Genomic DNA, 57,671 nt, shown 5'->3' on the forward strand with positions numbered 1-57,671 from the left:
ATTTCAAGTCCGGCTGGTAATTGGGCTTCAATACCGGCAGCGGCTAGCGCTAAACGCGCTTTTCCTAAACTATCGCGATCAACCATCACGTTGCCTTGCTGAGGCTCGATGTAGTAATCCATTCCTTGTTGCTCAAGAACTGAAATTACCTGGCTACGGTCAAATTTTTCTTGTTCGCCATACAACGGACGGTACTGGCTATTACCTTGCCACAAGCCAATCACGACGGCCGTGGTCACTAACGCAGCAATAAGGCCTAATAACACAATAAGACGTGTGCCCGTAAGCAGTCGTCCCATGGTGGAAGGGCTCGCCATATTCGACAGCCGCTGTTTCATTAATTCAGTCACTTAAACGGTCCCGTTATACTGGCATTCTCATGACATCGTCATAGGCCGTCAGCAACTTGTTACGTACTTGCACAAGTGCCGAAAAAGAGAGGCTCGCTTTTTGATTGGCAACCATGGCACCCACTAAATCATCACTTTTTCCCGTATCAACCGCCGTCATTAAGGCAGATGCTTCTTTGCCTTGCTGATCAACACTATTGAGTGCCTGGGAAATAATCTCGTTAAAATTGACAGTATCCGTTTGATTAACCGTCATTGGGTTCGGGGCGATCTGAATAGGTTCCAGCGTATTCATTTGCGCTTGAATTTCGCTCATCTGACTTAATGGCAGATTCATGCTCATCACATTGTCTTGCATGACAGGTCTCGTAATAACGGTTAGGAAAAATTTATAGTTGTCGGGGCAAAATCTGCATTTTTCCCCGTTAGGATTTTTTCGATATCCAGCCCTTGCTCGCGCATGGTCTGAATTTTGTAGCGAAGTGCCCGGGTTGATACCCCCAACTCTTCTGCCGTCTTGCTACGGTGACCATCAAAACGACGTAGCGTCGCAATAATAGTGTCAAATTCAGCAAGCTTACGGCTTTTTTGTAAATCAGGCTTTGTACGTGATGGGGGGCGGATCGGCCTTACCGCACTCAGTGATGCTGACGTAGGAACAACAGTGGTTCGCTCGTTAGCCATTTTGTCTAACGTCGGTAACATCAAATCTTCTTCACAAACCAAACACCCCCGACTCATCACTAAAGCGCGCTGAATAACATTTTCCAGCTCCCGCACATTGCCTGGCCAATCGTAGCTACACAGTGCTTTTTGTGCGGCTTTGGTAAATTGAGTATTCGCCTGCCCTTGCGGCATATGGCGGCGGAGAAGGTTTTTCGCTAACGGAATGATGTCTTCCGGGCGATCTTTTAACGATGCACAGTGAAGGGGAAATACATTGAGGCGGTAATACAAGTCAGTACGGAAACTACCGGCCTCAATGGCTTGTTCAAGGTTTTTATTAGTCGCCGCCAAGATTCTGATATCTAACTTGATTTTTTGATGGCTACCTAAACGCTCAACTTCCCGTTCCTGCAGCACCCGTAATAATTTGGTTTGCAGTGCAAGTGGCAACTCACCGATTTCATCAAGTAAAAGCGTACCGCCATTGGCGATCTCTAATTTACCCGCCTGTGCTGATGCGGCCCCGGTAAACGCCCCTTTGGTATGGCCAAATAAGATTGATTCAATCATGGTTTCCGGAATCGCGGCGCAATTTATGGCAATGAACGGTCCTGCTGCACGCGGAGAAGAGTCATGAATAAAGCGAGCTAATACTTCTTTACCGGTACCACTTTCACCGTTGATCAGAACAGAGGCATCCGTCTGTGCAACACGTTGTGCCAATTGGAACATCTGCTTACTTTGGCGAGATTCAGCAACGGTGCATTGTTGCTGCTGCTGCGTCTGTACCAGACGTTGAACAAGTTGAGCTAAATGAGTATGACCGAAAGGGATCAACAGGTAATCCATCGCTCCCTGCTTCAAGGCACGGGTAACTTCCGCAACATGTTGAAGTTCAGACAGCACGACAATTGCGCCATGGTACCCATGGCGCTGAAACAATTTAATCATGTCAGCGGCTTCAGTACCGTCGCTTAAACAAGCTGGCAGGAGTAATAAGTCCCACTGGTTTTGAGCCAGCAGATTCAGGCAATTGAATATGCTTTCAGTACGCGTCAACTGGTAACCCATTGCTTTTCCAGATGATAATGCTTCTTCAAGCGCAGGATTTTGCGGTTGAAACATCAACACTTGCCACTCATTTCTCATCACACACCTGCCGCAGAATTCTTAATTAAACGTACCGTGACGCGTCGGTTTTTTTTGCGTCCACCCGCAAAATGATTATCAGCGATCGGATAACGATCGCCATGAGAGCGAATTTGAATCATTTTATGGGGAACACCAAACTCAATCAGTAATGCCGCCATTTCTTCAGCACGCTCACGAGACATTCGTAAGTTAACTGCCGATCGTCCTTGGCTATCAGAATAACCATCAATCAATATTTTCTTAATTGACCGAACACTCCTCACATATTCCGATATGGCGTATACCGTTCTGATATCTTTTTTAGAAACTAACGTTGAGCCTGACGAGTAATAAAATTCAGAGGATCTAATCTGTTGATAATTAAGTGAGATTAAGTCAGTCTTGCAAGCTGAAAATTGCTTTGCTGGCACTTCAAAGTTAACATTAGAAATAACAATGGTGTCATTTCTTTGACCATTGCCATTTAAATTCACTTGAATCCACTCACCTTGATCTAACCGCTCAAAAACGTCATCGGCGTTATTAAAAATAAGTTCGTTAGTCAACAAAGAAAAAGATACATCATTTTGATAATCGAGCGGTTTAACCTCATCAATAGCCCAAAATGCTGGCATGGAATTTACAGAGTAATTACTCCATTTCTTCTTCAGTTCTTTCGATATGATTTCTAAACGTGTACCCACACCTGCTTCGGCAATAATTTTCGCAACACCAAAACCCTCGACGTCATGGGAGAGAGAACATGCTGTTTTATTGCCGGAAAACACCCAGGTACTGCTATCCAATGGAGATATCCAAACGTTATCACCGGCATACCCTGCGCAAGAAACAACCAACATCAACATTGTAACAATGCTTTTTATAACCACTATCTACGATGCCTAAATTAACAGTAAGAAGTTGTAAAAACTCTATTTTAATAAGTAGTAAAAACTCTATTTTCCACCTTGATAAAAAATCGAATCACAAATGCAAGCGACCAATTAACCAATTAACTTAAATTAATTGATTGTTTTTTCGGACGAAGTTCATGTTCACACTCACAATCCGATAAAATATATTCAAACAAAAAAAACACAAATAGATAACAGAAAACTGCTTCTAGTCATTGGCGTTTTATAATTAATAGTACGACTTAAAGCCTTTTAAGCTTTTCTTGTTTGTTTTTTTCACGCTAATAAGAAATCATTCGTAATGGTATGTCAACCGTCAATATAATGAACCGCCACATAACTTACAGTGATAATATTTTGACGCCCTATATAAGAGTACATTTGGATTGACAAACCTAGTGGTCAAAAGGTAGTCTCACCCGCCTTATGAGGGCTGAAACGAACTTGATTAGCAATCAGTTATATATGTTTTTATTAGTTGGCAATGCATTTGTAAAAAATAAAAATAAAAACAATGCTTTAAACTTCCCGATATAATTGGAATGAAAATCACAAAATCAATAATGACTACAATTATAAATCCGGACTGTTAATAACAAAGAAATACTTTTATTTACGATTGTATTGGTTAAATTACGCTCAGATTAAAATTACATACAATTAACGCCTGCCACTGGTTGTATATAGCGTCGATGTCATATTTTGGTTATTTAAACTCATTTTTTAAAATAAGGTTATGATGAAAAAGAGCAAAATCATTTCAAACCTTGATCAGACAGAGGTCCGTGATTTTGATCTCGCAAGTCCTGAACATCGCATTGGTGCATTACAAGCAATCATCGACAATGTTTGCAAGCAATTTGAACGTTCTGCACGACAGTCTTTTCATCACCTTTTGCGTCACCCTGTCGAGTTTAGTTTCGACCAACAGGACACTTTAAAATTACAAGAATATTTACAGCAACTTAAAAAACCTTCTTTGTATCGTGAGTTTACGGTTAGCCCACATGATTTACACGGCGCCGTCTCCATTGATGGCGAGTTGTTGTTTTTCATGGTCGATCTGTTCTTTGGCGGCAGTGGTAAAAACATCCGCCGCAACGATGATATGAGCGATACAGAATTACGTCTTGTTGAGCGCTTTTTTAATCAGGCATTAGAACAATTTGCGCATGGTTGGCACAGTATTACCAGCTGGCATAGCCAATTGACCGAAAAGAATACGCTTCGACTCGGTAACCCGATGCAAAACAATCAGTTGTATCAGGTTTGTCGTTTTACCATTGATGTTTGCGGTCATAAAGGCTGGTTTGATATCGCCTTGCCTTTCGCCGGGTTAGATTTTTTACGCGATCAGCAATGTAAACCCGCTGACGTAGAAACCGATCCGGAGCTTCAAGCAAAGATTCAAAGCAAAATTTGTCAGACTCCAATGCGATTAACCACCACGTTATGTGAACGTAATTTAGCACTTGGCAAAGTAATGGATTTAAAGGCGGGCGATGTTATTCCCGTTGAACTGCCCGGTGAAGTAACAGTAAGAGCCGGAAAAACGTCATTATTCACAGCACGAATTGCCGAAAACAACGCAAATTTAGTGCTTCAAATTCAAAGTATTATCAAGCAATAGCAGGAACCAACATGTCTGAACAAAACAATGATTTGAGTCTTGATCTTGATGATTTGGATTTAGGTAACTTGGGCCAAGATCAAGTACCCGGAGCCCAAATTACATCATCGCAAGACATGAGCTTCATTCGTAATATTCCGGTTAACTTAACACTTGAAGTAGCAAGTACCGAGTTAATGGTCGGCGATTTAATGAATGTTGGTTTAGGCACGGTGATTGAGCTGGATAAAATCAGTGGTGAAGCGATGGATGTCAAAGTGAATGGTACCCTGCTCGGCCACGCTGAAGTTGTTATTGTGAATAATAAATACGGCCTGCGTCTAGTCAATGTGGTTGATGATAACGACATGCTAAAAGGTTTAACCAAGTAATGCGTCTGCTTGGGGTATTGCTGGCATTCCTGTTATTCAGTCACCCGGCCTTCGCACAAGACCTCCCGCTTTTAACCATCAATGGGCCTAATGGCCAGGAGGAATATAGCGTCAAGCTGCAAATATTCCTGCTTATGACTGCGCTGGCATTTTTACCCGCAATGTTATTGATGGTCACCAGTTTTACCCGCATCATCATTGTGCTCGGTATCTTGCGCCAGGCCATGGGCTTACAGCAAAGCCCCCCTAACCGGGTACTGGTTGGCATAGCCCTGACATTATCACTGTTTATTATGCGGCCGGTGATCTACGACATTTACGACAATGCCGTTGTACCTTACCAGCAAGGTGAAATGACGATGTTTGAGGCCGCTAAAGTTGGCGAAAAACCATTGCGTCAGTTTATGTTACAGCAGACCCGAGAAACCGATTTAGAACAAATGTTACGGATTGCTGATGAACCGGCACCAGACAGTGTCGATGATCTGGACTTCTTGCTCATAATGCCGGCCTTCATTCTGAGTGAATTAAAAACGGCGTTTCAAATTGGCTTTATGTTATTCATTCCCTTTTTAATCATCGATATGGTCGTTGCCAGCGTCTTAATGGCGATGGGGATGATGATGCTATCACCCTTGATTATTTCATTGCCGTTTAAGCTAATGGTATTTGTGATGGTCGATGGTTGGTCGATGACCGTGGGTACATTAAGTGCGAGCTTTGGCTAATTATGAATTCTGAATTTGTCGCGACTTTTTTTGGTGAAGCGTTAATGATCATCGTCAGCATGGTTTGTGTATTAATTATACCAAGCCTGCTGGTTGGCTTAGTGGTCAGTATTTTCCAAGCTGCAACTCAGATTAATGAACAAACCCTTAGTTTTCTGCCTCGCCTGCTGATGACTTTTGCCATGCTCGGCTTTGCCGGTCCGTGGTTATTGCGCACGTTAAGCGATCTTTTCTCGCGCTTATTTTTAAACATCCCACACCTGATCGGCTAATACATGCTTGATGTTTCTGCTGCTCAGCTTACCGCTTGGCTAGGCCAAATCTGGTGGCCCTTTTTCCGTTTAGGTGCCGCCATGCTAATGATGCCAGTATTTGGTGGTTCAACCATTCCGGTTCAGGTTCGGGTCGGGCTGGCGTTTTGTATTAGCCTTCTCGCGGCCCCCCTGATGCCACCGATGCCAAGTGTTGATCCCTTATCGCTAGATGCATTAATACTGGGTGCCCAGCAAATGATTATTGGCGGCATCATGGGGTTAATGCTGGAATTACTCTTTGCCGTATTTACCACCATGGGGCAGATCTTATCGATGCAGATGGGGTTGGGTATGGCAATGAGCAACGATCCGATTAATGGTGTTAGCATTCCAACACTCGGAAAATACTATCAGCTCTACATATTGCTGCTGTTTCTCGCGCTAGATGGCCATTTAGTGGCTCTCGATGTAGTGGTGCAGAGTTTTAAAGTATGGCCCGTTGGCGAAATGCCGAGCCAGGATGCCCTGTATTCCGTGGTAATGCGGTTAGGCTGGCTGATTGCGGCTGCCTTTCTATTAGCACTTCCCGCTGTATGCGCGATGCTACTGGTGAACGGTGCTTTCGGCATGATGAACCGCGCCGCCCCACAGCTCAATGTCTTTGCACTCGGTTTTCCGATGACCATGCTACTCGGCCTGATGTGCCTGCTCATTACCACTTCAAGTATTCCGGAAAACTTCACTCGGTTATGCAGTGAAACATTGTCCATGATGGCGAATTTGGAGGCATCTCAACCATGAGTGAGAATAGCAGCCAGGACAAAACCGAACAGCCCAGTCAGCAGAAGCTTCGCAAAGCCCGCGAAGAAGGTAACCTTCCGCGTTCAAAAGAGTTAGTCACGGCCCTGATGACCTTAGGGGCAGCACTGTTGTTAAGTGCCTTTTCCGGTGATTTAGCCCATATGTTCGGTGAAGTTGCCAGGTTGAATCTGGCACTTCCCAAACAAGCCGCATTTGAACCTGAATTCATGTTGGAGCATTTGTCATTCAGCTTAACATCGATGCTGTATGCCATCAGTCCTATTCTCGGGTTGTTGTTAATGATCACTATTTTGGCCAATATTATTCGTGGCGGATGGAACATATCGGTCACTGCCGCCCAACCTAAACTCTCAAAACTGAACCCTCTGTCGGGGATCAAAAGAATGTTTTCCACCAAATCGCTCGCCGAACTGGTTAAAAGTATTCTAAAAGTCAGCTTAATTGGCGGCACCCTGTATTGGTTACTGAGCAACCACTTACCACAAATTATTGCCCTGCAACGCTTACCGCTGACCGAAGCAATTTTACAAACGGTCGATATTTTATGGCAGGGCTTATTTAGTTTTGGCTTAGCGCTTCTGCTCATTGCGGTATTAGAGTTGCCATACGCAGGGTGGGAATACACCAAGCAGCTCAAAATGACCAAGCAGGAAGTAAAAGAAGAACATAAAAACAGCGAAGGTAAGCCCGAGGTCAAAGCTAAAATCAGGCAGCTACAGCAACAAATGTCACAACGGCAAATGCATAAAACCGTGCCGCAAGCGGATGTGATTATCACCAACCCGACCCATTATGCCATTGCCTTAAAATACGATTTAGATAAAGCCAACGCCCCTTTTGTTTTGGCTAAAGGTACCGATCAGATGGCACTGGAGATGCGGCAAATTGCCCGTCAGCACAACCGTCCAATCGTCGAAATTCCGGCTCTGACACGTGCGGTATATTACTCGACGAATGAATGGCAGGAAATTCCAGCACCCTTATATGTCGCCGTTGCCCATGTACTGACTTTTGTCTTTCAGATGGAACAATACAAGCAGGGTCGACAACCTAGTAAACCTGAATTCCCACAGGTCTCTATTCCCAAAGAATTGCACCGCTAATTGGAACTGAGCATCAATGAAACAGAAACTCGCCCCACTACTAACGCTATTAGCTAAAGGACAATTGGGGATCCCATTGATCCTTATGATTATCCTGGCGATGATCATGCTGCCTATCCCGCCGCTGGTGCTGGATATGTTGTTTACCTTCAATATCGTACTTTCACTGCTCGTGATGCTGATCAGCGTATACAGCAAGCGATCTCTTGATTTCTCGGTATTCCCAAGCATCTTGCTGATTGCCACCTTGCTGCGCCTGGCGATGAACGTCGCCTCTACCCGGGTGGTATTGCTGAACGGTCAAGACGGGGGCGATGCTGCGGGTAAAGTGATTCAAGCCTTTGGTGATGTGGTGATCGGCGGTAACTATGTTGTCGGTATGGTGGTCTTTGTCATCTTGATCATCATTAACTTTGTGGTGGTGACCAAAGGTGGCGAGCGCATTTCCGAAGTAAGTGCTCGCTTTACCCTTGATGCGATGCCGGGCAAACAGATGGCTATCGATGCCGATTTAAATGCAGGTATTATCGATCACCTTCAAGCTAAACAGCGCCGGGCAGATGTCGCGCAGGAAGCCGATTTCTATGGCTCGATGGATGGTGCTTCAAAGTTTGTTCGAGGTGATGCCGTTGCCGGGATGCTGATCCTGTTTATTAACATCATCGGTGGTATCAGCATCGGTGTGTTCGAGTACGGGCTCTCATTTTCTGATGCCTTCCAAACCTATGCGTTATTAACCATTGGTGATGGTCTTGTCGCCCAGATCCCATCATTGTTATTGGCAACAGCGGCGGCAATCATTGTTACCCGAGTCACTGACAGTAACGATCTGTCACAGCAAATCAGCAAGCAGATGCTGGCATCGCCAGTCGTGCTGTTTGTGGTGGCTGGCATCATGTTAGTTCTGGGTCTGATCCCGGGTATGCCCCACCTCGCATTCTTATGTTTTTCTGCCGCCGTCGCTTTTACTGGCTGGCGACTGATAAAAATAGATCACTCAACAAATAATGACGATGACCTAGTCCGCGCCGAAGAGATTGTTGAGCAACACGGCCAACCCGAAAATAAAGAACTGATTGTGAGTGATATTCCCCTCATTCATGCCTTGAGCTTAAATGTCGGTTTTCGCCTAGTCAGCTTAATTGATCGCCGTCAGGGGGCTGAGCTACTCAGCCGCTTAGTGGGTATCCGTAAGACATTAACCGAACAACGTGGCTTTGTGATCCCGCAAATTCATGTCAAAGATGATCTGGCATTAGAAGCAAGCCAGTACCAAATTGCCGTGAGAGGCGCGACGATTGTCCAGGCCGAGCTTGAAATGGATCGCCTGCTGGCCATTAACCCCGGCCAAGTATACGGCAATGTCGATGGTATTCTCACCAAAGACCCGGCTTACGGCATGGAAGCGGTGTGGATTGCGGCGCAAGAAAAAGACAAGGCGGTCAACCTCGGCTATACCGTGGTTGATCACGCGACCATTATCTCGACCCATGTCAGCAAGGTCATTAACGATTACATTGAAGACATCCTTAGCCCCGAAGAAGTCGCGGGTATTATTGAGCGCCTGGGGACGCTGAACAGTAAGCTAGCCGACGATCTGCAACAAAAATTATCCCCTCAGCAATTATTGCGCGTATTCCGCCAGTTAACTGTTGATGGCGTGTCACTGTCTGACATCGTCAGCATTGCCAACTCACTGGTCGAGTCAGCAGAGCTATCCAAAGATCCGATCCTATTAGCCGCCGACGTGCGTTGTATTTTACGCCGGGTGCTGCTCAATAATTTGATTGGCATGAAAACCGAAGTCCCGGCAGTGACCCTTTCTTCGGAATTGGAAAATATGCTGCTGGGGGCATTAAGCCAGGCACAATCAGGTGGACACGTGCAGTTAGACGGCTTTGCCTTAGAGCCGACGGTGATTGATAAATTACAACGCAGTTTGCCAGAAGTATTAGACAACATGCGCCTTAATGGCCACACGCCAATCTTATTGGTACTGCCACAATTACGACCGTTGCTGGCCCGTTATTCAAGAGTCTGTGCGCGTGGTTTGCAGGTCTTATCGTTTAATGAAATCCCTGATGACAGAGGCGTAGCTGTGGTTGGTAATATGGGATAGCCTCCCCATTCACACCTAATCAACTGAAGTACATAAAAAACTAAAACGCCGACATGATTTATTATCTAATCATGTCGGCGTTTTTTTATGCCTATTACTATTACACTTTATCTTTATGCTTATCTCGTGAATGCTGATTAAGCAACGCTCTCAGCTTTAACGGTTTGACGGGTTTACTGATAAAGCTAAAGCCATGCTCGCGGATCGTCTGCTGGGTTTCACGGGTACGGTCAGCACTGATCACTGCGCCCTTAAAGGTTGAGCCTAACCGCAGGCTGCACTGCTGCAAAACTTGCAAACCGGTTTGTCCTTTTGCCAGATGATAGTCGCTAAGGACAAATTCAGGCCGCCAGCCATCTTCCAGTTGCTGCATCGCCCCAACAACACTCTCCGCTAACCGCACATCACACCCCCAGCGAGCCAGCAAGTTTTCCATTCCCAGCAAAATGTCCGGTTCGTTATCCACACACAGCACTTTGACCCCAGCCAGAGGCGCGGCTTTCTCGGCAGCTTGTTGAAATTTAGTCTCTGCATCTTGATGCGCGATCACACCACGGCGTACCGATAAAGCAAACACGGTTCCCTGCCCCGGCCACGAACGAAGTGACAGTGGATGAGCTAGCACCCGGCTAATGCCTCGGACAATCGCCAAACCAAGCCCTAGACCATGATCGACACCATTGCGTTCTATTCGGGTAAACTCATCAAAAATATTGGCTTGTTTCTCTTTCGGAATGCCCGGACCGTTATCCCACACTTCAATCTGAAGTTTACCTTTGATCCGTCTAACACCCAGCACCACTTTGCCTTGCGGATTATAACGAAAAGCATTGGTGAGGAAATTCTGCAGTGCCCGGCGCAGTAATTTGGGATCGGAAACAATCACCGCATCACTGTTTACCACTTCAAAGTGAATACCCTGCTGTTTCGCAAGCGCACTGAACTCCGCACTTAAGACAGAAAGTACATCACTGATCGGGAACGGGTGGAGATTGACCTTCAGCTTACCGGCCTCCAGTCTGGAAACATCGAGCAAATCACCAATCAGGTCTTCTGCCGCGCCCAGCGCACTTTCAATATGGCGTGATAATTTGACCGTTTCTTCCCCCTTGGCAACTTCGCTTAACGACGATGAAAACAAGCGCGCAGCATTGAGCGGCTGCATCAAATCATGGCTGACGGCTGCCAGAAAACGACTTTTCGACTGTGCTTGCTGTTCGGCCTGCTGAGTCGCCGACACCAGACGCTGGTTCAACTGTTCCAGCTCTCGGGTACGCTGTTGAACACGCGCTTCCAGGTTTTCATTGGCATCTTTCAGGGCTTTTTCCGCTTCCATAAACTCGGTGATATCAGTAAAGCTCATCACAAACCCGCCACCGGGCATTGGGTTACCCTGCACTTCAATGACCCGACCATCAGGACGAGTGCGCGATGAGGTATGTGCCGTACCACGCTGAAGGTGTTCAACGCGCTTGGCCACATGTTTCTCGGGATCTCCCGGGCCACACAACCCCGATCTGGCATTATGCCGGATCACATCAGCAATCGGCCGTCCAACCTGAATCAACCCGGACGGGAAAGTAAAGAGCTCTAAATAACGCTGGTTCCATGCCACCAGCCGCAGCTGTTTGTCGACCACCGCGATCCCCTGGTTGATGTGCTCTATCGCGCCTTGCAGCAAGCCCCGGCTGAAATCAAACAACTCAGACGCTTCATCGACAATGGTCGCCACTTCTTCCAGCTGCATGTTGCGCCCTTGCAGGGCAGAGGTTAATACCAGGCGGGCCGAAGACGCTCCGAACACCCCGGCCAGTACCCGCTCGGTATGACGGATCATCGCAGCTGAGGCTTGCTGTTGCGGCAATAAGGGATCCTGATGCTGATCGGCAAACTGGCGAAAGGCATAACGTACTCGCTTACGACCGACAAAACGCGCCGCCAGCATTTCCAATTCAGCCACGGTTACCCGGGTCTGATACAGGCTGGCATTGCCAGTTTCCGGTAACGGCGCTCCCACAAAAGTAGCGGCCTGTAATCGTTCCGTCAGTGACGAACGTGTCATCAGCGAAACGGAGATATACAACGCAATATTGGCCACCATACTGAGCAGCATGCCCCAGTCAACCGACGCCAGTTTACCTAACAGCGGCCATTGCGGCGGACTTAATAACCACAACAACAAGTTGGTTTCTGCGGTGCCCGCCAGCATCCCGGTTTGTGCCATCATGGTGATCACCCAAATGGCAGAACCACTTAGCAGACCGGCATATACCCCCTTCCGGTTGCCTTGCCGCCAGTAGATACCGCCTAATAGTGCCGGGGCAAACTGCGCTATCGCAGCAAAGGACAGTAAGCCGATACCTGACAGTGAAGGAATATTATCGAGTACCAGATACACGCCCCACGCGGCAAAGAGTAAGAGTAAAATCAAGGCGCGTCGCACATTCAGCAACAATCCGGAAAATGCACTGAAATTACGTCCTGGCACCCGCAAACGCCGGAGTAACAACGGCAAGACCAGATCATTCGACACCATGATCGCCAGCGCAATCGTCGATACAATCACCATACCACTGGCTGCCGAGGTTCCCCCCAAAAAAGCCAGTAGCGCAATACTGCCGGCACCTTGCTGCAATGGCAGATTGATCACATAGGTATCGGCAGAAATGTGCGGCATGAATGCCTGTCCGGCCAGCGCCAGCGGCACCACGAAAATTCCCATCAACAGTAAGTAGAGCGGAAATATCCAGCGCGCCTTATGCAGATCCTGCGCCCGGTTATTTTCAACCACCGTGGTATGAAACTGTCGCGGCAAACAAATGATCGCCGCCATGGTCAGCATGGTGTGAATGAGCAAACTACCGATATTCGGCGATGACGGCGGCAAATACGTCTCTTTAACCAACTGAAAATCCGGTAACTCAAACAACAAGCTGACCGCAAAGATCCCGACAATTAAAAAGGCGGCCAGCTTCACTAAGGACTCAAACGCCACCGCCATCATCATGCCTCGATGGTGCTCTGTGGTATCAATGTGGCGAGTACCAAACAAGACGGTAAAAGCGGCTAATGCCAGGGTCACTAACCATGCGGTATCCATCTCTTCGATGCCAATATCACGACCAAGATCCGGGGTGATCAGCTCCAATCCCATGGTAATACCCCGCAGCTGCAACGCGATATAAGGCAGAATACCGACCACCGCAATAATGGTCACCAGTACCGCCAACCCCTGAGACTTGCCATAGCGCGCGGCAATAAAGTCGGCAATGGATGTGATGTGCTCCCGTTTGGCGATTAAGATCAGTCGGGCCAGGATGCGCCAGCCAACCGTGAAGACAATAATCGGAGCAAGGTAGATAGGAAGAAAGGACCAGATATTCTGGCTGGCCTGGCCGACCGTGCCATAGAATGTCCAGGAGGTGCAGTAAACTGCGATTGATAAGCTATATATCCACGGGCGATACCCCGCCATCCATTGCGGTTTTTTATCGCCATACCAGGCGATAAAAAACAACAGCCCCAGATAGGCCAATGAGACCGGCACGACAATCCATCCCTGCGCCATGTTACTTCCCTGATGGTGTTAACGATAAGTTAGCCCATACTAACCAATCTGGTTAAGTACACCAATCAGGATAGATCACAGTTCTTTCTGTGCCGATCTACAAAGTCGTCATATTAAGACTCGATTACCACTTTATGTGAATCTTGGCTTTTTGTGGGATCCAGGTTCTGCGATGAAAGATGATCGTTACCGTGTGGTTTGGCTTCAATCTTCATCAGCAGCACAGGAATCGCCATTGCGGCCATCAACCAGAACAGATTCGCTCCCCACAGACCATACAACCAGCCACTTAATGCCGTCATTAAGGCCATGAACGCCCCTAAAGGCAAAGCATTATACAGTGCCTGCAGTGCGACCATTTGGTTACTTTTGGCATGCTGAATATAACGAATAGCCGCTAAATGAGCAGCAGCAAACGTAATACCGTGCATCGCTTGCGCGACCACCAATAAAGGTAGCTCGGTCATCGTTGCCGTTACTCCCCAGCGTAGTAACACCCCCATCGCCGCCAAGCGGAACATACCGCTGACACTCCAACCGGCAAAAATACGCTTACTCAGGGCAAATACCCCAACCTCAGCCACCACACTGAAGCTCCACAAGTAACCAATGATCGCTTCGCTATAACCCACATCTTTCCAGTAAATCGCACTAAAACTGTAATAAGCGGCATGACTGCCCTGCAATAGGGCAACAATTAATAGAAAACGCATCACACTGCTGTCTTTCAGCATATCCATTAACGCCGGGCGCGGTAGATCATGGTGCTCATCTTCACGTGGTGCAATCGCGGGTGTACGCATCGACAGCACTAACGCAACCACTAATCCTGAGATCGCCACCCAAGGGATCACATTTACACCGTATTCAGCCGCCAGAATACCAACAACCGTCGACCCTGCAATAAAGGCAATCGACCCCCATAAGCGAGTGCGGCCATAGTCTAAGTGACCGTCTTTGGCGTAATGATTCGCTAATGTATCCGAAATAGGAATAACCGGACCTGCGGCCAGGTTAAATAAAATGGTCACCGCAGTAAGGGCCCACAAACTGCCACCACAGAAGATGTATAGAACACATGCGAGCAGCCCAGCCAAAGTAAACCAACGCAATGCCGGAATTAAATGATCGACTTTATGAATACGCGGAGTCAGCATTAAGTTAGCTAAACAACGTACCCCAAAACCCAGTCCTAATAACAAGCCAATATCAGAAGCATCGACCCCTAAATGGGCGAACCATAACGCCCAAAATGGTAGATAGACACCATAAGTGAAGAAAAAACCCAACATATATTGCGAGGTCCAGCCATAAGGACTACTACGAAACATGCCCATTCCTAAATGCATAACGAGGAGAAAGTGCCGACATTATGCCCAATAGGAACCCACAAGCCTATGGATTAATCAGACAAATCAGCCAGCCCGTCTTCATGAGCCAGAATGAGATGACAGCGACTATATCCAAACCACCTTAAAATACAGAATTCAGCGGGAATTGAGGTGGTTTGGGTATAGACTAAAGTCGTCTGGAGCTTGTCAGCAACTTGAGCAACACTGTCTGTAGGAACAAACAGCCTGCGCGACGGGGAGTAAGATGCCTGACAAGTTAGACACTTCACTGACACCATTTGATCGCCTTTATCCTGAGCAGCAACAAGTACTGAAAGATGCGCTGGATGTGGCTTATTTTCGGATCGGCGAAAAAATAATCCAAGCCGGAGAAACCTGCAGCCAGTTATTCATCATAATCAAAGGCGGTGTCGAGGAGATCTCCACAGACGGCAAGGAAACTTATGCCCACTATGCCAGTGACGATATGTTCGATGTCCGGGCTCAGCTTGAAAGTGAAAGCCGTCATAACTATATCGCGCTGGAAGATACCCTTTGCTACCTGCTGCCCAGAGAGATTTTCGTCAACTTTTACCAGTCTAATGCTCAATTTGCAGCTTATTTCGATACCAACCTCGCACGTCGTCAGGATCTGATTGAAGAAGCACAGCGTCAGCAGAACCTGGCCGAGTTTATTCTTACCAAAATCAATGACGATAACATTCAACCTTGCCTGATGGTGCCACATGACACCAGTCTAAAAGCCGTCACGGAAAAAATGCGCGCACAGGGTTTCGATGCCGCTTTGGTTGAACTCAATCCTACCCCGCAATACGGCATTGTTACCCGCACAGATTTGCTCCACGCCGTTATGCTGGAACAGCAACCTTCTGATACCGCCGTCAGCCAGGTAACCACCACACCGGTGATCAGTGTTAATAAAGGTGACTTTCTGTTTAATGCCATGATTGCCATGACCCGGCATAAGGTGAAGCGGGTACAGGTACTGGACAACGGACAGGTCGTCGGCATGCTGGATCTGACTCAGGTACTGAGTTTGTTCTCGACCCACTCCCATGTGCTGACGTTGCGCATTGCCCGTGCCGAAAGTATTGAAGAGTTATCCCTCGCCGCCAGCAGTCAGCAGCGGCTGGTAGAGACCCTGTTTAACAACGGTATTCATACTCTGTTTGTGATGGAGCTGATCGCCACCGTCAACGAACAGATCATCGAAAAAGCCTTTCAGCTGACTGTACCGGCAGATATGCACAACCTCTGTTGCCTGATGGTCATGGGATCTGAAGGACGGGGAGAGCAGATCCTGAAAACCGATCAAGATAATGCCTTAATCATCCAGGATGGCGTTGACTGGCCGGATTGCCCGCGAGTAATGGAACAACTGACCCAAACATTACAACAACTGGGTTATCCGCTCTGTCCAGGCAAAGTCATGGTCAACAATCCCAAGTGGGTTAAAACACAGGGTGAGTGGTTACACACCATCAGCCAGTGCTGCCAGCAGGGAACAGAAGCCAGCATGATGGATCTGGCGATTCTGGCTGATAGTCATGCGGTTGCCGGCAACCAGGCTTTACTGGCTCCACTGCAAATCCACCAGCATCAGCAGCTGGCAGAAAAAGAATTGTTACTGTCGACCTTCACCCGTCCGGCACTCAGGTTCAGTGTCCCCCTCACCTTATTTGGCAAGATCAAATCCGGCAAACAAGGTGTCGATATTAAGCGCGGCGGTATCTTTCCCATTGTACACGGCGTTCGTGCTTTGGCGCTGGAATGCGCCATCGAAGACAACAATACCTTCGAACGCATCAACCGGCTGGAACAGCACAAAGTGCTGGAACCCGTTACGGCATCGAATTTAAGTGAAGCCTTAAAGCTGTTCATTAAAATACGCCTGCGCCAGCAACTGAATCACCAAGCCGGCGGACAAAACCTGCCGCTGAATATCAGCTATCTCAGCCGTACCGAGCGTGACTTGATGCGCCATAGCCTTCATGTTGTGAAAAAATTTAAAGAGTGGCTCGGCTATCACTATCAGATCAAAGACTAGGGAGCGAGATCCGAGAAACTAGAAACTAGAAACTAGAAACTAGAGACTAGAGACTAGAGACTAGAAACTAGAACCTCGGCACTCAAAACAACCATATGAATGTATTAAGACGTTACTGGTATCAGCGTAAGTTAAAGCAAAGCCCCTACCATGATCTGTTCAATCGTTATCAGGGCGATGAACTGGTCTCACTCGATTGTGAAACCACCAGCTTAGATCCCCATAGCGCGGAATTAGTCACCATTGCGGCCACCCGAATAAAAGACAATCGAATATTAACCAGCCAGTCGATCCATTTAACCCTGCGCGCGCCAGCCAGCCTGAATGCTGACTCAGTGGCCATTCATCACATCCGCCACCAGGATTTACAAGCCGGGCTAGAAGAGCGCCAGGCCTTAACAACCTTACTGGATTTTATCGGTAACCGCCCTTTAGTGGGCTACCATATCCGTTATGACAAAACCATTCTGGATCGCTACTACCAGCGCCTGTTTGGCTTTGCGTTACCAAACAAAATGGTCGAAGTCAGCCACCTGTACCACGATCGCTTAGAGCGACTGTTGCCCAATGCCTACTATGACTTAAGCCTGGAAGCGATTAGTCGCCACCTTGGCCTGCCAATCCCCCAGCGCCATGACGCCCTGGAAGATACCATTACCGCGGCACTGATTTATGTCCGGCTTAAACACGGCGATATCCCTATGCTCAGATCGGCATAATACAAGCCTTGCCAAGTGCAAGGTTTTTAATGTAACTGCCATGTAACGCCCGCGTTCCCCGTCTGATCCTCCTCTCTCATCCTAAAGTCTAATTGTGGCAAATCCCAATCTGTCGGAAGTTAGTACCAACAGAGACAAAGGCTTACAACAAAATAATCTGGTCCATCTGAAGGACACCGACGGAAACACAAGGAGAATAGAATGAGTGAGGTTCATGTTTATCCAGTCAATCACAAGATTGCAGCTACCGCCCACGTGAATGATAAACAGTATCGTGAGATGTACCAGCAGTCTATTATCAACCCTGAAAGGTTCTGGCGTGAACAAGGCCAGATCGTCGACTGGATCAAGCCATTCACTAAAGTTAAAGACACCTCGTTTGATACGGGTCATGTCAAAGTTAACTGGTTTGAAGACGGAACTCTGAACGTTTCTGCTAACTGTCTTGACCGTCACCTGGCCACTCGCGGCGATCAGCCGGCAATTATCTGGGAAGGTGATGATCCGACCGATGATGCAACGTTTACCTACAACGAGCTTTTTGAGCAAGTCTGTAAATTCTCCAATGCGCTGAAAAGCCAGGGCGTACGTAAAGGTGATGTCGTTTGTCTTTACATGCCAATGGTCGCTGAAGCGGCTGTGGCAATGCTGGCCTGTACCCGAATTGGTGCCGTGCATACTATTGTATTCGGTGGTTTCTCTCCTGAAGCACTGGCGGGGCGTATTATTGATTCCAACGCCAAAGTGGTGATCACCGCAGATGAAGGCGTCCGTGCCGGTCGCGCCGTACCGCTGAAAAAGAACGTCGATGCCGCCTTGGCAAAAGACCATGTTACCAGTGTGGAAAAAGTCTTAGTACTGAAACGTACCGGTGGTGAGATCGAGTGGCACAGTGAACGTGATGTCTGGTGGCATGAAGCAACTGCGGTTGCTTCTACGCACTGTGAACCGGAAGAAATGAGTGCCGAAGATCCCCTTTTCATTTTATATACCTCAGGATCAACCGGCAAACCTAAAGGCGTACTGCATACCACCGGTGGCTACCTGGTCTACGCGACCATGACCTTCAAGTACGTCTTTGACTACCAAGAAGGTGAGATTTACTGGTGTACCGCGGATGTCGGCTGGATCACCGGCCACAGCTACCTGGTTTATGGGCCTTTGGCTAACGGGGCGACAACCCTGATGTTTGAAGGCGTCCCTAATTATCCATCTACCAGCCGCATGAGCGAAGTAGTTGATAAGCACAGTGTTAATATTCTTTATACGGCCCCAACCGCAATTCGTGCCCTGATGGCGAAAGGCGATCAGGCGATTACTGGCACCAGCCGCGAATCACTGCGCATCTTGGGATCGGTGGGTGAGCCGATTAACCCGGAAGCGTGGGAATGGTATCACCGCACTATCGGAAACTGCCACTGCCCGGTTGTCGATACCTGGTGGCAGACTGAAACCGGCGGTATTATGATCACCCCGCTTCCTGGGGCAACAGAACTGAAACCGGGCTCGGCCACACGTCCATTCTTCGGTGTCCAACCCGCGATCGTTGATAATATGGGTAACATCCTCGACGGTGCAGCAGAAGGTAACCTGGTCATGATTGATTCATGGCCCGGTCAGATGCGCACACTGTGGGGTGACCATGAGCGCTTTGAACAAACCTACTTCTCAACCTTCCAGGGTATGTACTTCTCTGGCGACGGTGCCCGTCGTGATGAAGACGGTTACTACTGGATCACCGGCCGGGTTGATGACGTACTGAACGTTTCCGGTCACCGTATGGGCACCGCAGAAATCGAATCGGCGCTGGTTGCTTTTGATAAAATTGCAGAAGCGGCGATTGTTGGGGTGCCGCACGACATTAAAGGCCAGGCAATCTACGCCTATATCACCTTAAATAACGGTGAGTACCCAAGCGCAGAGCTGCATAAAGAAGTGAAAGACTGGGTACGTAAAGAAATTGGGCCAATCGCAACGCCAGATTTCTTGCATTGGACTGATGCATTGCCAAAAACCCGTTCAGGTAAAATCATGCGCCGGATCTTACGCAAGATCGCAACCGGTGATACCGGCAGCCTGGGTGATACGTCGACCCTTGCCGATCCAAGTGTTGTCGATAAACTGATTGCCGAAAAGCAGACCGTTTTATAACACGGAAATACTGGTATAATACCAAGCCGCCGCAAGGCGGCTTTTTTTCGACTACAGTATTTAGACGCAGCAATGCTCGGACCACTCACCGCCAGATCTTCTACCTTGCTCGCGATAATGATGGTTTAAAGTCGCTACATTAGTAAATTATTTGTTTTTCAGCCAATAACAGCAGCTATATCACAGAAAAATGGCCGCACCATCCCCTTATAACGCTGAACTTACGATAAAAACAAACGTCTAACAAATCATCGCCGTATTCATACAGCTTACACTTGTGCGCACAAAACATCGGTGATTAGACCAGTATTTTGCTGCTATTTGCAGTGAATTCTCTATAATCATCCAACAAACAGGGTTTGGCAGTATAAATTTGGTCACAGGGAAACGACTTTGCAGGTTCCTGCGCGTTGTTAGAGTAAAACCTCAAAAACAAGTGAAAATACGTCAAGATGTCGACCGTTAAACGAATTTTACTTATTAATGGACCTAATCTAAATTTATTAGGTCTCAGAGAGCCCGGCCACTACGGCCATCAAACACTGGCTCAACTCGTTGCTGATTTAACGACTAAAGCAACGGATCTTGGTGTGACGTTAGATCACATTCAATCAAACGCAGAACATGAGTTGATTGATGCCATCCACCAGGCCCATGGCAATGTGGATTTTATCATCATCAATCCGGCAGCCTTCACCCATACCAGCATCGCGATCCGTGATGCATTGTTAGGTGTCGCGATTCCGTTTATTGAAGTGCACTTATCTAACGTTCATGCGCGAGAGCCTTTCCGTCATCACTCTTATCTGTCTGATAAAGCAGTCGGTGTGATTTGCGGTCTTGGCCCTGATGGTTATGAATTCGCCCTGAATGCAGCCGTACGACGCCTGCAATCAGAAAGCTAAATGAACAACATATTAAAGAGAAAGATAGATGGATATTCGTAAGATCAAAAAACTAATCGAACTGGTAGAAGAATCCGGTATTGCGGAACTGGAAATCTCTGAAGGTGAAGAGTCGGTACGCATCAGCCGTAATGTTCCTGCATCAGCAATGCCTGCACAGCAATTCATGACTGCACCTCAATTTGCAGCACCCGCTCAGGCAGCACCAGCAGAAGCGGCGGCTCCAGTAGCTCCTGCGGCACCAGCAGAACCTGCTGGCCATCAAGTTCTTTCTCCGATGGTGGGTTCTTTCTACCGTGCACCAAGCCCTGAAGCAAAAGCATTTGTGGAAGTAGGCCAGTCAGTGAACGTTGGTGACACGCTGTGTATCGTTGAAGCGATGAAAATGATGAACCAGATCCAATCTGATAAAGCGGGTGTGGTTGTCGCAATTCTTGCTGAAGATGGCGATGCAATCGAGTTCGACCAGCCTCTGGTTATCATCAAGTAACAGAGGCCTATTATGTTAGATAAATTAGTTATCGCTAACCGAGGCGAAATTGCGCTTCGTATTCTGCGTGCATGTAAAGAGCTTGGTATTAAGACGGTTGCTGTTCACTCAACAGCTGACCGCGATCTTAAACACGTTTTACTTGCAGATGAATCAATCTGTATCGGTCCGGCGAAAAGTACTGACAGCTACCTGAACATTCCTCGTATTATCAGTGCAGCAGAAATTACCGGTGCGGTTGCTATCCACCCGGGTTACGGTTTCCTCTCTGAAAATGCTGATTTTGCTGAGCAGGTAGAGCGTTCTGGCTTTATCTTTGTTGGCCCGAAAGCGGAAACCATCCGCATGATGGGTGATAAAGTGTCAGCGATTACTGCGATGAAAAAAGCAGGCGTTCCTTGTGTTCCTGGTTCTGATGGTCCACTTGATGATAACGAAGCGAAGAACAAGTCTTTCGCTAAACGTATCGGCTACCCGGTGATCATCAAAGCCTCTGGCGGCGGTGGCGGTCGTGGTATGCGTGTTGTTCGCTCTGAAGGCGAACTGACAGAAGCTATCGCGATGACCCGTGCAGAAGCTAAATCGTTCTTCAATAACGATGTGGTTTACATGGAGAAATTCCTTGAAAACCCTCGTCATATCGAAGTTCAGATCATGGCTGATGGTCAAGGTAATGCTATTCACTTAGGTGAGCGTGACTGTTCAATGCAGCGTCGCCACCAGAAAGTGGTTGAAGAAGCACCGGCACCGGGCATCACTGAAGAGATGCGCAAGTACATTGGTGAGCGTTGTACACGTGCATGTATCGAGATTAATTATCGCGGTGCGGGTACGTTTGAATTCCTTTACGAAAACGGCGAGTTCTATTTCATTGAAATGAACACCCGTATTCAGGTTGAGCATCCGGTAACGGAAATGGTAACAGGCGTTGATCTGATCAAAGAGCAGCTTCGTGTTGCTGCCGGTCAACCACTGTCATTCAGCCAAAGTGATATTAAGATCCATGGCCATGCTATCGAATGCCGTATCAATGCTGAAGATCCTGTTCGCTTCCTACCTTGCCCGGGTAAAATAGAACACTTCCATGCACCGGGTGGCATGGGGATCCGTTGGGAATCTCACATTTATGCCGGTTACACCGTACCGCCGCATTACGATTCAATGATCGGTAAGCTGATTGCGTATGGTGAGAACCGTGATGTGGCTATTTCACGTATGCGTAATGCGCTAGGTGAATCCATCATCGATGGTATTAAGACCAACATCCCGCTGCAGCAACAAATTATGGCCGATGAAAGCTTCCAGCATGGTGGCGCTAACATCCACTATCTTGAGAAGAAGCTTGGTCTGCAATAAGCAGCAAGAGCAATCACCAACATAAATAGTCTCAGGCTGCCTTCTGGCAGCCTTTTTTATTGATAATATCAACCTTTTACCTCTGGTATCCCTTCTCTCGACAACATCACCGCCCCCCCTTTTATTCCTCCTGTAAATTGACATGGTCGGTAGCACTGAGAAATAACTTTTGCCACAATACCCACCCTTTTTTTATTTGTATGAGCATTACTCACTTTCAACATGTTAGCCGAGTGATGCCCTGAACAACTGGAGACAGCAAGCATGAAGACGCTCTCTGCACGCTACCGTCAGGCCCATAGAGAGGCTAAATGGGCGGTAGGTCTAGCGTTAGCCTATTTTATCTGGTGGTATATCTCGGCCTATGCCTTCGCACCAACAGACGCCGCCAGCGCCCTTCCCGAACTCTATTTTGGTTTCCCACTCTGGTTCTTGCTGGCCTGTATTATTGGTCCGGTATTATTCACGGTGCTATGCGGCTTAATGGTCAAATTTATCTATCAGGATATGTCGCTGGACGTCGAGAAGGAGAATGATCATGAATAGCCAACTGCTTATCCCCCTGGTGATCTATTTACTGGCCGTGTTTGCCCTGGCCTTGATGACTCGCCGCCGCAGCCATTCAGCCAACGGCTTCCTCAGTGAATACCTGGTTGGTAACCGCAGCATGGGCGGCTTTGTACTGGCGATGACGCTGGCGGCAACCTATGCCAGTGCCAGCTCGTTTATAGGCGGTCCGGGAGCGGCCTATAAAATGGGATTAGGCTGGGTGCTGCTGGCCATGATCCAGCTGCCCGCCGCCTGGTTAACCTTAGGGGTACTCGGCAAAAAGTTTGCGATTGAAGCCCGTCTTCATAATGCCCTGACCTTAAACGACATTCTGTATGCCCGCTACAAAAACCGGGGGGTTGTTATTTTTGCGTCACTGGCGCTATTACTGGCCTTCTTCGGCACCATGGTGGTGCAGTTTGTCGGCGGGGCACGGCTGCTGCAAACCGTCACCGGACTGCCCTATTCGCAGGGGTTGATGATCTTTTCCATCACCGTCGGGCTCTACACCACCATCGGTGGCTTTCGCGCCGTGGTCATGACCGATACCATTCAGGGCATCATGATGATCATTGGTACCATCGCCTTGTTAGCCGGTATCGTCCATGCGGGGGGGAGCTTCGGCGAGCTGATCACCGAGTTGCACCAGATCGATCCGGCCCTTGTCACCCCGTTCGGCCCGGATAATTTTCTTAGCCAGCCATTCATGCTCAGTTTTTGGGTGCTGGTCTGCTTCGGGGTGATCGGTTTACCCCATGCCGCGGTACGCTGTATGTCATACAAAGACAGTGGTTCGCTGCATAAGGGGATGGTGATCAGTACCGCTATGGTGGCCTTCCTGATGCTGGGAATGCACCTGGCTGGGGCTCTGGGGCGCGCTATCGTGCCGGATATTGCCAGCCCGGATCAAATCATGCCGACCCTGATGGTGACAGTACTGCCACCTGTCGTGGCGGGGATCTTCCTTGCGGGGCCGATGGCCGCCATTATGTCGACTATCGACTCACAGCTGATCCAAGCTTCGGCGACCTTGCTAAAAGATCTGTATCTCAACTACATCAATCCTAAAGCAGCCCAAGGGCCGGAAGCAGAGAAGCGTCTGCCAAGGCTGTCACTCTGGATTACCGCCATTTTCTCCGCGCTGGTATTCGTGGCTGCCACCAATCCGCCGGATATGATCATCTGGCTCAACCTGCTGGCTTTTGGCGGTATGCAAGCCGTATTCTTGTGGCCGCTAGTACTGGGGCTGTATTGGCAAAAAGCCTCTGCTGCGGGTGCCTTTGCGTCTATGATCACCGGCCTGACTTGCTACATTGGTCTCTCGGTGATAAAGCCCGATTTAGCCGGCCTGCATGCCATCGTCCCGACCCTGGCTTTTGGTCTGATTGCGTTTGTGCTCGGCAGCTTAGCCAAGCCGGTAATGGCCATCGCACCGCAACAGTAGCCCCTCACCGTGCTTTTATTTCTGCCTCGTCAAAAGATAGCCCCTCGGTGCTATCTTTTTTATCGCTCACTAAACCAGCAGTGGTGATTCACACTCAATGGCTGTGGATTGGTGAAATTTCATGCTAAACTGCGCCCCCTATGTTTCAGTAGTAAAAAAAAATAAGCGAATTAACCATGCCTTGGATCCAAATAAAACTGAACGCAACCGCTGAAAATGCGGAAGCGATTGGCGATATGTTAATGGAAGAGACTGGCGCTCTATCTGCCACTTTCCTTGACGCACAAGACACACCAGTATTCGAGCCGATGCCCGGTGAAACCCGCCTGTGGGGTGATACTGATGTGATTGGTTTATACGATGCTGAAACCGACATGGATTTCGTGCTGAACATGCTAAAGAACAGCCCGCTGATTGCTGACGATTTTGCTTACAAAATCGAGCAGTTAGAAGACAAAGACTGGGAACGTGAGTGGATGGACAACTTCCACCCGATGCGTTTTGGTAGCCGTTTATGGATTTGCCCAAGCTGGCGTGAAGCACCAGAGCCTGACGCAGTCAACGTACTGCTAGACCCTGGCCTGGCATTTGGTACCGGTACCCACCCTACGACCTCGCTATGCCTGGAATGGCTGGACGGCCAGGATCTCACCGGTAAAACCGTGATCGATTTTGGCTGTGGCTCCGGTATCCTGGCGATTGCCGCTTTGAAACTGGGTGCTGCGAAAGTCATTGGTATCGACATCGATCCACAGGCGATTCTAGCGTCAAAAGATAATGCCGAGCGAAATGGCGTTGCCGACAAGCTAGAATTGTACTTACCGCAAAATCAACCTGAAGGTATTCAGGCTGATGTCGTCGTAGCTAATATTCTTGCGGGCCCGTTACGCGAACTGTCTCCGGTCATTAAAGGGCTCGTAAAACCCGGCGGCGATCTGGCGATCTCTGGCGTACTGGAAGTTCAGGCTGAAGACGTCTCCACTTACTACGCCGATGAACTAACATTAGATCCGGTTGTGGCGCGTGAAGAGTGGTGCCGTATTTCCGGCCACAAAGCGTAATTATCCGTAGATACGGTTTCGTTTCATCAATTTTTACTGTGCAATAAATCGCCAATTAATTGAAAATCATACTTTTTTGTTAATCAAAAACTAAATGCTCAATTATTGGCCTTTTCAGAATGGGAAAAAATGCGTAAAATGCGCGCCCTTACTGGCACAGTCAGGTACAGACGTTTGCAGATCGGTCCTTATCAACTTAACAACCAGCTGATAGTCGCGCCAATGGCGGGTGTGACCGATCGGCCATTTCGTGAACTTTGCCTGCGCTACGGCGCTGGCATGGCTGTGAGCGAGATGATGTCGTCAAATCCAGATTTATGGAAAACGTCTAAATCGCAGAATCGGATGGTTCATGAAGGAGAATCGGGGATTCGCTCGGTTCAAATTGCGGGAGCCGATCCGAAGCTGATGGCCGATGCTGCTCAATTTAGTGTTGAGAACGGTGCGCAAATCATCGATATCAACATGGGTTGCCCGGCGAAAAAGGTCAATAAACGATTGGCAGGTTCTGCACTGCTGCAATATCCCGCGTTAATCGAAGAGATCCTTCGTAGCGTGGTGAATGCCGTGGATGTTCCGGTGACGCTGAAAACGCGAACAGGCTGGGACTTAGACAACCGAAACTGTGTCAAGATTGCCCAACTCGCGGAACAATGCGGCATTCAGGCTTTGGCCCTTCACGGGCGCACGAAAACCTGTATGTACAAAGGTGACGCGGAATATGACTACATCAGAGCAGCTAAACAAGCAGTATCGATTCCGGTGATCGCTAACGGTGATATCGATTCACCGGAAAAGGCCCGCTTTGTACTCGATTACACGGGTGCAGATGCTTTGATGATTGGCCGGCCTGCACAAGGGCGGCCGTGGATTTTCCGAGAAATCCACCATTACTTAACAACCGGCGAATACCTGCCTGCCCCGTCTCTGGATGAGGTAAGTGGCATTATGCTGGGTCATGTTCAAGAACTTCACCGTTTCTACGGGGAGTATTTAGGGCTGCGCATTGCACGTAAACACGTGTCTTGGTACTTAAAAGAACATGCACCAGCTGGTGATTTCCGCCGGTCCTTCAACGCTATCGAGAACGCTCAAGAGCAAATCGATGCGCTGCAAGGCTACTTCGAAAACGTTGCATAAATACTAGAAGAGCTTACAGAATTATGTTCGAACAAAATCTGACTTCCGAAGCGTTAACAGTTACAACTGTAACTTCACAAGACCAAATCACACAGAAGCCACTTCGTGACTCTGTTAAAGCGTCACTAAAAAACTATCTGGCTCAATTGAATGGTCAGGAAGTCGACGATCTGTACGAGCTAGTGCTTGCAGAAGTTGAGCAACCACTACTGGATACTATCATGCAGTACACCCGTGGTAACCAGACTCGCGCAGCAACCATGATGGGTATCAACCGCGGTACGCTTCGTAAGAAGCTTAAAAAATACGGCATGAATTAATAGTCCCAGTCTAATTAATTGTTTTTAAAGGGCTTTTTGCGGAAGTAAAAAGCCTTTTTTATATCTAAACCCACAATCGCACCCACACAGTAAAAATCCACTCTCAAATTACCCACAAAATATTTCATGCGAAAATCCTAAAAACAATCTTTTCCAAATTGAGCCAAATGGTTAGGACATTAGGACAAACACAATAAAATCATAGCCTTAAAGTGTCCTAAGTTACGGCTTCCGTCCTAACCGGTTAGGACAAATTACCTAACAAGCTGAATTTATGCATTAAACCACAGACAGGAAAGACTAAATGTCGTTTTGATTATTTTAAATCAGGCGTGTCTGGTTGCTATACCGTCATCTAACATCACCAGCTAACAGCCACATTGGAAAGCATTTCTATCAGAGTTCAGAAATCTGTTTGCTACACATATCCAAACCAAACCGAATAGTAACCATAATCGGACCTAAAACGGCTTGTAGGCAAGGCTTTTAACTGGCTATCACCTATGAGGCTATTCAATATGTTTTCGCCTTAATACGGCTTATATTTGCGATTTAAAGCAAAAATAGAAAAAGGCGTTTCGCCTAGGTTTATGTGACTTAGGGCAAACCCGTTTCGGGTTGTTGGTATCAGGTTTGTGATTCAGACCTATAAATAATTGTAAATTCGATGAAAGAGGTTATTTCCCCATGATTAAACCTGTTTGGTTAGAAGACAGTTCTGAATCTAGTCAATCTTTTTGGTTCACTTCGGGAAATTCCGATCGTCGGTAACTTCGCCACTCAGCTTCGAGAAATACAAACTAGACGACTGACTATGCAGTTCATAACCAGCCTGCTGAGACGCTTTGGGACAAGACCTTGTTAGAGTTTTAACTTAATTCGATAAATTTCAAATTAACTAAAGTCAGTAACAGCTCCGGACTTTTTACCTGAAAATAGAGCACCGCCTCAACTCAGCTTGTTTGATGGCTAATAAACGATCTTTTTCATAAATTTTTCGACTTTAGTGCTGTTAGTTGAATATCGGTAGTCGGCAGATGAATGATGGTATGAGATTACATATGCCCGCAATCTCATATCTTGGACGTATAAAATGTCATACAACTCTAAACTAAAAAATGATGGTTTGCTGACTTGCTTAACGACATGCATTCTGATTTCTCCTGCTTTGCCGGCTCAGTCAGCAGCAGATGGTTCAGCTAAGGCAGACAGGGCTTCACGATATTCAGTCAGTGCGCTCGGAGGGGTGTAATACCTGTGGCTTGGTATAGCCCTATCACTACTTTAAAGGAAATCAAAATGACAGATAAAATAAACAGTGATATCGAGGAATCTGCAGATAACGGCGAAACTAAGGGAGGACTCTCGCGTCGTAGTTTTATCGCGTCGTCTGCCGGTACCGCAGCCCTAGCTGCAGGATCCATCGGTTTGATGGGCGCAGCCTCTTCAGCGAATGCCGCGGTATCTCCGCCAGAGCCTGAGTCTCCAGATACATCTATCCGTTGGAAAACCAAGAAAGGCGACCTATACAACGAGAAACTTGGCTACGGTGACGAAGACGTGACCGGTTACAAAGGGCGCTATGTATACGGTCCTACCGTGGGCATTCTACAACTGCCAGCGAATATTCCCATGCTGCCTGGTGATATGGGCAATCCAACCACCTTCGACTTTCCCGTCCTGTATGAATTGATTGAAGAAATTGACCCGTTCTGGGTTCTGGCTGCTGACCCTCATCCTGTGGTTATGAAAAAACTTATAGCTGCATGTAAACGACTTACTGTACAAGGTGTCACGACTATCATCGGTAATTGTGGTTTCTTTGCCAATTATCAACCTGAAGTATCCAAGTCACTTGACCCTGGCGTGCAGTTCTTCAACGGCTCACTAATGCAGGTGCCTATGTTGCTGAACAGTGTTGGTGCAAACAAGAAAGTAGGTGTTCTAACTGCAAATGCAGAGTTGTTGATCCCTTCTCCTGCTCTCAAAAACTCTGGCGTGTCGGAGAAGGACATGAGCCGAGTGGTGATTGTTGGAAACGAAAACGGAAAACAGATGAAGAGAATTACCGAAGAGACGGGTAGTTTTAACCCCAAAAAATTGGAACAGGAACTGGTTAAGCTGGCGGTAGATATGGTCAAAAAGCACCCCGATATTGGCGCGATAGTGCTCGAATGTACGGAGTTCCCCCCCTACGCTCATGCCATTCAAGATGCCACTCGTCGCAATGTATGGGATTTCGTAACCATGACCAATTTCATGCACGGAGGAGCTATGCGCAAACCCTATACAGGATGGATTGGTTAGGTTGGTTGCTCTGCATCGAGCAATTAAACGAATCCTCGTAGGGAGGCCCATAAGGGCCATCCCTATAACGGTTCATAATAAATTGAGAATCGGTGGGAAATTATAATGAAAACGAAATTTAACAATTTAATGGGGAAGCGTTGGATTAAGTTGACGGTTTTGGCCTGCGGTCTAGTGTCTATTGCAACACTACAAGGGTGCGCCGTTGGGCCTAAGTTATACGAGTCGAGTTTTACTGATTATAACGATGCTATCCGTAAGACGTCGGATGGGCAGATGTTGGCTAACCTGGTTCGAATGCGCTACCTCGAATCTCCCATCTTTTTGCAGGTCGCCAGTGTTTCTACCAGTTTTAATATGAGTGCCAATGCGGGGGCCTCAGCTACCATAAATGAGAGTGCAGCGGATGCTTACGGTGTTTCTGCAGGAGCAGGATTTTCCGAAACGCCAACGATCACGTTCTCACTACCGGAGTCACGAGGATACTATGGCCTGCTAATGGCACCTCTGAGCACAAACCAAATAACACAGTTGATAGACGCCGGCTTCGACAGCAGGGATGTAATGCAAACAGCCGTACGTAGAATCAATGGATTGGAAAACCTCTCAATAGATCATTCATTGTATCCAAAACCCCCGCGGACCTATTCGGGTTTTCTTGAAGCATTGGATTTGATTGAGAAGCTCAGTACTGAAGAACTAGCCGAGTTTGCCCCCAGCAGTGCTTTCTCTATCTGGTCGAGCCCGGTCGGTCCAATAAAGTTTGATGCTATGTCCCAGATTGGTTTGCTTGCATCCCAAGTATACGCGCAGAGCGCTTCGGGCGCTGATCTTATAGAGAATGCGAAAGGTCAATGGGAAATGCATACCTTCACTCGTCGTATGGCTTTACGATTCCCTCCAGAGGCAATTTACTCTCCTGATGCTAAGCGCTTGAAGCAACTCCTTCAGCTCGATTCTCAGCGAAATTCCTTCCCGATGCTGGATTTTGAATTCACCTCAATAGAAAAAGGGAGAGCATATGTTGGTGCGTCACCAGCTGCTCTGGACTCAAAGTCAAGTTGGTTGGAAATTGGCATTAGAGGGCGCTCAATGATGGAAATCATGCAGATTGCATCTACCGGAGTAAATATACCTGAAGAAGATGTTAGTGGAGGTATTGTTTATTCAGGAGAGAAAAAGTCCCCAGCTCCGGGAGAATTGGTGTTCGATATAAAGAGTTCAAATGATGAGCCATTAAACGCAGCTTTACGTGTTAAATATCGGGACCACTGGTTTTACATTCCGGACAATGACCTCGAAAGTCGAAAGTCGTTCGCACTGCTTAATGCCTTCTTCGCAGTAACTGCCGGCACTGTACCTGGCGCTAATCCAGTACTAACTCTGCCTGTTAAATAAGACTTATTGAGTAGCTCGCTTTAGCGGGCTGCCTTTTCCACTGGAATTAGAGCAAAAATCCAAGGGCTGCGTTCAAAAAAACGACAGTTAAGGAGAGTAACATGAATAACATTATGATGATTGGAGCCGGAGATCTGGGTGTACGCATCGCAGATATGTTTATTCGCCGTATGCCGCTGCTGTTCAAAACGCAAGGCGCTTACCGGTATGGGACTACAAAACTCTGACTAAGTGGATTTACTCCGGCTGTGTTCGCAGGCCTTTCAGTGGACATATTTAACGTGATTGATATTTCCACTCCATTGGGGGGTGAAAATGGGGTTAGATCTATATTTAAACTTTCTATGGCTCGTACCGTTTACTGCGTGGTTTGCGACTCGTAATAAGTCGCAATTAGTAAGAGGTACAATCACAGGTGTTTCGTTTGGCTTGGTCATCTCCTATGTTTCTGCGGGCTTATATGCCTTGTATTATGCTTGGCCAGCTTCTGAAGTGTTTGGTCAAATAGGGTTTTATTTAAATTTTATCCATGATTTAGCAGGTGTTAGAGTAGCCATTATCCTCCAGTTAATTTCTGCTGAATCCCCTATAACCGACGATCAAAAATTTTTAATAGCAGTAGTCAATACCGTTTTTTGGGGAATCACGTATGGCCTTTTAGGGTTTTTGTGGGGGTATTTTAGAATTAAATACCTAACTCATTGCGGGTTGTAGAGTGATTGGGATTGGGTTGCTATTGAACTGATCCAGTAACTTTGGACATCAAATATCATTTTCTTCAATGGATAATCTATCGGTTAAAAGACAACTTGAATGAGGAATAGCCCTAACTCTGATTAGGGCCGTAGCAGCACATGAAAGAGACTTCAGACTGAATGGTTATGCGGCTTCGCTATCTATTAGTTGAAGCGCGGTTATATTGGGAGAATGAGCGTTAATAGCATCTGATTTGGCATAAGTTCAGGTATTGAAAACCAGCATAAACAGGCTTTGAATGAGTTTTAGCTCTAACGCGTTTTGGGGCAAAAGTGAGGCAAAGCTATCGACCTCATACCGCATGGCTATTCATCATCACTCGTTGAAGCAGTGCCACTGATTTTGCTAGGAACTGGGGAAAGCTTTCTATAAAAGTGCAGCACTAAGACTGAGGTTTAACGGCTTTTCTAACACACAAGACAACCTTAAATCGCAAGATTAAAGCCAAACGCCCTACACGTTTGGCTAACCGAAAGCCTATAGGTTTGATTCAAATATAACGTTAACTGGCACATTACAATGCTGGCAAAATTGCTCCTTCATAACGACTAAATCGGGAATTGAGTAGGCGTTTACCCTGCGGTTTCCTGATTGAATTTTTCCCCCGTTGGTAATGCCTGCTACTTTTTTGAGGTAAGAGCCAAACGCGATAGGGCTTAAGCGACTATAACCTTGCACATTCAGCATGTCACAATACCGAATGTAACTGTTATAGAATGCGGCTTTAGACGCTTTTTTGTCGGCTACAGCTTCAGAGAAGAAGTCGCTATCTTCAAGGCTTCCTTCATCTAAAAGTGCTTGCAGCCATTTTGCTTCAGGTGGTAATGATTCAATAATTTGTTGGTCAGTAGCCGCTGTTTTTGGGGCTTTATGCAGGTTAAAGCGGCTTAAATCGTAGTTTTGCAGAAAGTTGAAAAACTGCCCTATAACCTCACTCGAATTTATATCGGTGTAGAGTGCTTCAAAGTAAGCTGGATCTTGCTTCTTTTGTTCTGAGACTTCTAGAATGAAGAAACGGCGTTCATCGGCTGATTGTGGTACAGCCCAGCAGTTATTGGTACACATCATATAACGGTGAAAACTGGCTATCTCGATGGCATCTTTACCCTTAGCTTCAATGGTCATGGTGCTTTCAGTGATCAAGGTTCGTAACTTACCCGCATCTTTGTTTGAACCGCCCCAAAAGGCTTCTTCTATGGTCACAAACAACTTGTTAGCCAAGTGACTATTGAACGCACCGAAGATATGTTTACTGTCTTGAACCCGAATGGCATGTTGCCCTAATAATCTTTCCATAATTACAGATACCGTACTTTTACCTGTTCCACGGGCTTCTGATTTCAGCACTAAGCACACACCGCTTTTTTGCTCTGGCTTTTGTACAATATCCGCCATCCAAGCCAGTAAATATTCAAAGTGCTCAGTGTTACCATCACAGATGATGTGTTGGAGATGCCACATAATGCTAACTAACTTATCGACACCTTTTACCGCAGTAACCGCAAAACCATCCCACATATTAAGAAAGTGTCCGACTGTTCGACCGCTAGGATCAAAAACCACGCCTTGATAGGTTTTTCGGTTTAAATCTCGCATCCATAGATTAAATGCATTCACTTTTTTGAAAATGGTTTTGTCTCCACTCACAATGGAATATGGCAAGTTTAAATTAGAGTAGAGTTCCCTTTTCTGCGGGACGGCTGAAAAGGTATAACAGGCATTGCCTTTGTGATCAGTAATCTGTTCTGCAATTAAGGTTTTTGAACCATGAATCACCACTGAGTGAGTGGTATTAAACCGCTCTATAACCGTTGGGGTAACGGCTTCCAGTGTGTCTGGTTCAGCCAATTTGCACAAACTCAATAACGAATCATAAGCGAAGAATTCATTGTCACTACTTGCTGATGTTACTCCGCTTGTCTCTTTTTTATTTGGGACAAACGAATCAACAAGGTGTGGCGATTGAATAATTTGGTTAAAACCATCTCGCCCAACCTGATCAACCAAGGCTTGTTCACGCTCTGTGGGTTTATTCCTCGCCCATTCGAAGATACCCTGTTCATTTTGAAACGCTTTGTCAAACAGTGATTTTAAGCCCGCATGTTGGGCTGTTTTAATCGCTGTTGTAGCTGCTAAAGGAAGGTTTTTATTACTTTCATTACCCGTATGATACAGGTAATAGCCGACCGTCAAATCGGCATCATTTAAAGTTGATGCGAAATTTTGCATAACATATTATACTTTTGTCGTTAGCTAGCGGTGATCGGGTGACCAAACTTTCACACCGCTACTGATTAAAAGGAGCCTGCCTAAGTGCAGGCTTTTTGCTTTTTAGGGTTTTGCATTAGTTTTACTCTAAGCTTTGTAACCATCCCTCATAAGTTGAAACGCGCCAGCCTAGGGTTTTATTGCCCGTTCTGAGCGGTTGCGGAAACTTGCCATCCCTCACCCAGCACCAAAGTGTGCGTCTATCCCGTCCGACCAACATGCATACATCCATGATACTCAGTAATTTTTCAGCTTTTAGTTGTCGTGCTTGTTGTAGTTGTTGTTCCAAAGTCATGATTTAATGTCCTATGTTGTTCAATGAGATTTGATTAAACACTCTCGGACATTTACAAAGAACCCCTACCTTTGTAAATGATTAAAATTCAATCGCTTAGGGTTTTATGTTTTCTTGGATATACGCTTCATAAGTATCTTTACTCTCAAAATTACCTTCCATAAGTAACTCATCATGTTCATCATCATTAAAGACTGAAGCAGCTTCTGATGCTTGGGTATATATGCTACGGTGTCCTTTCAAAACTTGAAAAACACGAGTATCAGATACACCAAGTGCATCCCCGATTTCTTTATAAGATTTATTAATTTCAGGGCATTTGAGGTACTCGCTTGGCTCAAATGTGGATGCCTTCGATATTATGTAATTAATAATATCACTATCAGTTACTGTACTTGGTCTTGCATTATTAGTTGTTATTCCAAGCTCATTGGTGAAGTACTTGGCGGCTGTTTTGGCATCTACGCCGTTTCGAATATCTGAAGCATACTTATAAAAAGCCCCAGAAAGATTCTCCCTTAATAGCATTGGAGCTGCTAGTTCAATGGTTTCGGCTAGTTCAACCATATAATTGGCGGCATCATCAATACTCGTTTTTCTCCGCTCATATTTATCATTAATATACTCAGAAGCAACTGGTACTAACCGCTGATTTCCATCATTGTCCATCGTCACTGTTGTTGCTGCGCTAAACTTCTTTATCATTGTTAATACTTCCTGTTAATGTCTGCTTTGATGACTCAATGATTTGTTCACCCACAAATTCAAAGCGGCTTGTTTTTTACCTAAGTGCTGTGAGCGGTTATAGATTGCCATCACTCCACCTAGAGCATGTCCTAATAGTTGTTCCACCACATAAGGCTCAACTTCCATATCATTCAGCATGGTTGCAAACGTTCTTCTCAGATCATGGAATGTCCAATGCTCTTTATGCTCAAGTTTTTTGGATCGAGCTGAACCGAATACACTCACAGTTTCAGGTCGTTTTAGCTCTCCCAACAGATAATTATTATCAGTTTGGTCTAACAAGCTCTGAATGTAGGGCTTTAATACTTCGGGTATTGGACGAACGATTTTTTCATTCGTTTTGCTGTGTTCTTTGGGGACCGTCCACAAACCTTCTTGCAGATCCCATTCTGATATTTGTGAAAGGCGTAGTTCGTGAGTTCTGCAACCAAACACAATAAGTAGACAAGTTAAGTTCTGATAATACCACTGTGACTTAATACCAATACACCATTGCCATACATCCATTAGCTCAGACCATGACAGAACTCGATCTTTTTTCCCTTGACGCTCACCAATATCAGTCACGGTGAGATCATCTAAGGCGTTTGATTTTGCAAACGTACGAACACGGCAAAATCTCAATGCTTGTTTACAGTTTTGCAAGATGTAGCCAGCAGCTTTAGGTGCTGGGCGGTGATAGGTTCCTTTGGTGATATCATCCAGCACCTTTACCCATGCTGCGGTATCGCATTGCTCGACCAATCGATCACCAATATGGGGATAAACATGCCTTTCAAATTGCGCTCGATGCCTAAGATAGTTAGAGCGGTTCTTTTCTGCGTAATTCACCAGCCAATACTCCAACGCTTCTTTTACGGTCACGTTTTTTTTCAGTTCAGTTAGCTTGGCTTGTTGTTGGGTTTTAGGGTTAAAACCGTCTTCTAAGGCAGAACGACACTTCAATGTCTCTGCACGGGCTTTTGCTAACCCCATACTGGGATAACGCCCAATGGTCATATCTTGCTGCTTACCATCATAACGGTAACGAAATACAAAATTGACCTTGCCCGTTTTACGGTGAAACACATACAAACCATCACGATCAGCGTATTTAACCGGGGTGCTATCATGTTTCTTGCCATTTAAAGATTTTAGTTTTGAGTCAGTTATCGGCATTCTTATACCTCTATTGCTTCTGTCCTAACCTGTCCTAACTGATTTTTTAAGTTAGGACACTGTAAGTTATTGTTTAATTAGTGGTTGACCTAAGTGTCCTAACTGTCCTAAATGAAAATGAGTTTGGAAAAACTCTTCTACTTAAGTTCAGTTGAACCCACAAATGAACCCACACTTTGAGCAATATAAACTAGGATAAAGATGGATAGAAGATAACAAAACAGCATGAAATGTAATTAGAAAACAATAGATTAGATTAGGTAATATAGATAACAACAGAAATGAAATAATGGAATTAACTGGCATACGGCATGAACTAAACCGCGAGTTCATCGAATTATTAAGCCCTGGGCTATTCTGGGGCTTTTTTATGCTTGCTATTCCCCTTCTATCCCATTTCACAAATCAAGTCTTGCTTTGAATAGACGGACTTCCCAGCCTTCTTGCCATCATCAACTTCATGATTTTTTCCCATGATGACACTTTCATTATGAATTTTTCGCATCAAGAGTTACGTGAAACATATTGCAACAACAATTCTCATTAAGAAACATCTGTTATGTTCAAAATAAGATCTCTTGTTAATCATCATGCATATGGTGATTTATAGTGAAATGACAAATTTGCCTTCTCATTGTGCGAGATCAATCCCATCCTTCCCCATGAACACCCGACCAAATATAAATCTGTTGATATCGAATTCCTGCGCTTTCCTGCGCTACTTCATATGATAAATACCTATATCCAAAGAATAACTGTGCCAGAGTTCAGATTTCTAAATCATATTTGTTATCAAGGTGAGATATTCGATAAATAGATAATTTCAGTGAAACATCAATAAAAACAGTCGAATCATCTAAAACATGAAAACTAGACAAAGTGGCATTAATTCAGAGATGGATATTAATAGACATTAACAGGTCAAATTTATTACCACCTTTTGATAGGTGACACCAATAAACGCTAACTGACACATATGATAATTACATAAAAACCAGATATCACTCTCAGCAGCTAGATTTTACAAATCACACAAAAAAACAAACAAGCCATTGATTTAAATAAACTATTTAGCATCAACTATATTTGAGTTCGCTTAAATATAGTTAAATACAAGCTTGAATAATAAATCCAATTTCATATGATAAATGCAAACCAATGAAATTTATAAATTTTTAAGGCTAGCAAACATGATTGAAATTAGTGTTGTCATTCCAACCTATAATCGTTCCGACCTACTGTCACACACGCTTACCGCTCTACAGGCACAAACTCTGGATAAAAGCATATTTGAAGTTATTGTTATCGATGATGGAGGCAGTGATAACAGCGAAGAAATCGTCAGTCGTTTTAAACCCGACCTTGACGTAAAGTATTTCTGGCAAGAGGATAACGGTTTTAGAGCAGGAAAAGCCCGCAACATCGGTACCGCGATTGCGGAAGGAAAATATGTTGTCTATGTCGACACCGGCGTATTGCTTTCAACGACTGCCCTAGAAGAACACCTACAAGTACACCGTAATGCCTTACACCCTGTCGCAATCATTGGCTATGTCTATGGTTTCGACCTCGATGCGAAAGGCATTGAGAAAATGAATACTGTTATCGATGCCAATGATGTCGATAGTATCCTCTACCAGCTCCATCAACAAAATGCGTTTGATATTCGCCAACAGCAATATGATGACTTAGGTGAAAACATCGCTAATTGGCCAGCCCCGTTTGACTTATTTTGGACTTGTCATGTCTCTGCAGAAAGAAGTGAACTTCTGAAAGTAGGTTTATTTGATGAAACTTTTCAGAGTTGGGGCGGAGAAGATGTTGATTTAGGTGTTCGACTATTTTTAAATAATAATATGTTCGTCATGAACAAATCTATTTGCTCATTCCATTGGCCTCACCCTAAAGAGGTTGCCGATCATGAAAATTCGTCAAATAGTGCCGCCGAAACCATTCATAATAAATACAACATCTGGCAAACAAGCTTTTATAACATTGTTCATGAAGGCAAGTCTTTACCGTTGAATAAAATCATTCAGATTCACAAAAACAAGCAGAATGTAAGCTACGCGTAGAGAAAAAACCATGCCATGTGTATATGAAAATATTTACCCTATCAATCAAGATAAAGCATCAGCGCTAATTCATGAAAAATACCATGAACATGTTATATTAAGTGAAAACAATTCATTAATTGGTACGCCTCATATCGCCTTCACGCTTGTTCGAGATTCTGATGATTATCACCATGATGTACAACACCAAGAAATAAACAGCGATGACTTCAGAGAATGTATCTCTATTGGCTCAGGAAGCACATTATATTCTGAAGATAACTTAGGTTTTGAAAATCGCTCCGTCAGATTAACCGTTGTTAAAATCAACCAGCAATCGGCTGGCAGAATTACCATTGGTGATAATGTCATGCTGCAAGGCACTGCGATTGTTTGCTATAACGCCGTTGAGATTGGAAACAATGTCTTGTTTGGCCCTCAGGTTACGATTATGGATAGCAGTGGACACCCCATTCGAGACCGAGGTAACCATGATGAGGCTGCTCGCACGACATCGGCAAAGGTCACGATTAAAGATAACGTCTGGATTGGTATGGGGGCAACAATATTAAAAGGCATAACAATTGGTGAAAATAGCGTCATAGGGGCAAACAGTGTGGTTTATGAAAGTATTCCAGATAACTGTATTGCAATCGGCAACCCGGCAAGAATTGTAAAACAGCTATAAGCCCTTGTCCTAAATTAGAATGTTATCATCATCATGACAATAACCATTAGTCACAAAGTCATTAACTCACCGTTATATGCTTTGTTGAAGCTGGCAATTCCCATTTCATTACAAACCGCCATCTTTTCGAGCAAGAGTATTATCGATACTTTAATGTTAGGTAAACTCAGTGCATTTGATATTGCAGCGATTGGTTTTGCATCTAAAGCACAATTAATCATTATCTTTTTTATTATTGGCCTCAGTATTGGCGGCGGTCAGGTAGCCGCTCAATGCTGGGGATCAATAAAGACTGACGATTATAAGTTTAAGAAATCCATCATAATTATATTACTGCTTAGCTTTCTTGCTGCATTGTTATTTTTCATCCCTCTGTCTTATTTCTCTCGAGAGATAATGGCAATGGGTACACAATCAAATGAGATAATAACAAGAGGCAGCGATTACCTTGAAATTACTGCCTATAGCTTATTCTTCTTTGCCTATACATCCACCCTTGCCACAGGCCTGCGCGTGATGCACCAGCCTATGGTCGCCACAGTGATCAGTACGATTGGTGTTGGGCTCAATATTGTCCTTAACTGGCTTCTCATCTTTGGTCACTGGGGAATGCCAGCGATGGGAATACAAGGCGCGGCTATTGGTACCCTGATCAGCGCCATTATTGAAACACTATGTCTCTTTGCTTTCCTGCTGTATCAGCGTCATCGATTGGCCTTTCTGCCCTTAAATCTGTTGAGATCGATTACAGCACAAGATATTAAGACCGTCGCCCAGCTGTCGATGACCGCTGCCATCAACAGCATTGTATGGGCGTTAGGATTATTTGCTTTTCACGCTTTACTGGGAAAGACCGATGCCAATTTATTGATCGCACTTGCCGTCTTAACCCCAATCGAAGCGCTATCAATGGCGTTGCTGATTGGATTATCAAATGCAGCATCAATCATCATTGGTAACCATGTGGGGGCTGACAGGTTTGATCTCGTCAAGACCGATAGCCGCAGAATGCTACAGGTGAGCATTGTTTTTGGCGTAATAACCGCCCTGATTTTATGGGCAACTCAGACAACCGTCATAGATTGGTTTTATGTCGGTACGTCTAGTGCGAGATCGTTAACAGAGCAACTTTACAACATCATGGCGCTATCTATCGTCATTAAAAGTCTGTCGATGATGTTTATCGTCGGTATTTTACGTGCTGGAGGCGATGCGCGTTTTTGTTTATACACCGACATATTTGCTCAGTGGGTTTTCCTATTACCCTGCACCGCTTTTCTCGCTTATACCTTACAACTTGATGCCGTCTTCCTCTACAGCTTAATCATCATAGAAGAAAGTCTGAAAATACTGATTTGCATCGCGCGATTACGATCTGGAAAATGGATAACAAACCTGTCTAAATGTATGAGTTAAGACACTCTCGATGCTTTCGTCCAGAGAAGTCCCTTTCGCCTAATCGGAAAGCAGTGCAGAAGACGATGTTGTCCGGCTTGCAATACAAACAATCCGCCTCCGGTTTCGGCGGATTGTTTAGCATAAACAACTCAAAAAATTAGAGGTAGTCACACAGGTAAGCCGTGGTTTCTGTTACTTTGACTTCAAATGAGGCATCGCCGGGTACTTCAAAATCATCACCCGCGTTAAAGGTGATCCAGTCAACATGACCCGGTAATTTCACCGTCAGTGATCCTTTCACTACCGTCATCCGTTCTGGGGCTGCAGTACCAAAGGTATAATCACCGGGAGCCATAACACCAACACTGGTATGTTCACCATGGGTTTCAAAACCAATGGATTTCACTTGGCCATCAAAATATTCATTTATTTTCAGCATGATATTCCCTATCAATTATTGTTTTAGCGTAAATTTGAAGCTACCACAGTTCATATACCCAAACCACTTCAATATGCCGGGTTCAGCAAGAACTTAGTCGTCTTTCACCAAGACAATACTATGAACAAATAACAACATCACTTCAACGGCTAAAATAATGGCCAAATATTCGCTACAATGATACTTCTGATTATTTGAACGGTGTTACCGGAGAGGGCTAAGAATGAAGAAATATGCACAGTGGATCAGCGTCTTAGGCTGCGTTTTATTGGTGGGATGCTCTGCCCAGGAAAAACAGGGGATTAAAGACGGCTTTACAGAAATCGGCCACGCCACCCGTGATGTAACACGTGAAACAGGCCACTTCTTCCGCGATACCACCAAAGATGTGATTGAAAATGTGAAAGAGGCCACTTCATCGAATGAAGGGTAACTCGGTCTTATCTGCTTACTTCACGGCGATCTTTAATCTTTGTCGTCCAGCGCTTCAAGAATAGAGCAATGGCTGGCATTGTCATCGGCATGGCCGCAACAGGCATCATTAATTTTTTTTAACGCGAGACGGATTCGTGCTAATTCAGCCATTTTAATATCCACTTCATCAAGCTTTGCCTGGGTAATGGCTTTTACTTCCGCACAGCTGTGCTGACTGGCTTCAAGGCGAATATCCAACAGCTCACGAATTTCATCCAAACTCAGCCCAATTGTTTTGGCCCTGAGGATAAAGTTCACCCGTGACAGGTTTTCTTCGCTATAAAGCCGATAGCCGCTTTCACTGCGTGCTGCAGGCTCCAGCAAACCATTTTTTTCGTAAAATCTCAGCGTATCGCTACTGACCTCACACTGTTTTGCAAGCTGTCCAATCAGATACATATTGCTGACTCCTTTGCTTGAAGATAATTTTACTGCACGAAATGGGAGAAACAGCCAAGAGCAAACGTTTGCGTCACTTTTGAATTAATGTAAAATACGTGCTGTCGATGCTGAATCAAACGCCATTAAGGCTCGGTTTTACACGATTTTAACCGAGAATATTTCCCAAAACCAAATACTTTGCTTGGTTTTGGGAAATATCCTATTCACCGTGTATTTAAAGAGATGATAGCAATGGAAAACGCTCGTCCTATTCGCCGTGCGCTAATTAGCGTATCAGACAAAACCGGTATTGTTGAATTCGCTCAAGCCCTAGCCAATCATGGCGTAGAAATTCTATCTACCGGCGGAACTGCTCGTCTACTTGCAGAGCAAGATATCAAGGTAACAGAAGTTTCTGAGTATACCGGCTTCCCTGAAATGATGGATGGCCGCGTAAAAACACTTCACCCTAAAGTACACGGTGGTATTCTTGGTCGTCGTGGCCAAGACGATGCCATCATGGCCGAACACGGTATCGCGCCAATCGACATGGTCGTGGTAAACCTCTATCCATTCGCCGAAACGGTAGCTAGAGAAGGCTGCACGCTGGAAGACGCGGTTGAGAACATCGACATCGGCGGTCCGACTATGGTGCGTTCTGCAGCAAAGAACCACAAAGATGTGACGATCATTGTTAATGCTCACGACTATGATCGTGTATTAGCAGAAATGACGGCTAACCAGGGTTCACTGACCCATGCCACTCGCTTTGATCTGGCTATCGCTGCTTTCGAGCATACTGCCGCCTACGACGGAATGATCGCCAACTATTTCGGTACCATGGTCCCTTCTTATGGTGACCCAGCTCTTCATAAACAAGGGCAAGAGGGTGATGAAGAGTCAAAATTCCCTCGCACTTTCAACCAGCAGTTCGAGAAGAAGCAAGACATGCGCTACGGTGAGAACAGTCACCAAGACGCGGCTTTCTATGTAGAAAAAAATCCACAGGAAGCGTCGGTTTCAACCGCACGTCAAATTCAGGGCAAAGCCCTGTCTTACAACAACATCGCAGATACCGACGCAGCACTTGAGTGTGTCAAAGAGTTCGATCAGCCAGCCTGTGTCATCGTAAAGCATGCAAACCCTTGTGGTGTTGCGCTGGGTGGCAACATCCTGGAAGCCTACGACCGTGCTCACAAGACTGATCCAACGTCAGCCTTTGGCGGCATCATCGCCTTCAACCAGGAACTGGATGCCGCAACCGCGCAAGCGATTGTTGACCGTCAATTTGTGGAAGTCATTATTGCACCGAGCATTTCAGCGGCAGCGATTGAAATTATCGCAACCAAGAAAAACCTGCGCCTGCTTGAGTGTGGCAAGTGGACAACCAAGACGACCGGCTTCGATGTTAAGCGAGTTAACGGTGGCTTGCTGGTCCAAGACCGTGACCAAGGTATGGTTGGTGAAGATGATCTGAAAGTCGTGTCTAAGCGCGAACCAAACCCTGACGAACTACGCGATGCCCTGTTCTGCTGGAAAGTGGCGAAATACGTGAAGTCGAACGCGATTGTTTACGCCAAAGGCAATATGACTATCGGCGTCGGCGCAGGTCAGATGAGCCGCGTTTACTCGGCTAAAATCGCTGGCATTAAAGCCGCGGATGAAAACCTGGAAGTGGCAGGCAGCGTGATGGCATCGGATGCCTTCTTCCCGTTCCGCGACGGCATCGATGCAGCCGCAGAAGCCGGGATCACCTGTGTGATCCAGCCTGGTGGTTCAATGCGTGATGACGAAGTGATTCAGGCAGCAGACGAACACGGAATGGCAATGCTGTTTACCGGTATGCGTCACTTCCGTCACTAAGCAATAGAGACAAGGAAAGAGGATCGAGTTTCTAATTATCAGAAACTCGATTCTAGTAACTCGATACTATTTGCCCACGTTTTTAACGTGGGCTAAAAGGATGTAAGACATGAAAGTTCTTATTATTGGTAACGGCGGTCGCGAACACGCATTGGCATGGAAAGCGGCACAATCGACAGATGTAGAGACTATTTTCGTTGCACCTGGTAACGCAGGCAGTGCGCTTGAGCCAAAAGTCGAAAACGTGCCTATCGGTGTTGAAGACATCAGTGCATTGGTTGCCTTTGCGCAAGAGAAGCATATCGACCTGACCATTGTCGGTCCTGAAGCACCCTTGGTTATTGGTGTTGTTGATGCGTTCCGCGCTGCAGGCTTACCCATCTTTGGGCCAACACAAGCGGCTGCACAGCTGGAAGGCTCTAAAGCCTTCACTAAAGACTTCCTGGCTCGTCATCAGATCCCAACCGCTGAATACCAAAACTTCACGGAGATCGAGCCTGCTCTGGCTTATCTGCGCGAAAAAGGCGCACCGATCGTGGTTAAGGCCGATGGTCTGGCGGCAGGAAAAGGCGTCATCGTTGCGATGACGCTGGAAGAAGCTGAAAACGCCGTGCGTGATATGCTGGCGGGCAATGCGTTTGGTGAAGCCGGCCATCGTGTGGTGATCGAAGAATTCCTTGATGGAGAAGAAGCCAGCTTCATCGTCATGGTTGATGGTAAGAATGTACTGCCAATGGCCACCAGCCAGGATCACAAACGTGTCGGTAACGGTGATACGGGGCCGAATACAGGAGGCATGGGCGCTTACTCTCCGGCCCCTGTCGTGACTCAGGAAATCCATGATCGTGTGATGGAAGAGGTTATCTACCCCACCGTACGTGGTATGGAAGCAGAAGGCGCACCTTATACCGGCTTCTTATATGCGGGCCTAATGGTAATGGCCGATGGCACACCTAAAGTCATTGAGTATAACTGCCGATTTGGTGATCCTGAAACCCAGCCTATTATGCTGCGTATGCAATCTGATCTGGTTGAGCTTTGCTTGGCCGCCATTGATGGCAAACTGGATCAAGCTGAGTCTAAGTGGGATCCACGTGCTTCAGTTGGTGTGGTACTGGCTGCAGGCGGCTACCCGGCAGAGTATGCGAAAGGCGATGTCATTTCTGGCCTGCCTCAGCAAGAAGTAGCTGGTGAGAAAGTCTTCCAGGCAGGGACAGCAAACAACGATGGCGATATCGTGACCAACGGTGGTCGTGTATTGTGTGCAACAGCCATGGGAGATAGCGTTTCTGAGGCTCAGCAGCGCGCTTACGAACTGGCGAAGAAAATTTCATGGAATGGTATATTCTATCGTGATGACATCGGCTATCGTGCCATTGCGCGTGAACAAGAGGCTTAATCGCTGACAGTTTAGCCCCCTGATACAAAAAACGCGCTGACGGCTCTGTATAACGTTCGTCATCGCGTTTTTTTATGTCAGTACTTTATTCCGGCTCTTATGAGGGCAGGTATTACTTATGCCGCAATACCGGAGGGGTAATGCAGGACTGAGTCTCATCTTTCAGGAGCAGTAACTGCTGTGCCACCAGCTCTTTTTTGCGCACCTTACCTGTCACAGCCATGTATCCGGTCTGGGCCTGCTGTCTTAGCTGCCGGGTAACAGAATCAGCTTGTTTGGGCTGGAAAGTCACGTTGAGCTCTTTCTCATCACCACAGCGCAGAAAACGATTGTCTGTCCAGTGGCCCTGGATCAGTGACTGACCTTGCTGATGCTGTTTTTTCACTGTCTCAACCGCAACCTGTGCTTGCCTGGTGAGTTGATAAAGCTGAGAATCCGATAACGGTAACACGGCACCCGCCACCGTATTGCGCTGGAATACCGCGCTGCCTTTTGTGTCATAACGCACACGGAGCGAAAACGACTTCAGGCCATCCTCTTGTAACAGAGTTCCCTGACGTTCAATTTCACGTAATTTGCCTTCCTGCCAACGATAATCCGATTGATAGTCACCATAGTCGCCAGCCATCACCACTTCAGATAATTGAATAGATCGATTTTTCCGATGGGAATACCAGTAGAGCGAAGTCGCATCTCCGGCGGTTTGACCACCAGTCATAGTCTGGAGTGGAACGATAGGATTATCAGGAACTGAGCTGGCTGCACATCCAGCAAGAAGAGATAAGGAAAGGAGAGCAATGAGCCGCTTCATAAAGAAAAATACCGCCAGATAAAGTTACCTGGCGGATTATAGATTACTTCAATGCATCTTTCAGTGCTTTACCGGAAACAAATGCAGGAACGTTTGCTGCTGCGATTTGAATTTCCTGACCAGTTTGAGGATTACGGCCAGTGCGTGCAGCACGGTGGTTCACTTTAAATGTACCAAAGCCAATCAGTTGAATCTGGTCACCTTCTTTCAGCGCTTCGGTAATACCCTCGAGAGTTGATTCCAGCGCTGCTTTAGCTTGAGCTTTAGAAAGATCTGCTTTGTCAGCGATCAGGTCAATCAGTTGGGTCTTGTTCATTTGTTTTCCCTTCTAAGGTTTTTCTTGAGACGCCACAACTCTAATTCAAAAGAAGCCCGTGTGGCAAAGGTTTGTCAGCGATCATGTGCTTAGGTGCGGGCTCTTTAACCATAAACTGAGCGCAAGTTCACAAAATGTTACTTATACCTCAGGTGAAATAGCTGTATTTATTTCCCTTGGCACCGCTTAATATGGCCGTAATTCCATTAATAACTGACAGGTTTGCATGATCCTCCTTACGATTTACATCTCGATTGCGATTGGTGTTTCGTTTATTTGTTCTGTATTAGAAGCGGTATTGCTCAGTATTTCACCAAGTTATATTGGTACTTTACGTCAGCAAAACCACCCGGCAGCACCTCGCCTTGCGGCACTAAAAGATAATATTGACCGTCCGCTGGCGTCTATTCTGACCTTAAATACCATTGCTCATACCATTGGTGCTGCGACTGCCGGTGCTCAGGCTGCGGTCGTTTTTGGTAGCCAGTGGCTGGGTCTGTTCTCTGCTTTACTGACCATTGGTATCTTGCTGTTTTCTGAAATCATCCCAAAAACACTTGGGGCAACATACTGGCGCCAACTGGCTCCGGGATCTGCGACGGTACTGAAATGGATGGTTTGGGCGCTAACCCCGTTTGTCTGGGCATCTGAACAAATCACCCGTCGTCTGGCCCATGGCCATGAGCCGCCTAAACTGCGTGATGAACTGTCCGCCATGGCGATGCTGGCAATAGAGTCCGGGGAATTGGCCGAAGGTGAATCAAAAATTCTGACCAACCTGCTGCAGTTCCGGGATGTCAGTGTCACGAAGATCATGACACCGCGCCCGGTGCTATTTCGCGTAGAAGCAGAACAGTCGATCAATACTTTTTTGACCGAGCACAGAGATAGTCCGTTCTCGCGTCCACTGGTGTATAGCAAGCAAAAAGATAATATTCTGGGTTTTGTCCACCGCTTAGAACTGTTTGCCGCCAGTCAGGCTGGCCACGCTAATAACGAGTTAGGTACCCTGATGCGCCCGATCCCGGTCGTACTGAATACCGCCAGTGTCCCGCAAGCCTTTGAGCGAATAATGAAAGAACGCTCGCAACTGGTATTAATTGTTGATGAATACGGCACCGTTCAGGGGCTGATCACTCTGGAAGATATTTTTGAAAGTTTGGTTGGCGAAGAGATTGTCGATGAAGCCGATAAAAACACCGACATGCAGCAGCTGGCTTATCAACGCTGGGAAAAATGGAAAAAACTACACGGCGTGATTGAAAGCAAAGACGACGAGTGATCGTGATGAACAACACCATCACAAAGGGGCCATGAGGCCCCTTTGTGATCACGGTTGAACACCCGACAAGCAATGCTTATCTCGTCAGCACCATACTGAGTTAAGCTACCACCGCTCGCGTAGTTTTATTCACCATTCGAGACCATACCAAGCCCACTACCAATACGCTCATTGTTGGCACAACCCATCCCGCATAGTAATGATACAGCGGTAGTTGATGTTTCAGCACCTGATCCACACCTTCGGGCATGCGGTCCAAAATATGGACGGCATCAAGACAGCCGAAAACCAACGCCGTCCCCACCGTCACCAAGCCCATGCTCGGTGCTAGCGCTTTCCTGACCGGTGCAATCAATAACAGGGCTATCGCAATAGGATGCAAGGCAACCACCGCCGGCAACGTTATGGCAAGCAACTGATCCAAACCGATATTCGCCACCAAGCCAGCCAGAATCATTGTTCCCCATACACTACGGCGGTATGAAACCGCCGTGAAGGTAGTACTATAAAATTCACTGCCAGCGGTAGTAACACCGATAGCGGTCGTTAAACACGCCAATATCATCACTAAACCCAGCAACATGGTACCGAATACGCCGAAATGGTGATTAGTAAATGCCGTCAAAATCTCACCACCATTGGTAAAATCTGTTCCTAAATCAGCGCTGGTCGAACCGATGTAGGCCAGCGACAAGTACACCGCAGCCATGGCGGTCGCATACATCACTGCGGCAATAAAGGTGTATTTAGCGGTGGCTTTCGGACAGTCCACACCCATACTTTTGATCGCGCGGAAAATTACCCAACCAAATCCGATCGAGCCCAAGGCATCCATAGTCATATAGCCTTGAGTCAAACCTTCCGCCAACGCACCATCAACATACGGACCTTTCGCCTGCATCACTTGACCAGCAGGAAACAAGAACGCAAAAGCCGCCATGACGGCCAGAATAGCCAATAAGGCTGGGGTTAGCCATTTACCAATGGTGTCGACCAATTTACCCGGAAACAATGAGAACAAAATGGTGATAACACAGAACGCGATTGAGAACGGCACCAACACATCACCACCAATAAATGGCGCAAAGCTGAACTGGTACGCCACTGTGATGGCGCGAGGAATAACAAATGCAGGTCCAATCACGATGAACACCATGACCCAAAAGCTAGTCGCTAAAGGACGAGGTAAAGCAGCTGTCAGGTTATCAGAACCTTTAACCAAAGCGACGATAATCAACGCCAACGCTGGCAGCCCCACACCAGTTAACAGGAAACCCGCCATGCCCGATAGGAAATGTTCACCGGCTTGAAACCCCAAGAATGGCGGAAAGATCAAGTTCCCAGCCCCTAAATACATGGCAAAGGTCATGAATCCTAAGGCTGCGATATTGCGCCCGGTTAATACGTTGGTAGACATAATGTTCCTCGATACAGCTGCTTGTTTAAGCTTGGAGGAAACTAGAAGGGAACTTGAATGTAGAATATTACCCTGCCAGCTTCTTCACAAGCCGACAGAAAAAAGATATAGCCTGTCAGCTCCGAATGAGATTCAGAGAGAGCAGGAGGAGCGCGCACGCAACAATAGCAACATAGTGGCTATTGTTTGCTGAGACTGAAGGCTTGAATGCTTTCATACGGCGTCCTACTTCGACAGGTTGAATATATTCCGACAGCCTCATTTGCCATCGGAGTTGTCACTGTTATATACGCTCTAAGACTCTTCGCACAAGACAGCAGAATCAAATAAGTTGATTGGGTTGCACATAAACCAACAAGCAGTTAATAACACCATAAATCTGGCGCGCAAGCAGTTTTATTGACTTAACAATATTGCAATAAGCGATTCGATAAGAAGAATGTCCCTCCTTCTGCAACAGTAAGATCAAAGGGGGCAAATACAAAAAAGGAGCCTTCCGGCTCCTCTTTTCCAATTCGATGATTCAGCTTACAGCTCAATACCAATATTACTGACTGGCTCATCGCGTAATTCTTCACGCAGGCTTTTGATCAATTCGATATCGCGTCGTTCCGCTTCTTTCAGGGCACGGAAGATGGCCCACTGCACATCCCATTCTTCGCAAACGGCTTCGCTTTCTTTTTGATTTTCGTCGGTAATTTCGACACCCGTCTGAGCAAACTCAAGATCAGCGACGGTTTCAGCAGACAAACTGCTAAGCTTATTGACTGTCTCGAGCATCAAATCACGATCAAGCATGGCATGAAGTAGATCAGCCAAAGCGGCGCAGGCATCAATCGCCGGGTTTACCGCGTAGATATCAAAGTCATCGGCACTCGGTACCAGGTCTTCCAGCTTTTCCAGCTGATTTTCAAAGTTAATCTTGGCACTTTTTACCGTTAAGATCTCCCAGATACTATCAAGAATGATGCGGTATTTTTGTGCCTCCGCAAACTCCGTTTCCTCACAAAACAAGGCAAAATTCGGATACATTCGTTCACACAGTGAGACCATAAAAGTAAGGTGTTGCCACGGTTCTAATTTTTCTAAGCGAAGCTGAACAGGATTCTTTAGCATGGGATAATCTACGATAGTGATTTGCACTGGAGTTTAATGCATAACTCATCAGCACAAAAGGAAAAGCAATGAACAAGGTACTGATCGTCTCCCGCCAGAAGGAAACTTATCAACGGCTGATCCAGCAGGCGCAATTGCCACAGCTTGAGATCACCGATGATCCCAGGCTGGCTGCGATTATTTTAGCAGATCCGCCCAAAATCGCCGCACACCTCAATGATTATCCGGCTCTGTGCTGGCTGCAATCGACCTTTGCCGGTATCGATGCCCTGACCAAACCTGCTTTGCGCCAGGACTATACGCTAACCAATATTCGCGGTTGCTTCGGGCAACTCATCACCGAATATGTGATTGGCCTGACACTGGCTCATACCCGTCATTTTGCTCTCTACCAACAGCAGCAAAAACATCGGCAATGGCAGCCCCATCGCTATTCGGCGTTAAGCAACAAAACCATGGTTATTTTGGGAACGGGGACCATAGGTAGCCATTTAGCCCAAGCCGCGCATACAATGGGACTACGGCTCATTGGCGTGAACCGCTCGGGTGAACCGGCCAGTCACTTGTTTGCCCATACCTATCCGTTATCCGAACTCCCGCAAGCGCTAACTCAGGCCGATATTCTGGTATCCACCCTGCCCGCAACAACAGCGACCGACAACCTGCTCAATGCCACCAGCCTAAGCCACTGCCAAAATACGCTACTGTTTAATGTAGGACGTGGAAATGCGGTTTGTGAAGAAGGATTGCTGTCCGCTATCGAGCAAGGTCATGTTGCCCATGCTTTCCTGGATGTTTTTAAGCATGAGCCACTTAATAACCAGCATCCTTTCTGGCAGCACCCTAATATAACGATCACCCCGCATATTGCCGCAGAGAGCTTTCCTGAACAGGTGTTCGACGTCTTTGCCGCTAACTATCTGCGCTTTATCCAGCGGCAACCATTGATGTACCAAATTGACTTTACACGTGGCTATTAGGAACGCAGGCGTAGGAAGAAGGTAATTATGGCATCGCAACAACTTGATAACCTACTGGATCAAATACGCCGCTGCGAGATCTGCAAAGATCATCTCCCGCTAGGCCCGCGTCCGGTGATTCAAGCAGCCAGCAGTGCTGGGGTGATGATTGTTGGCCAAGCGCCGGGAACCCGTGTCCATGAAACCGGGATCCCATGGAACGATCCGAGCGGTGATCGCCTGCGTTGCTGGTTAGAGCTCGACAGAACGACTTTTTATGACCCAAAGCAGATAGCCATTATGCCGATGGGACTGTGTTATCCGGGCAGGGGTAAATCCGGCGATCTCCCACCACGTCCGGAATGCGCACCGCAATGGCACCCGCGAGTATGGCCATTGCTGCCCAATATCGGCATGACCTTGCTGGTTGGCCACTACGCGCAGGAGTGGTATTTGAAAGACAAGCCGAAAACACTGACAGAAACAGTCAGAGCTTGGCGGCAGTGGGCCCCAAAATATATTCCGATGCCGCACCCATCGCCACGTAATATCCGCTGGCTGAAAAACAACCAGTGGTTTGAGGAAGAGGTGGTGCCGTATATCAGGGAGTATGTCCACCAGCATTTGGGAGTGTAGAGGGGCTAGTTTCGAGAAGCGATAAAGGAGGTCCTATGGTCCTGCAAGACAGGCTCTACGAACCAGTATTTGAAGTAAAGCTATTGCTTTTTCTCGACTCTCAAACCAAGTCACTCGCAACTGCTTATCCATAGGGTCTCAGGGCCATAGCACCGCTCTTACCGATAAATAAGCCCACGCAATCACTTGCACGGGCTTTTCAATGCTTTTCCTAGGATCTAGCAACCCAGGATCTCGTACCTGGTTCTATTTATGATACGGCTTAGACAGCTCGTGCACCGCATCAACAAACACACCGGCATTCTCTGGCGGCACATCCAGGTGGATACCATGGCCAAGGTTAAATACATGGCCGGTACCTTCATCACCATAACCTTCAAGAATAGTCGCCACTTCTTGGCGAATACGCTCAGGTTGTGCATATAGAATCGAAGGATCCATATTGCCCTGCAGGGCAACTTTATCGCCTACTCGACGGTTTGCATCAGCAATGTTAATTGTCCAGTCAAGGCCAATTGCATCACAACCTGTTGCCGCGATTTGCTCTAACCACATGCCACCATTTTTGGTGAACAGGGTCACTGGCACGCGACGACCATCGTTTTCACGGATTAAGCCATCAACAATTTTGTGCATATAACGCAGTGAGAACTCGTTGTAATCACGAGGCGTTAATACACCACCCCAGGTATCAAAGACCATCACAGACTGCGCACCCGCTTTGATCTGGGCATTCAGGTACTCAACCACGCTGTCAGCCAGCTTATCAAGCAGCAGATGCAGTGTTGCCGGTTCGGCATACATCATCTTTTTGATCTTGGTGAATGCTTTCGAGCTACCACCTTCAACCATGTAAGTCGCCAGTGTCCACGGGCTACCAGAAAAGCCGATTAACGGTACTTCACCCTGCAGATCTTTACGGATCTGACGCACTGCATTCATCACATACTGCAGCTCACCTTCCGGATCCGGCAAACCGATTTTATCAACATCGGCTTTACAGGTAATAGGACGCTCAAACTTCGGACCTTCACCGGCTTCAAAATACAAACCCAGACCCATAGCATCCGGAATAGTCAGGATATCAGAAAACAGAATAGCAGCATCCAGAGGGAAACGGCGCAGTGGCTGTAAGGTCACCTCACTGGCTAATTCAGCATTCTTACATAGCGACATAAAGTCACCTGCAACACTACGTGTAGCTCGGTATTCTGGCAAATAACGGCCAGCCTGACGCATCATCCATACTGGTGTGCAATCTACCGGCTGCTTTAATAACGCACGTAGGTAGCGGTCATTCTTTAATTCGCTCATTGAGGACTCCATGGATAAATTCTGCGACGTATTGTAGCACTCCCCGGCTGCAACAAAAGAGCCCAATTGTTAAGCCGGTCATATTTATTACAACAATTTCTTCACCATATTTGCGACATAGCAGTCAGCCGTGATACAAAATCTGCGCGCTAGCAATAATAAGAATATCTTGCTCGTCGACGAGCATGTAACTGCACCTTCCCCCTCCTTTAGGAGGTTTTTTTTATGCTACTTTTTTTCATCAGCGCTAAGGTATGGTTTATCAACTGACGGGCTATCGTTCCTTCCGGCGCGACAGGTGGCAAACTATCAGCAGATACCCATATCGCGTCACTCAGCTCTTCATAATCCGGCTTGACTTCGCCACTCTCATAATCAGCTAAAAAGCCCATCATCAGATTAGAAGGGAAGGCCCACGGCTGACTACCGAAGTAACGGATATTGGCCACTTTAATTCCGGTTTCCTCTTCGACCTCACGAGCAACACATTGCTCCAGGGTTTCACCGGCTTCAACAAAACCGGCTATTACCGTATACATACCTGTCTTATGGCGAGGGTGCTGAGCAAGCAACACTTTATCTTGTTTTCTGACCGCAACGATCACACACGGCGACACTCGAGGATAATGGATACGCTGACACTGCTGGCATTCCATCGCTAATTGCTCAACTGCCAGCTGACATTGTCCGCCACAATTGGGGCAATACGTTTCGGATTGCTTCATGTGCGATAGCTGAGTCGCTTTTCCGGCCAGATCAAACAGCTCACCATCAATACCCAATAATTCTCTTTGGCTATAAAAATCATCGCTATGCGTATTGTCATGAGCCTCTAGCCAAAAAACAGGGTGACCCGAGTATTCACCAATCCAGCGTGCATCGTCACAATTCAAACCTAACTCTGATTCTGTCATCAGAGGAAGCGTATGGTTGACCAGATACAATTTGCGATCTTTTACGACGCACCAATACACTAATTCTCGTTTTTTTAACATCAATGTCACATCCATCCTTGCAGGGTATCGTTTTTACTGGCAATCTAAACTTTATAACGGAATATGAATCCGTATAACAAGGCTCTCTTTTTTAAGAGATTCACAGGTGTAGTATTTAGTAACTTGGTTTTTTAATAACGTTTGTTTTTCGTAACCACCGTTACTGTACTGATAGATCATGAGGGTATGGCCATGTTAAGTAAATTCGAGCAAGTTCAGCAACAGTGGGGCGGCACCAGCGATGTCATCGATCACTGGCTGATGTCCCGGCAGCAATTACTGATCGACTACTGTAAACTGGCAGGTCTGCCTCCTTTTGAAAACAATTCACGCCAATTACCAACCTCCAGCCAATTACAGCTCTTTTGCCAACAAGTTGTCGACTATATCTCTGCCGGCCATTTCAAAATTTATGATATGGTCATGGACAAGTGGAAAACCACGGGCTATTCACCCACCAAAGAAATCTCACAACTTTACGCCAACATCACCCAAACCACTGATCCAATTCTTAATTTCACTGATCGTTATTGTGCTATTGATGATAACGATACGCTAGCCGATTTAGATCGAGATCTTTCAGGTATTGGTGAGTTGCTTGAGCTGAGATTTGAGCTTGAAGATACTCTGATTGAACTAATCAGCGAAAGTTTAGCCTGCCCACCCGGCGCTTAATTTTCAATTAACATGACCATCCAGAGAAGCAGCTTTTAGCTGCTTCTTGGCTGCACTGTCTCTTAATATACCCCAACCTCCTCAAAGTTACTCCTATCCTTGCTCAGCCTCAATCCTGCCTATAGATAGATAGATAGATAGATAGATAGGGCTTATCCGCGCGCCAACAACATGCCTGTTTTCATTTCACCCAAAAACAAAAAGGCACCCCGAAGGGTGCCTTTTTTTGCTTATCTAAACTCAACGATTAATCGTCGCTTAGACCGGCATTTAGTAGTGCAGCAAGATCTTGAGATGCTTGTTCTGCATCAACCTGCGGTGCTACTGGCTCTAGCTCAGCGTTACGCTGGTTTTGACGACGCTGGTGGTAAGAGAAGCCCGTACCCGCTGGGATCAAACGACCAACGATGACGTTTTCTTTCAGACCACGTAACTCATCACGCTTACCAGAAACCGCAGCTTCTGTTAGTACGCGAGTTGTTTCCTGGAAAGAAGCCGCCGAGATGAACGATTCTGTCGCTAGCGACGCCTTTGTGATACCTAACAGGTCACGGCTAAATGTCGCAGCTGCTTTACCTTCAGCTTCTAGCTTACGGTTAGCAACATTCACACGAGAGAATTCTACCTGCTCACCTTCTAGGAAATCAGAGTCACCAGCAGAGGCGATCGTTACCTTACGAAGCATCTGACGAATGATAGTCTCAATGTGCTTATCATTAATCTTAACGCCCTGTAGACGGTAAACTTCCTGAACTTCGTTAACGATGTACTCAGCAACAGCGTGAACACCACGTAGACGCAAGATATCATGTGGAGCTTCTGGACCATCCGCGATCACATCACCACATTCAACCTTCTCACCTTCGAATACGTTAAGCTGACGCCACTTATGGATCATCTCTTCGTATGGCTGGCCATCACTTGGCGTGATGATCAGACGACGCTTACCTTTTGTTTCTTTACCGAAAGAAACAGCACCTGTAATTTCCGCTAGGATTGCAGGCTCTTTTGGCTTACGTGCTTCGAATAGGTCAGCAACTCGTGGCAGACCACCGGTGATATCTTTCGTACCGCCAGATTCCTGAGGAATACGTGATAACGTGTCACCAATGCCTACTAGCGCGCTGTCTTCAAGCTGAACAATCGCTTTACCAGGTAAGAAGTACTGAGCTGGCATATCTGTGCCAGGGATCATTACATCATGACCATTGTCGTCAACCAGCTTAACCGTTGGACGCATATCTTTACCGGCACTGGTACGCTCTGCAGCGTCTAGTATTACGATAGAAGACAGGCCTGTTAGCTCATCAGTTTGACGAGTAACAGTCACACCGTCGATTAAGTCAACGAACTGAAGGCGACCGGCTACTTCAGTGATGATTGGCATTGTATGCGGGTCCCAGTTTGCAACAGTTTCTGCTGCTGTCACTGAATCACCATCACCTTTAGTTAGCATCGAACCGTAAGGCAGCTTGTAGCTCTCCTTAGTACGACCAAACTCATCAACAACGGTCATTAGTGACGCACGAGAAGTAATAACCAGCTTACCTTCGTTGTTCGTTACGAACTTGGCGTTGTGAAGTTTCATCGAACCAGTGTTCTTAACCTGGATGCTGTTTTCTGCTGCCGCACGAGATGCCGCACCACCGATGTGGAACGTACGCATCGTAAGCTGTGTACCCGGCTCACCGATAGACTGAGCGGCGACAACGCCGACTGCTTCACCGGTGTTAACCAGATGACCACGAGCCAGGTCACGACCGTAACAGAACTTACAGCAACCGAAGTCATTTTCACACGTTACAACCGAACGTACTTTAACTTGGTCAACTGAGTTCTCTTCCAGAATGTCACACCACTTCTCATCAAGAAGGGTGTTACGCGGCGCAAGAACTTCTTCTGAACCTGGCTTGATAACGTCTTCTGCAACAACACGACCAAGAACTCGGTCACCTAGTTGCTCTTTGACATCACCGCCCTCGATCAGAGGCATCATCGTAATACCAGCGTGCGTACCACAATCATCCGCAGTAATTACTACGTCTTGTGCTACGTCTACCAGACGACGAGTCAGGTAACCGGAGTTCGCTGTCTTAAGTGCGGTATCCGCAAGACCCTTACGAGCACCGTGAGTAGAGATGAAGTACTGTAGTACGTTCAAACCTTCTTTAAAGTTCGCAGTGATCGGTGTTTCGATGATTGAGCCATCCGGCTTAGCCATCAGACCACGCATACCAGCAAGCTGACGGATCTGCGCAGCAGAACCACGAGCTCCAGAATCGGCCATCATGTATACGCTGTTGAACGATTTCTGCTGTTCTTCTTCACCGTCACGGTTAATCACGGTTTCGACAGACAGGTTATCCATCATCGCTTTAGCAACCTGCTCATTGGCTGTTGCCCAGATATCGATAACTTTGTTGTAACGTTCGCCAGCAGTTACAAGACCAGATTGGAACTGTTCTTGAATTTCTGCAACTTCAGCTTCAGCTTCAGCGATCTTAGTGTATTTCTCAGCAGGAACGACCATATCGTCGATACCAACAGAAACACCAGACAATGCAGCGTAAGCAAAACCTGTGTACATAATTTGGTCAGCGAAGATAACGGTGTCTTTCATGCCCAATTTACGGTAACACGTGTTCAACAGGGTAGAGATTTGCTTCTTACCCAGCGCTTCAGTGTTCACAAGGCTGTACGGAAGACCTTTAGGAACGATCTGCCACAGGATTGCACGACCAACTGTGGTATCAAGAAGCTTAGTTTCAGATGACAAGTTACCTTGCTCATCATATAGGTGCTCTGTGATACGAACTTTCACGCGAGCGTGTAGTTCGGCATTCTTCGTAACGTATGCTTTCTCTGCCTCGGCAGGTCCAGCAAAGTACATGCCTTCACCCTTCGCGTTGATTTTCTCACGCGTCATGTAGTAAAGACCCAATACAACATCCTGAGAAGGTACGATGATCGGATCACCTGACGCCGGCGATAGGATGTTGTTGGTAGACATCATCAGTGCACGAGCTTCAAGCTGCGCTTCCAGAGTTAGAGGTACGTGTACCGCCATCTGGTCACCATCGAAGTCGGCGTTATAGGCCGCACACACTAGTGGGTGAAGCTGAATCGCTTTACCTTCGATTAGTACTGGTTCAAATGCCTGAATACCTAGACGGTGCAATGTTGGTGCACGGTTAAGCATTACCGGGTGTTCACGAATTACTTCGTCCAGGATATCCCAAACAACCGCTTCTTCGCGCTCAACCATCTTCTTAGCAGCTTTGATCGTAGTCGCAAGACCACGGGTCTCTAGCTTGCCGTAGATGAATGGCTTAAAT

The 57,671-nt window shown here is 46.6% G+C and carries 51 protein-coding genes (2 of these 51 running past the window's edge); 32 read left to right on the plus strand and 19 right to left on the minus strand.

The window, feature by feature from the left end; genetic code table 11:
* The 4 genes in view from fliF to L4D76_RS06270 are tightly spaced (at most 23 nt apart) and all read right to left on the minus strand, a layout consistent with a single transcriptional unit that may run on beyond the window.
* Nucleotides 1-350, minus strand: partial view of a flagellar basal-body MS-ring/collar protein FliF gene (gene fliF / locus L4D76_RS06255; protein ID WP_428440060.1) — the beginning only. The gene continues 1,333 nt to the left of window position 1, outside the view; 350 of the gene's 1,683 nt are visible here — the first part of the coding sequence; its start codon is at nt 348-350; the stop codon falls past the left edge of the window.
* A gap of 13 nt (nt 351-363) precedes the next feature.
* Nucleotides 364-708, minus strand: coding sequence for a flagellar hook-basal body complex protein FliE (gene fliE, locus L4D76_RS06260; RefSeq protein ID WP_428440061.1), 345 nt, complete (start codon nt 706-708; stop codon nt 364-366).
* 20 nt (nt 709-728) lie between these two features.
* Entirely contained in the window at nt 729-2,141 is a 1,413-nt protein-coding gene (locus tag L4D76_RS06265; RefSeq protein WP_428440123.1) for a sigma-54 dependent transcriptional regulator, read from the minus strand.
* Nucleotides 2,142-2,164: 23 nt separating this feature from the next.
* Nucleotides 2,165-3,013 carry a MotY family protein gene (locus L4D76_RS06270; protein ID WP_428440062.1) on the minus strand — a complete coding sequence of 283 codons (849 nt, stop codon included), beginning with the start codon at nt 3,011-3,013 and terminating at the stop codon, nt 2,165-2,167.
* Between the two features lie 784 nt (nt 3,014-3,797).
* Here L4D76_RS06270 and L4D76_RS06275 point away from each other — a divergent pair.
* From L4D76_RS06275 to L4D76_RS06305, 7 genes are read left to right on the plus strand one after another with little or no spacing between them, the layout of a single operon-like run.
* Nucleotides 3,798-4,691, plus strand: a complete 894-nt coding sequence (locus tag L4D76_RS06275) for a flagellar motor switch protein FliM (protein ID WP_428440063.1) — start codon at nt 3,798-3,800, stop codon at nt 4,689-4,691.
* A gap of 11 nt (nt 4,692-4,702) precedes the next feature.
* Nucleotides 4,703-5,062 carry a flagellar motor switch protein FliN gene (gene fliN, locus L4D76_RS06280; protein ID WP_428440064.1) on the plus strand — a complete coding sequence of 120 codons (360 nt, stop codon included), beginning with the start codon at nt 4,703-4,705 and terminating at the stop codon, nt 5,060-5,062.
* A complete protein-coding gene (fliP, locus tag L4D76_RS06285) occupies nt 5,062-5,790 on the plus strand; it encodes a flagellar type III secretion system pore protein FliP (RefSeq protein ID WP_428440065.1) in 729 nt (242 codons plus the stop codon). Before fliN ends, fliP begins: the two co-directional genes overlap by 1 nt.
* Nucleotides 5,791-5,792: 2 nt before the next feature.
* The gene (gene fliQ / locus L4D76_RS06290) at nt 5,793-6,062 is read left to right on the plus strand and encodes a flagellar biosynthesis protein FliQ (protein WP_107284625.1); all 270 of its coding nucleotides are present in this window, start codon (nt 5,793-5,795) and stop codon (nt 6,060-6,062) included.
* Between the two features lie 3 nt (nt 6,063-6,065).
* The gene (fliR, locus tag L4D76_RS06295) at nt 6,066-6,845 is read left to right on the plus strand and encodes a flagellar biosynthetic protein FliR (RefSeq protein ID WP_428440066.1); all 780 of its coding nucleotides are present in this window, start codon (nt 6,066-6,068) and stop codon (nt 6,843-6,845) included.
* Nucleotides 6,842-7,969 carry a flagellar biosynthesis protein FlhB gene (gene flhB / locus L4D76_RS06300; protein WP_428440067.1) on the plus strand — a complete coding sequence of 376 codons (1,128 nt, stop codon included), beginning with the start codon at nt 6,842-6,844 and terminating at the stop codon, nt 7,967-7,969. Before fliR ends, flhB begins: the two co-directional genes overlap by 4 nt.
* A gap of 16 nt (nt 7,970-7,985) precedes the next feature.
* On the plus strand, nt 7,986-10,088 hold the full coding sequence (locus L4D76_RS06305; RefSeq protein WP_428440068.1) for a flagellar biosynthesis protein FlhA: 2,103 nt from the start codon (nt 7,986-7,988) through the stop codon (nt 10,086-10,088).
* A gap of 100 nt (nt 10,089-10,188) precedes the next feature.
* Here the strand turns inward: L4D76_RS06305 and L4D76_RS06310 are convergent, their stop codons facing one another.
* The gene (locus L4D76_RS06310; protein ID WP_428440069.1) at nt 10,189-13,656 is read right to left on the minus strand and encodes a hybrid sensor histidine kinase/response regulator; all 3,468 of its coding nucleotides are present in this window, start codon (nt 13,654-13,656) and stop codon (nt 10,189-10,191) included.
* Nucleotides 13,657-13,769: 113 nt separating this feature from the next.
* A complete protein-coding gene (locus L4D76_RS06315) occupies nt 13,770-14,987 on the minus strand; it encodes a 3-phenylpropionate MFS transporter (RefSeq protein WP_428440070.1) in 1,218 nt (405 codons plus the stop codon).
* 265 nt (nt 14,988-15,252) lie between these two features.
* On the opposite strand from L4D76_RS06315, the gene L4D76_RS06320 reads away from it, so the two are divergent.
* From L4D76_RS06320 to L4D76_RS06390, 15 genes are all read left to right on the plus strand, one after another.
* Nucleotides 15,253-17,055 carry a DUF294 nucleotidyltransferase-like domain-containing protein gene (locus L4D76_RS06320; RefSeq protein WP_428440071.1) on the plus strand — a complete coding sequence of 601 codons (1,803 nt, stop codon included), beginning with the start codon at nt 15,253-15,255 and terminating at the stop codon, nt 17,053-17,055.
* 95 nt (nt 17,056-17,150) lie between these two features.
* Complete coding sequence (locus L4D76_RS06325) at nt 17,151-17,774, plus strand: 3'-5' exonuclease (RefSeq protein ID WP_428440072.1); 624 nt, start codon at nt 17,151-17,153, stop codon at nt 17,772-17,774.
* A 201-nt stretch (nt 17,775-17,975) separates the two neighbouring features.
* Nucleotides 17,976-19,925 carry an acetate--CoA ligase gene (gene acs / locus L4D76_RS06330; RefSeq protein WP_428440073.1) on the plus strand — a complete coding sequence of 650 codons (1,950 nt, stop codon included), beginning with the start codon at nt 17,976-17,978 and terminating at the stop codon, nt 19,923-19,925.
* Between the two features lie 452 nt (nt 19,926-20,377).
* The gene (aroQ, locus tag L4D76_RS06335; protein WP_428440074.1) at nt 20,378-20,830 is read left to right on the plus strand and encodes a type II 3-dehydroquinate dehydratase; all 453 of its coding nucleotides are present in this window, start codon (nt 20,378-20,380) and stop codon (nt 20,828-20,830) included.
* Between the two features lie 28 nt (nt 20,831-20,858).
* A complete protein-coding gene (gene accB, locus L4D76_RS06340; protein WP_428440075.1) occupies nt 20,859-21,320 on the plus strand; it encodes an acetyl-CoA carboxylase biotin carboxyl carrier protein in 462 nt (153 codons plus the stop codon).
* A gap of 12 nt (nt 21,321-21,332) precedes the next feature.
* Complete coding sequence (gene accC, locus L4D76_RS06345) at nt 21,333-22,676, plus strand: acetyl-CoA carboxylase biotin carboxylase subunit (protein WP_428440076.1); 1,344 nt, start codon at nt 21,333-21,335, stop codon at nt 22,674-22,676.
* Nucleotides 22,677-22,940: 264 nt separating this feature from the next.
* Complete coding sequence (locus tag L4D76_RS06350) at nt 22,941-23,222, plus strand: YhdT family protein (protein WP_428440077.1); 282 nt, start codon at nt 22,941-22,943, stop codon at nt 23,220-23,222.
* A complete protein-coding gene (panF, locus tag L4D76_RS06355; RefSeq protein WP_428440078.1) occupies nt 23,215-24,669 on the plus strand; it encodes a sodium/pantothenate symporter in 1,455 nt (484 codons plus the stop codon). Before L4D76_RS06350 ends, panF begins: the two co-directional genes overlap by 8 nt.
* 176 nt (nt 24,670-24,845) lie before the next feature.
* Nucleotides 24,846-25,730, plus strand: a complete 885-nt coding sequence (prmA, locus tag L4D76_RS06360) for a 50S ribosomal protein L11 methyltransferase (RefSeq protein WP_428440079.1) — start codon at nt 24,846-24,848, stop codon at nt 25,728-25,730.
* Between the two features lie 174 nt (nt 25,731-25,904).
* On the plus strand, nt 25,905-26,870 hold the full coding sequence (gene dusB, locus L4D76_RS06365) for a tRNA dihydrouridine synthase DusB (RefSeq protein ID WP_428440124.1): 966 nt from the start codon (nt 25,905-25,907) through the stop codon (nt 26,868-26,870).
* Between the two features lie 23 nt (nt 26,871-26,893).
* On the plus strand, nt 26,894-27,190 hold the full coding sequence (gene fis, locus L4D76_RS06370; RefSeq protein ID WP_005372656.1) for a DNA-binding transcriptional regulator Fis: 297 nt from the start codon (nt 26,894-26,896) through the stop codon (nt 27,188-27,190).
* 1,257 nt (nt 27,191-28,447) lie between these two features.
* Nucleotides 28,448-29,497 (plus strand): aspartate/glutamate racemase family protein, encoded by a 1,050-nt coding sequence (locus tag L4D76_RS06375; protein WP_428440080.1) that lies wholly within the window; start codon nt 28,448-28,450, stop codon nt 29,495-29,497.
* 105 nt (nt 29,498-29,602) lie between these two features.
* A complete protein-coding gene (locus tag L4D76_RS06380) occupies nt 29,603-30,895 on the plus strand; it encodes a hypothetical protein (RefSeq protein WP_428440081.1) in 1,293 nt (430 codons plus the stop codon).
* Between the two features lie 101 nt (nt 30,896-30,996).
* On the plus strand, nt 30,997-31,122 hold the full coding sequence (locus tag L4D76_RS06385; RefSeq protein WP_428440082.1) for a hypothetical protein: 126 nt from the start codon (nt 30,997-30,999) through the stop codon (nt 31,120-31,122).
* 88 nt (nt 31,123-31,210) lie between these two features.
* Complete coding sequence (locus tag L4D76_RS06390) at nt 31,211-31,609, plus strand: hypothetical protein (protein WP_428440083.1); 399 nt, start codon at nt 31,211-31,213, stop codon at nt 31,607-31,609.
* 519 nt (nt 31,610-32,128) lie between these two features.
* Here the strand turns inward: L4D76_RS06390 and L4D76_RS06395 are convergent.
* From L4D76_RS06395 to L4D76_RS06410, 4 genes are all read right to left on the minus strand, one after another.
* Nucleotides 32,129-33,880 (minus strand): DUF5906 domain-containing protein, encoded by a 1,752-nt coding sequence (locus tag L4D76_RS06395; RefSeq protein ID WP_428440084.1) that lies wholly within the window; start codon nt 33,878-33,880, stop codon nt 32,129-32,131.
* 121 nt (nt 33,881-34,001) lie between these two features.
* Nucleotides 34,002-34,214, minus strand: a complete 213-nt coding sequence (locus L4D76_RS06400) for a helix-turn-helix transcriptional regulator (protein ID WP_428440085.1) — start codon at nt 34,212-34,214, stop codon at nt 34,002-34,004.
* Between the two features lie 96 nt (nt 34,215-34,310).
* Complete coding sequence (locus L4D76_RS06405; RefSeq protein WP_428440086.1) at nt 34,311-34,919, minus strand: hypothetical protein; 609 nt, start codon at nt 34,917-34,919, stop codon at nt 34,311-34,313.
* 15 nt (nt 34,920-34,934) lie between these two features.
* Nucleotides 34,935-36,119 carry a tyrosine-type recombinase/integrase gene (locus L4D76_RS06410; protein ID WP_428440087.1) on the minus strand — a complete coding sequence of 395 codons (1,185 nt, stop codon included), beginning with the start codon at nt 36,117-36,119 and terminating at the stop codon, nt 34,935-34,937.
* A gap of 1,190 nt (nt 36,120-37,309) precedes the next feature.
* On the opposite strand from L4D76_RS06410, the gene L4D76_RS06415 reads away from it, so the two are divergent.
* From L4D76_RS06415 to L4D76_RS06425, 3 genes are read left to right on the plus strand one after another with little or no spacing between them, the layout of a single operon-like run.
* On the plus strand, nt 37,310-38,194 hold the full coding sequence (locus tag L4D76_RS06415; protein WP_428440088.1) for a glycosyltransferase: 885 nt from the start codon (nt 37,310-37,312) through the stop codon (nt 38,192-38,194).
* A 10-nt stretch (nt 38,195-38,204) separates the two neighbouring features.
* A complete protein-coding gene (locus L4D76_RS06420) occupies nt 38,205-38,861 on the plus strand; it encodes an acyltransferase (RefSeq protein WP_428440089.1) in 657 nt (218 codons plus the stop codon).
* A 33-nt stretch (nt 38,862-38,894) separates the two neighbouring features.
* Nucleotides 38,895-40,277: an MATE family efflux transporter gene (locus L4D76_RS06425; RefSeq protein WP_428440090.1), complete on the plus strand. Its 1,383-nt coding sequence runs from the start codon at nt 38,895-38,897 to the stop codon at nt 40,275-40,277.
* Between the two features lie 139 nt (nt 40,278-40,416).
* On the opposite strand, the gene ppnP is transcribed toward L4D76_RS06425, so the two are convergent.
* Complete coding sequence (ppnP, locus tag L4D76_RS06430) at nt 40,417-40,698, minus strand: pyrimidine/purine nucleoside phosphorylase (protein ID WP_428440091.1); 282 nt, start codon at nt 40,696-40,698, stop codon at nt 40,417-40,419.
* 223 nt (nt 40,699-40,921) lie between these two features.
* Here ppnP and L4D76_RS06435 point away from each other — a divergent pair, with 223 nt between their 5' ends.
* The gene (locus tag L4D76_RS06435; RefSeq protein WP_428440092.1) at nt 40,922-41,131 is read left to right on the plus strand and encodes a hypothetical protein; all 210 of its coding nucleotides are present in this window, start codon (nt 40,922-40,924) and stop codon (nt 41,129-41,131) included.
* Nucleotides 41,132-41,163: 32 nt separating this feature from the next.
* Here the strand turns inward: L4D76_RS06435 and zntR are convergent, their stop codons facing one another.
* Nucleotides 41,164-41,571: a Zn(2+)-responsive transcriptional regulator gene (gene zntR, locus L4D76_RS06440; RefSeq protein WP_428440093.1), complete on the minus strand. Its 408-nt coding sequence runs from the start codon at nt 41,569-41,571 to the stop codon at nt 41,164-41,166.
* Nucleotides 41,572-41,805: 234 nt separating this feature from the next.
* On the opposite strand from zntR, the gene purH reads away from it, so the two are divergent.
* Nucleotides 41,806-43,416, plus strand: a complete 1,611-nt coding sequence (gene purH, locus L4D76_RS06445; RefSeq protein WP_428440094.1) for a bifunctional phosphoribosylaminoimidazolecarboxamide formyltransferase/IMP cyclohydrolase — start codon at nt 41,806-41,808, stop codon at nt 43,414-43,416.
* A 109-nt stretch (nt 43,417-43,525) separates the two neighbouring features.
* Nucleotides 43,526-44,815, plus strand: a complete 1,290-nt coding sequence (gene purD / locus L4D76_RS06450; RefSeq protein ID WP_428440095.1) for a phosphoribosylamine--glycine ligase — start codon at nt 43,526-43,528, stop codon at nt 44,813-44,815.
* A 112-nt stretch (nt 44,816-44,927) separates the two neighbouring features.
* Here purD and L4D76_RS06455 read toward each other — a convergent pair whose 3' ends face one another.
* A complete protein-coding gene (locus L4D76_RS06455; RefSeq protein ID WP_428440096.1) occupies nt 44,928-45,626 on the minus strand; it encodes a DUF1481 domain-containing protein in 699 nt (232 codons plus the stop codon).
* Nucleotides 45,627-45,669: 43 nt separating this feature from the next.
* Nucleotides 45,670-45,942 (minus strand): nucleoid-associated protein HU-alpha, encoded by a 273-nt coding sequence (hupA, locus tag L4D76_RS06460; protein ID WP_107284603.1) that lies wholly within the window; start codon nt 45,940-45,942, stop codon nt 45,670-45,672.
* Nucleotides 45,943-46,168: 226 nt separating this feature from the next.
* Between hupA and L4D76_RS06465 the strand changes: the two genes are divergently transcribed.
* Entirely contained in the window at nt 46,169-47,224 is a 1,056-nt protein-coding gene (locus L4D76_RS06465) for a CNNM domain-containing protein (protein ID WP_428440097.1), read from the plus strand.
* 100 nt (nt 47,225-47,324) lie between these two features.
* Here the strand turns inward: L4D76_RS06465 and brnQ are convergent, their stop codons facing one another.
* The gene (brnQ, locus tag L4D76_RS06470) at nt 47,325-48,641 is read right to left on the minus strand and encodes a branched-chain amino acid transport system II carrier protein (RefSeq protein ID WP_428440098.1); all 1,317 of its coding nucleotides are present in this window, start codon (nt 48,639-48,641) and stop codon (nt 47,325-47,327) included.
* Nucleotides 48,642-49,169: 528 nt separating this feature from the next.
* Nucleotides 49,170-49,757 carry a YjaG family protein gene (locus L4D76_RS06475; protein ID WP_428440099.1) on the minus strand — a complete coding sequence of 196 codons (588 nt, stop codon included), beginning with the start codon at nt 49,755-49,757 and terminating at the stop codon, nt 49,170-49,172.
* 68 nt (nt 49,758-49,825) lie between these two features.
* Here L4D76_RS06475 and L4D76_RS06480 point away from each other — a divergent pair, with 68 nt between their 5' ends.
* Together L4D76_RS06480 and L4D76_RS06485 are read left to right on the plus strand one after the other, a co-directional pair.
* The gene (locus L4D76_RS06480; RefSeq protein WP_428440100.1) at nt 49,826-50,737 is read left to right on the plus strand and encodes a D-2-hydroxyacid dehydrogenase; all 912 of its coding nucleotides are present in this window, start codon (nt 49,826-49,828) and stop codon (nt 50,735-50,737) included.
* Between the two features lie 27 nt (nt 50,738-50,764).
* Complete coding sequence (locus L4D76_RS06485) at nt 50,765-51,352, plus strand: uracil-DNA glycosylase family protein (protein WP_428440101.1); 588 nt, start codon at nt 50,765-50,767, stop codon at nt 51,350-51,352.
* Between the two features lie 246 nt (nt 51,353-51,598).
* Here the strand turns inward: L4D76_RS06485 and hemE are convergent, their stop codons facing one another.
* Both hemE and nudC read right to left on the minus strand, forming a co-directional pair.
* On the minus strand, nt 51,599-52,666 hold the full coding sequence (gene hemE, locus L4D76_RS06490; RefSeq protein WP_428440102.1) for a uroporphyrinogen decarboxylase: 1,068 nt from the start codon (nt 52,664-52,666) through the stop codon (nt 51,599-51,601).
* 209 nt (nt 52,667-52,875) lie between these two features.
* Nucleotides 52,876-53,661 (minus strand): NAD(+) diphosphatase, encoded by a 786-nt coding sequence (gene nudC / locus L4D76_RS06495; protein ID WP_428440103.1) that lies wholly within the window; start codon nt 53,659-53,661, stop codon nt 52,876-52,878.
* Between the two features lie 192 nt (nt 53,662-53,853).
* Between nudC and rsd the strand changes: the two genes are divergently transcribed.
* Entirely contained in the window at nt 53,854-54,336 is a 483-nt protein-coding gene (gene rsd / locus L4D76_RS06500) for a sigma D regulator (RefSeq protein WP_428440104.1), read from the plus strand.
* A gap of 247 nt (nt 54,337-54,583) precedes the next feature.
* On the opposite strand, the gene rpoC is transcribed toward rsd, so the two are convergent.
* A protein-coding gene (gene rpoC / locus L4D76_RS06505; protein WP_428440105.1) for a DNA-directed RNA polymerase subunit beta' crosses the window boundary here: on the minus strand, nt 54,584-57,671 show its 3' portion. It continues 1,127 nt past the right edge of the window; only the last 3,088 of its 4,215 coding nucleotides appear in the window; its start codon lies beyond the right edge, outside the window; its stop codon occupies nt 54,584-54,586.

This window comes from Photobacterium sagamiensis (assembly GCF_050337085.1).
In the GTDB taxonomy this organism is placed as follows: Bacteria; Pseudomonadota; Gammaproteobacteria; order Enterobacterales; family Vibrionaceae; genus Photobacterium; species Photobacterium sagamiensis.

Bases quoted from the DNA above. Each gene is read 5' to 3' on its own strand.
- fliE (WP_428440061.1), bottom strand. From the start codon at position 708: ATGCAAGACAATGTGATGAGCATGAATCTGCCATTAAGTCAGATGAGC.
- L4D76_RS06265 (WP_428440123.1), bottom strand. From the start codon at position 2,141: ATGTTTCAACCGCAAAATCCTGCGCTTGAAGAAGCATTATCATCTGGA.
- L4D76_RS06270 (WP_428440062.1), bottom strand. From the start codon at position 3,013: ATGTTGATGTTGGTTGTTTCTTGCGCAGGGTATGCCGGTGATAACGTT.
- L4D76_RS06275 (WP_428440063.1), top strand. From the start codon at position 3,798: ATGATGAAAAAGAGCAAAATCATTTCAAACCTTGATCAGACAGAGGTC.
- fliN (WP_428440064.1), top strand. From the start codon at position 4,703: ATGTCTGAACAAAACAATGATTTGAGTCTTGATCTTGATGATTTGGAT.
- fliP (WP_428440065.1), top strand. From the start codon at position 5,062: ATGCGTCTGCTTGGGGTATTGCTGGCATTCCTGTTATTCAGTCACCCG.
- fliQ (WP_107284625.1), top strand. From the start codon at position 5,793: ATGAATTCTGAATTTGTCGCGACTTTTTTTGGTGAAGCGTTAATGATC.
- fliR (WP_428440066.1), top strand. From the start codon at position 6,066: ATGCTTGATGTTTCTGCTGCTCAGCTTACCGCTTGGCTAGGCCAAATC.
- flhB (WP_428440067.1), top strand. From the start codon at position 6,842: ATGAGTGAGAATAGCAGCCAGGACAAAACCGAACAGCCCAGTCAGCAG.
- L4D76_RS06305 (WP_428440068.1), top strand. From the start codon at position 7,986: ATGAAACAGAAACTCGCCCCACTACTAACGCTATTAGCTAAAGGACAA.
- L4D76_RS06310 (WP_428440069.1), bottom strand. From the start codon at position 13,656: ATGGCGCAGGGATGGATTGTCGTGCCGGTCTCATTGGCCTATCTGGGG.
- L4D76_RS06315 (WP_428440070.1), bottom strand. From the start codon at position 14,987: ATGTTTCGTAGTAGTCCTTATGGCTGGACCTCGCAATATATGTTGGGT.
- L4D76_RS06320 (WP_428440071.1), top strand. From the start codon at position 15,253: ATGCCTGACAAGTTAGACACTTCACTGACACCATTTGATCGCCTTTAT.
- L4D76_RS06325 (WP_428440072.1), top strand. From the start codon at position 17,151: ATGAATGTATTAAGACGTTACTGGTATCAGCGTAAGTTAAAGCAAAGC.
- acs (WP_428440073.1), top strand. From the start codon at position 17,976: ATGAGTGAGGTTCATGTTTATCCAGTCAATCACAAGATTGCAGCTACC.
- aroQ (WP_428440074.1), top strand. From the start codon at position 20,378: ATGTCGACCGTTAAACGAATTTTACTTATTAATGGACCTAATCTAAAT.
- accB (WP_428440075.1), top strand. From the start codon at position 20,859: ATGGATATTCGTAAGATCAAAAAACTAATCGAACTGGTAGAAGAATCC.
- accC (WP_428440076.1), top strand. From the start codon at position 21,333: ATGTTAGATAAATTAGTTATCGCTAACCGAGGCGAAATTGCGCTTCGT.
- L4D76_RS06350 (WP_428440077.1), top strand. From the start codon at position 22,941: ATGAAGACGCTCTCTGCACGCTACCGTCAGGCCCATAGAGAGGCTAAA.
- panF (WP_428440078.1), top strand. From the start codon at position 23,215: ATGAATAGCCAACTGCTTATCCCCCTGGTGATCTATTTACTGGCCGTG.
- prmA (WP_428440079.1), top strand. From the start codon at position 24,846: ATGCCTTGGATCCAAATAAAACTGAACGCAACCGCTGAAAATGCGGAA.
- fis (WP_005372656.1), top strand. From the start codon at position 26,894: ATGTTCGAACAAAATCTGACTTCCGAAGCGTTAACAGTTACAACTGTA.
- L4D76_RS06380 (WP_428440081.1), top strand. From the start codon at position 29,603: ATGAAAACGAAATTTAACAATTTAATGGGGAAGCGTTGGATTAAGTTG.
- L4D76_RS06385 (WP_428440082.1), top strand. From the start codon at position 30,997: ATGAATAACATTATGATGATTGGAGCCGGAGATCTGGGTGTACGCATC.
- L4D76_RS06390 (WP_428440083.1), top strand. From the start codon at position 31,211: ATGGGGTTAGATCTATATTTAAACTTTCTATGGCTCGTACCGTTTACT.
- L4D76_RS06395 (WP_428440084.1), bottom strand. From the start codon at position 33,880: ATGCAAAATTTCGCATCAACTTTAAATGATGCCGATTTGACGGTCGGC.
- L4D76_RS06400 (WP_428440085.1), bottom strand. From the start codon at position 34,214: ATGACTTTGGAACAACAACTACAACAAGCACGACAACTAAAAGCTGAA.
- L4D76_RS06405 (WP_428440086.1), bottom strand. From the start codon at position 34,919: ATGATAAAGAAGTTTAGCGCAGCAACAACAGTGACGATGGACAATGAT.
- L4D76_RS06410 (WP_428440087.1), bottom strand. From the start codon at position 36,119: ATGCCGATAACTGACTCAAAACTAAAATCTTTAAATGGCAAGAAACAT.
- L4D76_RS06415 (WP_428440088.1), top strand. From the start codon at position 37,310: ATGATTGAAATTAGTGTTGTCATTCCAACCTATAATCGTTCCGACCTA.
- L4D76_RS06420 (WP_428440089.1), top strand. From the start codon at position 38,205: ATGCCATGTGTATATGAAAATATTTACCCTATCAATCAAGATAAAGCA.
- L4D76_RS06425 (WP_428440090.1), top strand. From the start codon at position 38,895: ATGACAATAACCATTAGTCACAAAGTCATTAACTCACCGTTATATGCT.
- ppnP (WP_428440091.1), bottom strand. From the start codon at position 40,698: ATGCTGAAAATAAATGAATATTTTGATGGCCAAGTGAAATCCATTGGT.
- L4D76_RS06435 (WP_428440092.1), top strand. From the start codon at position 40,922: ATGAAGAAATATGCACAGTGGATCAGCGTCTTAGGCTGCGTTTTATTG.
- zntR (WP_428440093.1), bottom strand. From the start codon at position 41,571: ATGTATCTGATTGGACAGCTTGCAAAACAGTGTGAGGTCAGTAGCGAT.
- purH (WP_428440094.1), top strand. From the start codon at position 41,806: ATGGAAAACGCTCGTCCTATTCGCCGTGCGCTAATTAGCGTATCAGAC.
- purD (WP_428440095.1), top strand. From the start codon at position 43,526: ATGAAAGTTCTTATTATTGGTAACGGCGGTCGCGAACACGCATTGGCA.
- L4D76_RS06455 (WP_428440096.1), bottom strand. From the start codon at position 45,626: ATGAAGCGGCTCATTGCTCTCCTTTCCTTATCTCTTCTTGCTGGATGT.
- hupA (WP_107284603.1), bottom strand. From the start codon at position 45,942: ATGAACAAGACCCAACTGATTGACCTGATCGCTGACAAAGCAGATCTT.
- L4D76_RS06465 (WP_428440097.1), top strand. From the start codon at position 46,169: ATGATCCTCCTTACGATTTACATCTCGATTGCGATTGGTGTTTCGTTT.
- brnQ (WP_428440098.1), bottom strand. From the start codon at position 48,641: ATGTCTACCAACGTATTAACCGGGCGCAATATCGCAGCCTTAGGATTC.
- L4D76_RS06475 (WP_428440099.1), bottom strand. From the start codon at position 49,757: ATGCTAAAGAATCCTGTTCAGCTTCGCTTAGAAAAATTAGAACCGTGG.
- L4D76_RS06480 (WP_428440100.1), top strand. From the start codon at position 49,826: ATGAACAAGGTACTGATCGTCTCCCGCCAGAAGGAAACTTATCAACGG.
- L4D76_RS06485 (WP_428440101.1), top strand. From the start codon at position 50,765: ATGGCATCGCAACAACTTGATAACCTACTGGATCAAATACGCCGCTGC.
- hemE (WP_428440102.1), bottom strand. From the start codon at position 52,666: ATGAGCGAATTAAAGAATGACCGCTACCTACGTGCGTTATTAAAGCAG.
- nudC (WP_428440103.1), bottom strand. From the start codon at position 53,661: ATGTTAAAAAAACGAGAATTAGTGTATTGGTGCGTCGTAAAAGATCGC.
- rsd (WP_428440104.1), top strand. From the start codon at position 53,854: ATGTTAAGTAAATTCGAGCAAGTTCAGCAACAGTGGGGCGGCACCAGC.